At 67.9% G+C, this 55,014-nt stretch carries 56 protein-coding genes (1 of these 56 running past the window's edge); 37 read left to right on the top strand and 19 right to left on the bottom strand.

Annotated elements, in window-relative coordinates; translation table 11 throughout:
* On the bottom strand, positions 1-179 hold a 179-nt coding region (locus tag R2601_RS25745), incomplete at its 3' end, for an NYN domain-containing protein (protein ID WP_007793663.1).
* A 160-nt stretch (positions 180-339) separates the two neighbouring features.
* Between R2601_RS25745 and folK the strand changes: the two genes are divergently transcribed.
* The 5 genes from folK to R2601_RS03540 all read left to right on the top strand — a co-directional run bounded on the left by folK (position 340) and on the right by R2601_RS03540 (position 5,123).
* Positions 340-885: a 2-amino-4-hydroxy-6-hydroxymethyldihydropteridine diphosphokinase gene (gene folK / locus R2601_RS03520; protein ID WP_254656030.1), complete on the top strand. Its 546-nt coding sequence runs from the start codon at positions 340-342 to the stop codon at positions 883-885.
* A gap of 79 nt (positions 886-964) precedes the next feature.
* Positions 965-1,318, top strand: a complete 354-nt coding sequence (gene rpoZ, locus R2601_RS03525; protein WP_007793667.1) for a DNA-directed RNA polymerase subunit omega — start codon at positions 965-967, stop codon at positions 1,316-1,318.
* A 37-nt stretch (positions 1,319-1,355) separates the two neighbouring features.
* Positions 1,356-3,494, top strand: coding sequence for a RelA/SpoT family protein (locus R2601_RS03530; RefSeq protein ID WP_007793669.1), 2,139 nt, complete (start codon positions 1,356-1,358; stop codon positions 3,492-3,494).
* A 79-nt stretch (positions 3,495-3,573) separates the two neighbouring features.
* Entirely contained in the window at positions 3,574-4,227 is a 654-nt protein-coding gene (locus R2601_RS03535) for a DUF2062 domain-containing protein (protein WP_040544331.1), read from the top strand.
* A gap of 44 nt (positions 4,228-4,271) precedes the next feature.
* On the top strand, positions 4,272-5,123 hold the full coding sequence (locus R2601_RS03540; protein ID WP_007793676.1) for a DMT family transporter: 852 nt from the start codon (positions 4,272-4,274) through the stop codon (positions 5,121-5,123).
* Between the two features lie 103 nt (positions 5,124-5,226).
* Here the strand turns inward: R2601_RS03540 and R2601_RS03545 are convergent, their stop codons facing one another.
* Positions 5,227-6,711 carry an ABC transporter substrate-binding protein gene (locus R2601_RS03545; protein WP_007793678.1) on the bottom strand — a complete coding sequence of 495 codons (1,485 nt, stop codon included), beginning with the start codon at positions 6,709-6,711 and terminating at the stop codon, positions 5,227-5,229.
* Between the two features lie 132 nt (positions 6,712-6,843).
* Here R2601_RS03545 and panB point away from each other — a divergent pair, with 132 nt between their 5' ends.
* Both panB and panC read left to right on the top strand, forming a co-directional pair.
* Complete coding sequence (gene panB, locus R2601_RS03550) at positions 6,844-7,677, top strand: 3-methyl-2-oxobutanoate hydroxymethyltransferase (RefSeq protein ID WP_007793679.1); 834 nt, start codon at positions 6,844-6,846, stop codon at positions 7,675-7,677.
* Complete coding sequence (gene panC, locus R2601_RS03555; RefSeq protein ID WP_007793680.1) at positions 7,674-8,516, top strand: pantoate--beta-alanine ligase; 843 nt, start codon at positions 7,674-7,676, stop codon at positions 8,514-8,516. Before panB ends, panC begins: the two co-directional genes overlap by 4 nt.
* Before the next feature lie 12 nt (positions 8,517-8,528).
* Here panC and R2601_RS03560 read toward each other — a convergent pair whose 3' ends face one another.
* Positions 8,529-9,668, bottom strand: coding sequence for an alpha-D-ribose 1-methylphosphonate 5-triphosphate diphosphatase (locus R2601_RS03560; protein ID WP_007793683.1), 1,140 nt, complete (start codon positions 9,666-9,668; stop codon positions 8,529-8,531).
* A 103-nt stretch (positions 9,669-9,771) separates the two neighbouring features.
* Between R2601_RS03560 and R2601_RS03565 the strand changes: the two genes are divergently transcribed.
* The 7 genes from R2601_RS03565 (at position 9,772) to R2601_RS03595 (ending at position 17,096) form a co-directional block, all read left to right on the top strand.
* Positions 9,772-10,215, top strand: coding sequence for an NUDIX domain-containing protein (locus R2601_RS03565; protein WP_007793686.1), 444 nt, complete (start codon positions 9,772-9,774; stop codon positions 10,213-10,215).
* A gap of 39 nt (positions 10,216-10,254) precedes the next feature.
* The gene (locus R2601_RS03570; RefSeq protein ID WP_007793689.1) at positions 10,255-11,199 is read left to right on the top strand and encodes an ABC transporter permease; all 945 of its coding nucleotides are present in this window, start codon (positions 10,255-10,257) and stop codon (positions 11,197-11,199) included.
* Positions 11,196-12,011 carry an ABC transporter permease gene (locus R2601_RS03575; RefSeq protein WP_007793690.1) on the top strand — a complete coding sequence of 272 codons (816 nt, stop codon included), beginning with the start codon at positions 11,196-11,198 and terminating at the stop codon, positions 12,009-12,011. Before R2601_RS03570 ends, R2601_RS03575 begins: the two co-directional genes overlap by 4 nt.
* Complete coding sequence (locus R2601_RS03580) at positions 12,008-13,720, top strand: ABC transporter ATP-binding protein (protein WP_007793694.1); 1,713 nt, start codon at positions 12,008-12,010, stop codon at positions 13,718-13,720. The genes R2601_RS03575 and R2601_RS03580 overlap by 4 nt, the downstream gene beginning before the upstream one ends.
* Entirely contained in the window at positions 13,695-15,167 is a 1,473-nt protein-coding gene (locus R2601_RS03585) for an aldehyde dehydrogenase family protein (RefSeq protein ID WP_007793695.1), read from the top strand. Before R2601_RS03580 ends, R2601_RS03585 begins: the two co-directional genes overlap by 26 nt.
* Positions 15,168-15,194: 27 nt before the next feature.
* Entirely contained in the window at positions 15,195-15,935 is a 741-nt protein-coding gene (locus R2601_RS03590; RefSeq protein ID WP_007793696.1) for an SDR family oxidoreductase, read from the top strand.
* A 159-nt stretch (positions 15,936-16,094) separates the two neighbouring features.
* A complete protein-coding gene (locus R2601_RS03595; protein ID WP_007793697.1) occupies positions 16,095-17,096 on the top strand; it encodes a P1 family peptidase in 1,002 nt (333 codons plus the stop codon).
* Here R2601_RS03595 and R2601_RS03600 read toward each other — a convergent pair.
* Positions 17,093-17,884, bottom strand: a complete 792-nt coding sequence (locus tag R2601_RS03600; RefSeq protein WP_007793699.1) for an SseB family protein — start codon at positions 17,882-17,884, stop codon at positions 17,093-17,095. The genes R2601_RS03595 and R2601_RS03600 overlap by 4 nt on opposite strands.
* The gene (locus tag R2601_RS03605) at positions 17,881-18,477 is read right to left on the bottom strand and encodes a uracil-DNA glycosylase family protein (RefSeq protein ID WP_007793702.1); all 597 of its coding nucleotides are present in this window, start codon (positions 18,475-18,477) and stop codon (positions 17,881-17,883) included. Before R2601_RS03605 ends, R2601_RS03600 begins: the two co-directional genes overlap by 4 nt.
* Positions 18,478-18,582: 105 nt before the next feature.
* On the opposite strand from R2601_RS03605, the gene R2601_RS03610 reads away from it, so the two are divergent.
* The 4 genes from R2601_RS03610 (at position 18,583) to R2601_RS03625 (ending at position 22,588) form a co-directional block, all read left to right on the top strand.
* On the top strand, positions 18,583-18,933 hold the full coding sequence (locus R2601_RS03610) for an ArsR/SmtB family transcription factor (RefSeq protein ID WP_040544333.1): 351 nt from the start codon (positions 18,583-18,585) through the stop codon (positions 18,931-18,933).
* On the top strand, positions 18,926-19,948 hold the full coding sequence (locus R2601_RS03615; protein WP_007793707.1) for a permease: 1,023 nt from the start codon (positions 18,926-18,928) through the stop codon (positions 19,946-19,948). Before R2601_RS03610 ends, R2601_RS03615 begins: the two co-directional genes overlap by 8 nt.
* A gap of 200 nt (positions 19,949-20,148) precedes the next feature.
* The gene (locus R2601_RS03620; protein WP_007793709.1) at positions 20,149-20,808 is read left to right on the top strand and encodes an ABC transporter ATP-binding protein; all 660 of its coding nucleotides are present in this window, start codon (positions 20,149-20,151) and stop codon (positions 20,806-20,808) included.
* On the top strand, positions 20,786-22,588 hold the full coding sequence (locus tag R2601_RS03625; RefSeq protein ID WP_007793713.1) for a KpsE/RkpR family capsule polysaccharide export protein: 1,803 nt from the start codon (positions 20,786-20,788) through the stop codon (positions 22,586-22,588). Before R2601_RS03620 ends, R2601_RS03625 begins: the two co-directional genes overlap by 23 nt.
* 79 nt (positions 22,589-22,667) lie before the next feature.
* Here R2601_RS03625 and R2601_RS03630 read toward each other — a convergent pair whose 3' ends face one another.
* From R2601_RS03630 to R2601_RS03655, 6 genes are all read right to left on the bottom strand, one after another.
* Positions 22,668-23,234: an NADPH-dependent FMN reductase gene (locus R2601_RS03630; RefSeq protein ID WP_007793717.1), complete on the bottom strand. Its 567-nt coding sequence runs from the start codon at positions 23,232-23,234 to the stop codon at positions 22,668-22,670.
* Positions 23,235-23,407: 173 nt separating this feature from the next.
* Positions 23,408-24,334, bottom strand: coding sequence for an electron transfer flavoprotein subunit alpha/FixB family protein (locus tag R2601_RS03635; protein ID WP_007793720.1), 927 nt, complete (start codon positions 24,332-24,334; stop codon positions 23,408-23,410).
* Positions 24,334-25,092, bottom strand: coding sequence for an electron transfer flavoprotein subunit beta/FixA family protein (locus tag R2601_RS03640; RefSeq protein ID WP_007793723.1), 759 nt, complete (start codon positions 25,090-25,092; stop codon positions 24,334-24,336). The genes R2601_RS03635 and R2601_RS03640 overlap by 1 nt, the downstream gene beginning before the upstream one ends.
* Positions 25,093-25,264: 172 nt before the next feature.
* Positions 25,265-26,413: a M48 family metallopeptidase gene (locus tag R2601_RS03645; protein WP_007793726.1), complete on the bottom strand. Its 1,149-nt coding sequence runs from the start codon at positions 26,411-26,413 to the stop codon at positions 25,265-25,267.
* A gap of 5 nt (positions 26,414-26,418) precedes the next feature.
* Positions 26,419-27,624 carry a DUF898 family protein gene (locus R2601_RS03650; protein WP_007793729.1) on the bottom strand — a complete coding sequence of 402 codons (1,206 nt, stop codon included), beginning with the start codon at positions 27,622-27,624 and terminating at the stop codon, positions 26,419-26,421.
* Between the two features lie 87 nt (positions 27,625-27,711).
* On the bottom strand, positions 27,712-30,135 hold the full coding sequence (locus R2601_RS03655) for a DNA topoisomerase IV subunit A (protein WP_007793731.1): 2,424 nt from the start codon (positions 30,133-30,135) through the stop codon (positions 27,712-27,714).
* Between the two features lie 183 nt (positions 30,136-30,318).
* Between R2601_RS03655 and R2601_RS03660 the strand changes: the two genes are divergently transcribed.
* The 4 genes from R2601_RS03660 to R2601_RS03675 are packed head-to-tail and all read left to right on the top strand — an operon-like array spanning position 30,319 to position 32,680.
* Positions 30,319-30,948, top strand: a complete 630-nt coding sequence (locus R2601_RS03660; RefSeq protein ID WP_007793733.1) for an SH3 domain-containing protein — start codon at positions 30,319-30,321, stop codon at positions 30,946-30,948.
* Between the two features lie 59 nt (positions 30,949-31,007).
* Positions 31,008-31,841: an SDR family NAD(P)-dependent oxidoreductase gene (locus tag R2601_RS03665; protein ID WP_007793736.1), complete on the top strand. Its 834-nt coding sequence runs from the start codon at positions 31,008-31,010 to the stop codon at positions 31,839-31,841.
* Between the two features lie 60 nt (positions 31,842-31,901).
* Positions 31,902-32,105 (top strand): twin transmembrane helix small protein, encoded by a 204-nt coding sequence (locus R2601_RS03670; RefSeq protein ID WP_007793740.1) that lies wholly within the window; start codon positions 31,902-31,904, stop codon positions 32,103-32,105.
* A gap of 2 nt (positions 32,106-32,107) precedes the next feature.
* Positions 32,108-32,680, top strand: a complete 573-nt coding sequence (locus R2601_RS03675; RefSeq protein WP_007793742.1) for a cob(I)yrinic acid a,c-diamide adenosyltransferase — start codon at positions 32,108-32,110, stop codon at positions 32,678-32,680.
* A 140-nt stretch (positions 32,681-32,820) separates the two neighbouring features.
* On the opposite strand, the gene R2601_RS03680 is transcribed toward R2601_RS03675, so the two are convergent.
* Positions 32,821-34,098 carry an acetylornithine deacetylase/succinyl-diaminopimelate desuccinylase family protein gene (locus R2601_RS03680; protein WP_040545103.1) on the bottom strand — a complete coding sequence of 426 codons (1,278 nt, stop codon included), beginning with the start codon at positions 34,096-34,098 and terminating at the stop codon, positions 32,821-32,823.
* 136 nt (positions 34,099-34,234) lie between these two features.
* Positions 34,235-35,185 (bottom strand): DUF2125 domain-containing protein, encoded by a 951-nt coding sequence (locus tag R2601_RS03685; protein WP_040544335.1) that lies wholly within the window; start codon positions 35,183-35,185, stop codon positions 34,235-34,237.
* A 68-nt stretch (positions 35,186-35,253) separates the two neighbouring features.
* On the opposite strand from R2601_RS03685, the gene R2601_RS03690 reads away from it, so the two are divergent.
* The 4 genes from R2601_RS03690 to serB all read left to right on the top strand — a co-directional run bounded on the left by R2601_RS03690 (position 35,254) and on the right by serB (position 39,975).
* On the top strand, positions 35,254-35,796 hold the full coding sequence (locus R2601_RS03690; RefSeq protein ID WP_007793751.1) for a gamma-glutamylcyclotransferase: 543 nt from the start codon (positions 35,254-35,256) through the stop codon (positions 35,794-35,796).
* Positions 35,797-35,850: 54 nt separating this feature from the next.
* Positions 35,851-37,083, top strand: coding sequence for a hypothetical protein (locus tag R2601_RS03695; protein ID WP_007793767.1), 1,233 nt, complete (start codon positions 35,851-35,853; stop codon positions 37,081-37,083).
* Between the two features lie 3 nt (positions 37,084-37,086).
* The gene (locus R2601_RS03700; RefSeq protein WP_007793770.1) at positions 37,087-38,991 is read left to right on the top strand and encodes a peptidoglycan -binding protein; all 1,905 of its coding nucleotides are present in this window, start codon (positions 37,087-37,089) and stop codon (positions 38,989-38,991) included.
* A gap of 114 nt (positions 38,992-39,105) precedes the next feature.
* On the top strand, positions 39,106-39,975 hold the full coding sequence (serB, locus tag R2601_RS03705) for a phosphoserine phosphatase SerB (RefSeq protein ID WP_007793773.1): 870 nt from the start codon (positions 39,106-39,108) through the stop codon (positions 39,973-39,975).
* A 41-nt stretch (positions 39,976-40,016) separates the two neighbouring features.
* Here serB and R2601_RS03710 read toward each other — a convergent pair whose 3' ends face one another.
* Positions 40,017-41,015: an asparaginase gene (locus R2601_RS03710; RefSeq protein WP_007793775.1), complete on the bottom strand. Its 999-nt coding sequence runs from the start codon at positions 41,013-41,015 to the stop codon at positions 40,017-40,019.
* Between the two features lie 174 nt (positions 41,016-41,189).
* Here R2601_RS03710 and R2601_RS03715 point away from each other — a divergent pair, with 174 nt between their 5' ends.
* Positions 41,190-41,720: an invasion associated locus B family protein gene (locus R2601_RS03715; protein WP_007793777.1), complete on the top strand. Its 531-nt coding sequence runs from the start codon at positions 41,190-41,192 to the stop codon at positions 41,718-41,720.
* Positions 41,721-41,802: 82 nt separating this feature from the next.
* Here the strand turns inward: R2601_RS03715 and R2601_RS03720 are convergent, their stop codons facing one another.
* Positions 41,803-42,603 carry a helix-turn-helix transcriptional regulator gene (locus R2601_RS03720; protein ID WP_254656031.1) on the bottom strand — a complete coding sequence of 267 codons (801 nt, stop codon included), beginning with the start codon at positions 42,601-42,603 and terminating at the stop codon, positions 41,803-41,805.
* A 114-nt stretch (positions 42,604-42,717) separates the two neighbouring features.
* On the opposite strand from R2601_RS03720, the gene R2601_RS03725 reads away from it, so the two are divergent.
* From R2601_RS03725 to argE, 10 genes are all read left to right on the top strand, one after another.
* On the top strand, positions 42,718-43,785 hold the full coding sequence (locus R2601_RS03725; protein WP_007793783.1) for an ABC transporter ATP-binding protein: 1,068 nt from the start codon (positions 42,718-42,720) through the stop codon (positions 43,783-43,785).
* On the top strand, positions 43,785-44,705 hold the full coding sequence (locus tag R2601_RS03730; protein ID WP_007793786.1) for an ABC transporter permease: 921 nt from the start codon (positions 43,785-43,787) through the stop codon (positions 44,703-44,705). The genes R2601_RS03725 and R2601_RS03730 overlap by 1 nt, the downstream gene beginning before the upstream one ends.
* Complete coding sequence (locus R2601_RS03735; protein WP_007793789.1) at positions 44,702-45,508, top strand: ABC transporter permease; 807 nt, start codon at positions 44,702-44,704, stop codon at positions 45,506-45,508. The genes R2601_RS03730 and R2601_RS03735 overlap by 4 nt, the downstream gene beginning before the upstream one ends.
* Before the next feature lie 43 nt (positions 45,509-45,551).
* Complete coding sequence (locus R2601_RS03740; RefSeq protein WP_007793792.1) at positions 45,552-46,577, top strand: extracellular solute-binding protein; 1,026 nt, start codon at positions 45,552-45,554, stop codon at positions 46,575-46,577.
* 9 nt (positions 46,578-46,586) lie between these two features.
* Positions 46,587-47,354: a carbon-nitrogen hydrolase family protein gene (locus R2601_RS03745; RefSeq protein WP_007793795.1), complete on the top strand. Its 768-nt coding sequence runs from the start codon at positions 46,587-46,589 to the stop codon at positions 47,352-47,354.
* Positions 47,355-47,356: 2 nt separating this feature from the next.
* Positions 47,357-48,721: an aminotransferase class III-fold pyridoxal phosphate-dependent enzyme gene (locus tag R2601_RS03750; protein ID WP_007793797.1), complete on the top strand. Its 1,365-nt coding sequence runs from the start codon at positions 47,357-47,359 to the stop codon at positions 48,719-48,721.
* 253 nt (positions 48,722-48,974) lie between these two features.
* Positions 48,975-50,099, top strand: coding sequence for an aromatic ring-hydroxylating oxygenase subunit alpha (locus tag R2601_RS03755; protein ID WP_007793800.1), 1,125 nt, complete (start codon positions 48,975-48,977; stop codon positions 50,097-50,099).
* 72 nt (positions 50,100-50,171) lie between these two features.
* Entirely contained in the window at positions 50,172-50,588 is a 417-nt protein-coding gene (locus R2601_RS03760) for a RidA family protein (RefSeq protein ID WP_007793803.1), read from the top strand.
* Positions 50,589-50,625: 37 nt separating this feature from the next.
* Positions 50,626-51,303 (top strand): DUF1028 domain-containing protein, encoded by a 678-nt coding sequence (locus R2601_RS03765; protein ID WP_007793806.1) that lies wholly within the window; start codon positions 50,626-50,628, stop codon positions 51,301-51,303.
* Positions 51,303-52,385, top strand: a complete 1,083-nt coding sequence (argE, locus tag R2601_RS03770; RefSeq protein ID WP_007793807.1) for an acetylornithine deacetylase — start codon at positions 51,303-51,305, stop codon at positions 52,383-52,385. Before R2601_RS03765 ends, argE begins: the two co-directional genes overlap by 1 nt.
* Before the next feature lie 2 nt (positions 52,386-52,387).
* On the opposite strand, the gene R2601_RS03775 is transcribed toward argE, so the two are convergent.
* The 4 genes in view from R2601_RS03775 to R2601_RS03790 are tightly spaced (at most 3 nt apart) and all read right to left on the bottom strand, a layout consistent with a single transcriptional unit that may run on beyond the window.
* Positions 52,388-53,089 carry a glycosyltransferase family 2 protein gene (locus tag R2601_RS03775; RefSeq protein WP_007793810.1) on the bottom strand — a complete coding sequence of 234 codons (702 nt, stop codon included), beginning with the start codon at positions 53,087-53,089 and terminating at the stop codon, positions 52,388-52,390.
* Positions 53,086-53,658: a DedA family protein gene (locus tag R2601_RS03780; protein WP_007793813.1), complete on the bottom strand. Its 573-nt coding sequence runs from the start codon at positions 53,656-53,658 to the stop codon at positions 53,086-53,088. Before R2601_RS03780 ends, R2601_RS03775 begins: the two co-directional genes overlap by 4 nt.
* A 3-nt stretch (positions 53,659-53,661) precedes the next feature.
* On the bottom strand, positions 53,662-54,798 hold the full coding sequence (locus tag R2601_RS03785; RefSeq protein WP_007793816.1) for a ceramide glucosyltransferase: 1,137 nt from the start codon (positions 54,796-54,798) through the stop codon (positions 53,662-53,664).
* Positions 54,795-55,014, bottom strand: the 3' portion of a protein-coding gene (locus R2601_RS03790; protein WP_007793819.1) for a UDP-2,3-diacylglucosamine diphosphatase. Its footprint extends 602 nt past the window's final position; the window shows 220 of its 822 coding nt (coding positions 603-822); its start codon lies beyond the right edge, outside the window — the gene reads right to left on this strand; the stop codon is at positions 54,795-54,797. Before R2601_RS03790 ends, R2601_RS03785 begins: the two co-directional genes overlap by 4 nt.

Raw genomic sequence — 55,014 nt, forward strand, 5'->3', positions numbered from 1 at the left:
AGACGATACTCGTCGTTTTCGAGAAGCGCGGTGTAGTAGAACGCGCGAACCATCTTGCCTCGGCGTACAAATTCCTGTCGGAGGAGCTTGTAGTCGATGTCGAAGCCAAGCGCTTTCGCGGCGGCATACAGGTTCGACCCGTCTATGAACAGCGCGAGCCGTTCGTCCTTGTAAAACATCAAATGTCCTTTCAGCAATGGAGCGCGCCAATGTCCGTGAGTGTGAATGTGAGTGGTTTGGCGCACTCGGTCGTCGAAGATTAAGATATTTGGCCGTCAGTACAAGCCGCAACACATAATCCAAAAGGATAGCTCAAACGTGCTAAGGGAACAAGAAAAGTTGATTGCACTCGGCGCGAATCTATCGTCCGCGATTGGTTCTCCGGCGGAAACATTGCGAGCGGCAATCGATGAACTGTCCGCGTCTGGGGAGTGTGTCCTGCGGGTGAGCCGGTTTTATGCAACCCCTTGTTTTCCGGCGGGGGCCGGGCCTGATTACGTGAACGCCTGCATCGTCTCAACCGGAGAGTCCAGCGCCGCCGAGCTGCTCTCGGTGATGCATCAAATCGAGCATAAATTTGGCCGGGAGCGCGAGCAGAGGTGGGGCAGCAGGAGCCTCGATCTGGACTTGCTGGCCCATGGTGGGGAGATTCTTCCTGACGTAACGTCATATTCGAAATGGCGGATGTTGAGCCTGGAGGAGCAGAAAGTCAGGGCGCCGGACGAGCTGATTCTGCCGCATCCGCGCATGCACGAACGTGCCTTCGTGCTGGTGCCACTCTGCGATGTCGCTGCGGACTGGCGCCATCCCCTGCTCGATCGCACGGTGCGCCAGCTCTGCGAGGCATTGCCGCAGGAGGCGCGCGACGAAGTCAAGCCTTTATGACCGATCCCCGCTTGTCTTTCGGGCCATGACGCGATAGGGATTCCCTTTCTGACGGCTAACCCGAATAGGTGATACGCATATGGCCCGCGTGACGGTAGAAGATTGCGTCGACAAGGTCCCGAACCGGTTCGAGCTGGTGATGCTCGCCGCGCATCGTGCGCGCGAAGTGGCATCCGGCAGCCCGCTGACGGTCGACCGCGACAACGACAAGAACCCGGTGGTCGCCCTCCGCGAAATCGCCGAGGAGACCCAGTCGGCTGACGAGCTGCGTGAGCGTCTGATCGAGAGCCATCAGACCCAGATCGAGGTCGATGAGCCCGAAGATGACAGCATGGCGCTGCTCATGGGGGCCGAGCAGGACAAGCCGGTCGAGGACGACATGTCTGAGGAGAAGCTCCTGCGCGCGCTCATGGAGGCCCAGGGCGAGGGCTGAGGCCCGCGGATGCGGGCCAGGTGAAGGATAGGCGCCCATGATTGCGGCGGAAGATCTGGTTGCACTGGTCCGCAACTACAATCCCAAGACCAACGAAGACCTGATCCGCGCGGCCTACGAGTTCGGCCGCGCGATGCATGACGGGCAGATGCGCCATTCCGGCGAGCCCTACTTCACGCATCCCGTCGCCGTTGCCGCGATCCTGACCGAGCAGCAGCTCGACGATGCGACCATCATCACTGCCCTGCTGCACGACACCATCGAGGACACCCGCGCCTCGTGGTCCGACATCGCCGAGCGCTTCGGCGAGGATGTGGCCGATCTGGTCGACGGCGTCACCAAGCTGACCAACCTACAGCTCTCCAGCTCGGAGACCAAGCAGGCCGAGAACTTCCGCAAGCTGTTCATGGCGATGTCCAAGGACCTGCGGGTGATCCTCGTGAAGCTCGCGGACCGTCTGCACAACATGCGCACCATCAAGGCGATGCGCGCCGAGAAGCAGATCCAGAAGGCGCGCGAGACGATGGACATCTACGCGCCGCTGGCCGGCCGGATGGGCATGCAGTGGATGCGCGAAGAGCTCGAGGATCTGGCGTTCCGGGTGCTCAATCCCGAGGGCCGCGCCTCGATCATCCGCCGCTTCATCACGCTGCAGAAAGAGGCCGGCGACGTGATCCACCGGATCACCGGCGACATGCGCCACGAGCTCGAGGAGGCCGGCATCGAGGCCGAGGTCTTCGGACGGGCCAAGAAGCCCTACTCGATCTGGCGCAAGATGCAGGAAAAGGGCATGGGCTTCTCGCGCCTGTCCGACATCTACGGCTTCCGCGTCATCACCCGCAACGACATGGACTGCTACGGTGCGCTCGGGGTGATCCACCAGCGCTGGCGCGCGGTGCCCGGGCGGTTCAAGGATTATGTCAGCCAGCCCAAGTCGAACGGCTACCGCTCGATCCACACCACCGTGTCGGGCCGCGACGGCAAGCGCGTCGAGGTGCAGATCCGCACCCGGCAGATGCACGAGGTCGCCGAGACCGGCGTCGCCGCGCACTGGTCCTATCGCGACGGCCAGCGCGCCGAGAACCCGTTCGCCGTCGATCCCGCCCGCTGGATCGCCTCGCTGACCGAGCAGTTCGACAGCGAGCAGGATCATGACGAGTTCCTCGAGGCGGTGAAGCTCGAGATGTACTCGGACAAGGTGTTCTGCTTCACGCCCAAGGGCGACGTGGTGAAGCTGCCGCGCGGGGCGACACCGCTGGATTACGCCTATGCCATCCACACCCGTATCGGCTCGGCCTGTGTCGGTGCCAAGGTCGACGGCATCCGGGTGCCGCTCTGGACCCGGCTGAAGAACGGCCAGTCGGTCGAGATCATCACCGCAGAGGGCCAGACCCCGCAGGCCACATGGCTCGACATCGCCACCACCGGCAAGGCCCGCACCGCGATTCGCCGCGCCCTGCGCGAGGCCGGGCGCGAGCGTTTCGTGCGGCTCGGCCACGAGCTGGCGCGCTCGGCCTTCGAGCATGTGGGCAAGAAGGCCACCGACAAGGTGCTCGAGAAGGCGGCCCAGACCCTGCGGCTCGAGGACAAGGACGAGCTTCTCGCCCGTCTGGGCAGCGCCGAGCTGACCTCGCGCGAGGTGGTGCACGCGGTCTACCCCGATCTGGGGCCGGCGGACGATGTCGAGGTCGATGCCCATCGCGCGGTGATCGGGCTCGAGCCCGGCACCGGTTTTACCCGGGCGCGCTGCTGCCAGCCGTTGCCGGGCGAGCGCATCATCGGCATCACCCAGCGCGGCAAGGGCGTGTTCGTGCACGCCATCGACTGCGAATCCCTCGCCGCCTATGAGGACCAGCCCGACCGCTGGGTCGACCTGCGCTGGGAGGAGGGCACGCACCCGGCTGCCTATGATGTGAGCCTAGAGCTAACCATCGGCAACGATGCCGGGGTGCTGGGGCGGGTTTGCACCTTGATCGGCGAGCGGTTGGCCAATATCTCGGATCTTGTCTTCGTGGACCGGAAGCCGGACTTCTTCCGCATCCGGATGGACGTGGAGTTCCGCGACGCGGAACACCTTCATTCGGTGATCTCCGCCCTCGAAGCCGAAAGCGATGTCGCCTCCGTGCACCGCCGGCGAGACGCCTCGCTGACGGCGCTTCCGACGGCGGCACAGTAAGGGGACGCAGCCGGCAGCGGTTGCGACTGAAAGGAAACGCGGTCCCACGGGGCTGCGGAGGATTGGACAGGACGGGCCTTTGGTCTTCAAACGCCGTGACAGACGACCTGTCTGGAGGATACTGGTCGAATTCTTCTGGCCGCGTGGCGGCTGGGGACGTGCGGCGCGGTATATCCAGCACCGGCTGCACCGGCTACCCGATCCCCCCGAACGGATCGCGCGGGGCGTGTTTGCCGGAGTCTTCACCGCCTTCACCCCGCTCTACGGCATGCATTTCGTCGTCGCGGCGCTGATCGCCAAGGCGCTGCGCGGCAACATCCTCGCCTCGCTTCTGGGGACCTTCTTCGGCAACCCGCTGACCTATGTGCCCATTGCCTTCAGCTCGCTCCGCACCGGCTACTGGTTTCTCGGCATCGACCGGCACGAGCCCGACCACAAGTCGGTGCTCGACCGCTTTGCCTATGCCGGCGGAGACCTGTGGCACAATCTCGTGGCGTGGTTCACCGGGGAACCGACCAATTGGTCCGAGTTGATCCTGTTCTACGACAAGGTGTTCTATCCCTACCTGATCGGGGGGATCCTGCCGGGCATCGTTTCGGGGCTGGTCTGCTACTACCTCACGGTTCCGGTGATCCGTGCCTATCAGAGTCGGCGGCGCGGGGCGCTCAAGTCCAAGTTGGCGGCGCTGAAGAAGAAGCAGGGCGACGCGGCGGGCAGCGCCCCCAAGGAGTGACACGCCCAGAGGCGGCGTGCAGCGGGAAGGGAGGCCCGTGGCCGATGCGACTGTTCCTGCTCGTGGCGCTGACCATGACCGCCTTCGCTGCCAATTCCGTGCTCAACCGCGCGGCGCTCGCCTCGGGCGGCATCGACGCGGTGAGCTTCGGCACGCTGCGGCTGCTGTCCGGTGCGCTGATGCTCGCAGCGCTGGTTCTGGCACGGGAGGGGCGTCTGAGGCTGGGCGGCGCCGGGCGGTTGGCCGGCGTGGCAGGGCTGTTTCTCTACATCTACGGCTTCTCGGCGGCCTATGCGGGGATGCCTGCGGGGCTCGGGGCGCTGCTGCTCTTCGGCATGGTGCAGGTGACCATGTTCGGGGGCAGCGTGGCGGGCGGTGAGCGGGTGCCGGCGCAGCGCTGGCTGGGGGCGGGGCTGGCCTTTGGCGGGCTGGTCTGGCTGCTCTGGCCGGGCGGCGGTGCCGCGCCCAGCCTGCCGCACGCGCTGGCCATGCTGCTCGCGGGCGTCGGCTGGGGCGTCTATTCGCTGGCCGGACGCAAGGCCGAGGTGGCGCTGGTCTCGACGGCTGCAAATTTCGTGCTGGCGACCGGGCTCGGGCTGGTGGTGCTGCTGGGGCTACAGCTTTCGGGATCTGTCGGCCCATGGAGCCTTGGCGCGGTCGTGCTGGCGGTGGTCTCGGGCGCCGTGACCTCGGGGCTCGGCTACGCGCTCTGGTACGCGGTTCTGCCCCGCCTGCCGGGGTCGGTCGCCGCCGTGGCGCAGCTCACCGTGCCGGTGATCGCCATGGCGGGCGGCATGGTGTTTCTCGGCGAGGCCCTCACCGCGCGCTTCGCGCTCGCCGCCCTGCTGGTGCTGGGCGGCGTGGCGGTGTCGGTGGTGCCGCTGCGGCGGGGCTGAGCGGCGCTTGCAGTGCCTTGGCTCTGCGCCGGGGCGCCTTGATGCCGTCCACGACGCTCAGCCGTTTGGCGCACAAAGCCCGTCACAGGACGGGCGTGTCCGCTCACTCGGTCCAGCGCACCCCGGTCAGGTCGGTCGCCTGCGTCGGCTGGTTCTGCCACAGCCCATCGAGCCGCGCGTCCGCCACCGTCGGGAAGGCGAGCTGGAACAGGTAGGCGTTGACGTGATCCTCGGCGATCATCGTCTGCGCCTGCTGGATCAGCTCGGAGCGCGCTGCCGGGTCGGTGGTGCCGGTGAGGGTGCTCATCAGCTCCTGGAAGGCCGCGTTGTCATACTGGAAGTAATAGTCCGGCCGGGCATAGATGCCGATGTCGAAGGGCTCGGTATGCGACACGATGGTCAGGCCGAAATCCTTGCCGCGGAACACCTCTTCGAGCCACTGCGCCCATTCCAGATTGGTGATCTGGGTCTCGATCCCCACCTCGCGCAGCTGCGCCGCGATGATCTCGCCGCCGCGACGGGCGTAAGAGGGCGGCGGCAGCTTCAGTGTGGTGGTGAAGCCCTCGGGATAGCCCGCATCCTCCAGCAGCGTCGTTGCAAGCTCCGGATCGTAGCTCGAGAGCTCGGTGAGGTCGACATAGTCGGGATTGTGCGGCGCGAAATGGGTGCCGATGGGCGTGCCGTAGCCGAACATCGCACCGTCGATGATCGCCTGTCGGTCGATGGCGTGGGACAGCGCTTCGCGCACCTTGGGATCGGAGAAATGTGCGTCCCCGTGGTTCATCGCGAGGATGGTCTCGCCCTCGGTCGAACCCACAAGAACCTGAAAGCGCGGGTCTGCCTCGAACATGGCGAGGTTCTCGGGCGCCGGGAAGCCGGCGAAGGCGTCGATATCCTGCGCCATCATCGCCGCGAACGCCGCCGTCGGGTCCGAGATAAAACGGAAGGTCACCGCCTCGAGTGCCGGGGCCGCGCCCCAGTAGTCCGCGTTGCGACCCATCTCGATGCGGTCTCCCGTGACCCAGCGCTCGAAGGTGAAGGGGCCGGTGCCGACAGGGGTCTGCTGGATGCCCTCGATGCTCTCGGGGGCCACGATCACCGCGTCGCCCCAGGCCATGTTGAACAGGAACGTGCCGTCGGGCTCCGAGAGCGTCACCTCGACGGTGAGCGGATCGACAACCGTCACCTCCGCGATGCCCTCGAACAGCGCCTTCTGGGCGTTAAGGCTGTCTTCCCCGCGGGCGCGATCGAGGCTGAACTTGACGTCCTCGGCATCCATCGTACTGCCGTCATGGAAGGTGACGCCGTCGCGCAGCCGGAAGGTGTAGGTGAGCCCGCCGTCGGAGATCTCCCAGCTCTCGGCGAGGCCCGGCACGACCTCCCCGGTCTCGGTGAAACGCGTCAGCCCTTCGAAGACGTTGGCATAGAGCACGCTGTCGATGGCGCCGGCCGCGGCCGAGGTCGGATCGAGATGCGGCGGCTCGAGTTGCAGCGCAATGGTCAGGTCGGTCTGCTGGGCCATCAGCGCCTGCGCCGAAAGCAGCATCGCGGCGGCGGCCGGGGCGAGGTAGGACATGGGGCGGGACATCGGGCTCTCCGTTGGCAGGCATCGGCTCGAAGTGTGCCCGATTTCCCCGGCGGTGCAAGCACATGCGCACTGGAATATAGGGGGGCAGGCTGCTAGACGACGCCAGCCTTGTTGACGAGGGAGGAGACGCCAATGAGCGCCACCGCGCGAAAGTCGGCCCCGCTGCCGGCCGATATCCGGGCCCGCAAGGGCGGAGCGCCGCTGGTCAGCCTGACCGCCTACACCACGCCGATGGCGCAGATGATGGACGCGCATTGCGATTTCGTCCTCGTCGGAGACAGCGTCGGCATGGTTCTGCACGGGCTCGAGTCGACCCTTGGCGTGACCATGGAGATGATGATCTTGCACGCACAGGCGGTGAAACGCGGTCTCAGCCGCGCCATGATGGTCGTCGACATGCCCTTCGGCTCCTACGAGGAAGGCCCGCAGCAGGCGTTTCGCAACGCCGCGCGGCTGATGGCCGAAACCGCCGCCGGTGCCGTCAAGCTCGAGGGCGGCGAGAGCATGGCCGAAACCATCGCCTTCCTGACCGCGCGCGGCATCCCGGTGATGGCGCACGTGGGCCTCACGCCGCAATCGATCAACACGCTCGGCGGCTACAAGGTGCAGGGCCGCGGTGACGCCGGCGACCGGCTGATGGCGGATGCCCGCGCCGTGGCCGGGGCAGGGGCCTTTGCCGTGGTGCTCGAGAAGGTGCCGCAGGGGCTGGCCGACCGGGTCACGGCTGAGCTGCCGATCCCGACCATCGGCATCGGCGCCTCGGCGGGCTGCGACGGGCAGATCCTCGTGGTCGATGACATGCTAGGGCTCTTCACCGCCTTCAAGCCGAAATTCGTCAAGCGCTACGCGAGCCTCGGCGAACAGGCCGAAGCCGCCATCGCGGCCTATGCCGCCGAGGTGCGGACCCGGTCCTTCCCCGCAGCCGAGCACGTCTTTGCCGATGCCGCCCCGGGAGCGAAATCATGACCGAGATGCTCCGCTCGAAGGCCGAGCTGCGCGCCCGTCTGGCGGGCTGGAAACGCGCCGGAGAGACCGTCGGCGTGGTGCCCACCATGGGTGCGCTGCATGCCGGGCACCTGAGCCTCGTCGAGGCCGCCAAGGCGGAGTGCGACCGGGTGATCGTGACGATCTTCGTGAACCCCAAGCAGTTCAACAACGCCTCCGATCTCGAGAACTACCCGCGCACCGAGCACGCCGATGCCGAGAAGCTCGCGCCCTACGCGGTGGATGTGATCTACGTGCCGGGGCCGGAGGAGATCTATCCCGAGGGCTTTGCCACCTCGGTGGCGGTCTCGGGCCTGACCGACGGGCTCTGTGGCGCCTTCCGCCCGGGCCATTTCGACGGCGTGACGACGGTGGTCTCGAAGCTCTTCCTGCAGACCGGCGCGGATCGGGCCTATTTCGGCGAGAAGGATTACCAGCAATTGCAGGTGGTGCGCCGCATGGCCCGCGATCTCGACATCCCCGTCGAGGTGATCGGCTGCGAAACGGTGCGCGAGCCCGACGGGCTGGCGCTGTCCTCGCGCAACGTGCTGCTGCCCGAGGCCACCCGCGCCGCCGCACCGGTGCTCAACCGGGCCATGGTGGCGATGGCCGAGGGACTTCGGACCGGTGCCGATCTCGCGACGCTGAAAGCGCAGGCCGAGGCGGCGATCCTCGCAGGCGGTTTCGAGCGGGTCGAGTATCTCGAGCTGCGCGCCGCCGACGGGCTTGCGCCGATGACCACGCTCGACCGCCCGGCGCGGCTTCTGGCCGCCGCCTGGCTGGGCGGGGTGCGCCTGATCGACAATATCCCGGTGGGCTGAGCCGCTCGTGGCCTAGAGCAGCCGCTCGGCGATCTCTCCCGAGAGCCACGCGATGCGCCCGCCCGCCATCGTCAGCACGATGCGGCGGGTGGCGCGGTCCATCACCACCAGATCGGCGCGCAGGCCGGCCTCCAGCCTGCCGCGATCCTCAAGGCCCAAGAGCCGCGCCGGCCCTTCCGAGACCATCCGCCACGCCTGCGCCTCGTCGAGCAGGCCCAGCTCGACGCAGCGCCACGCGGCGCGCGCCGGGGCGGGGTAGTGGTAATCCGAGGCCAGCGCATCGCAGAGCCCCAGCCCGATGAGCTCGCTCGCAGCCACGTTGCCGGCATGACTCGCCCCGCGCACCACGTTGGGTGCGCCGAGCACCACCGTATCGCCGCCCTCGCGCGCCGCCTGTGCCGCCTCCACCGTCTCGGGGAACTCGGACACCCGCACCCCGCGCGCGCGCCAAGCGGCGCGGCCCTCGGCGCTGCGGTCGTCATGGCTGCCCATGCGGCAACCACGCGTCGCCAGCCGCGCACAAAGCTCGTCGAGCGCTTGCGGAACCTCGGCGCTGCGCGCGTGCAGTGCCTGCATCAGCGCCAGGTGCGTCTCGGGCGAGCGCCCGGATTTCAGCGCCTGCCCGTTGAGACGCGGAGGCTTGCGCCCCTCGGCGAGCCGCGCGTGCGGCAGGTGGTCATTGAACACCACGTAGCCGATGCCCCAGCGCTCGACCGCCGCCTCGGCCTGCGCGAAGGCGTCGAGGAAGTGGGTCTCGAGCCGCAGCTGCAGGCGCAGGTCCACCGGCACCGTCGGCGCCACCGCGGCCACGGAGGCGAACACCTCCTCGGCGAACTCCGGCCCGCGCATGCCGCCTTCCCACGACCAGAACTGCGCCAGCATCGCCGTGGTGATGCCGTTCGCGGCCAGCTCGGCGGCGCAGGCCACCATGCCGGCGTCGCGCTCGCGCAGTGCCCCGCGCCGTGGCGCCATGTGACGCTCGAAGCCGTCGCCATGAGCGTCGACGATGCCCGGCAGGATGTCGTAGCCGCCAAGATCCACCCGCCGCCCCTCGGGCGCATCGCAAATCACCCCCTTGGCCACCGACAGGGGCGCATCGCTCCAGCCGCCCGGTCGCATCACGCGGGCATTCTCGAAGCTCAGCTCGATCATCGGCAGGCGCCCTTTGCAGGGCAGGGTGGCAGAACGGGAACGCGGATCATGGGCGTGGGAATACGGCCTTCCACCGCCGCGCGAAAGGTGCAAATCTCCGCCCATGTCGACCTCGCCCCGCCTTGCCACCCGTGCCGTCATCCTGCACGAAAACCGCCTGCTTCTGGTCAATGCCTGGCCCGGGCAGAAGAGCGATCTCTGGTGCGCCCCCGGCGGCGGCGTCGAGAAGGGCGCCTCGCTGCACGACAACCTCGCCCGCGAGGTCCACGAGGAGACCGGCCTCACCGTGCGTGTCGGCCTGCCCTGTCTCGTCAACGAATACCACGCCCCCGAGACCGGCTTTCACCAGGTCGAGCTGTTCTTCCGCTGCGAGATCACCGACGGTGTCCTGTCGGACGACTGGCGCGACCCTGAGGGCGTGGTGCACACCCGCCGCTTCGTCACCCGCGCCGAGATGGCGGCCCTGCGCTTCAAGCCCGACAGCCTGCCGAAGGTGGCGTGGGAGACCGGCCCCGGATACGATCCGCTGGAGCTTCTGGCCTCATGAGCGGCGCGGCCCGATCCGCCGCGGCCCGGTAGGCGCCCGATGCTGGCCTACGCCCTGAAACGGCTGTTCATCCTGGCGATCAGCCTCGCCATCGCCTCGCTGGTGATCTTCCTCGTGGTCGAGGTCGCGCCGGGCGATCCCGCGAGTTTCATGCTGGGGATCAATGCCCGGCCCGATACCGTCGCCGCGCTGCGCGCCGAGCTGGGGCTCGACCTGCCGGTGCATGAGCGCTACCTCGCATGGGTCTCGGGCATGGTGCAGGGCGATTTCGGCACCTCCTACACCTACCGCGCGCCGGTGGCGCAGATGGTGGCCGAGCGGGTGCAGGTCTCGCTGCCGCTGGCGCTCTACGCGCTGCTGCTCTCGACGCTGATCGCCTTCCCCGCGGGCATTTTCGCCGCCGCGCGGCGCGGAAAGCCCGGCGACGTGGCGGTGATGGGCGCGACCCAGCTGGGCGTCGCGGTGCCGAACTTCTGGTTCGCCATGCTCCTCGTGCTGCTCTTCGCGCTGAAGCTGCGCTGGTTCAGCGCCGGCGGCTTTCCCGGCTGGGACGATCCGCTGCAGGGGCTGAAGGCGCTGACCCTGCCGGCGGTGGCGCTGGCCCTGCCGCAGGCGGCGATCCTCGCCCGCGTCATGCGCTCGGCGCTGATCGACATCCTGCACGAGGATTTCATCCGCACCGCCCGGGCCAAGGGGCTCTCGCGCCGGCAGGCGCTGTGGCGCCACGGGGTGCGCAACGCGCTCATTCCGGTGCTGACCATCATCGGGCTGCAATTCTCCTTCCTGCTGGCCGGGGCGATCATCATCGAGCAGGTGTTCTTCCTGCCGGGGCTGGGGCGGCTGATCTTCCAGGCCATCACCCAGCGCGACCTGATCGTGGTCGAGTCGGTGGTGATGCTGCTGGTCTTCGCGGTGATCGTGGTGACCTTCGTCACCGATCTCGCCTATGCCGCCGTCGATCCCCGCCTGAGGCGCCGCCGATGAGCCGCAACCTGATCCTCGGCACGCTGCTCACGGCGCTGTTTGTCGGCGCCGCGCTGCTGTCTTTCGTCTGGACGCCGTACCCCACCGACACCGTCGCCATCACCGAGCGCCTGCAGCCACCCTCGGCGGCACACTGGCTCGGCACCGACCATTTCGGCCGCGACATGCTAAGCCTCGTGATGGTCGGCGCGCGCACCTCGATCGCCGTGGCGCTGGTGGCGGTGGGCATCGGGCTCGGGCTCGGCGTGCCGCTCGGCCTCGCCGCCGCGGCGCGCGCGGGCGGCTGGCTCGACGAGGCGATCATGCGGATGAACGACCTGATCTTCGCCTTCCCGAGCCTCGTCATCGCGATCCTGATCACCGCCATCTTCGGCCCCGGCGCCACCAACGCCATCATCGCCATCGGCATCTTCAACATCCCGGTCTTCGCGCGGCTGTCGCGCGGTGCGGCGCTGAGCCTGTGGCGGCGCGAGTTCATCCTCGCGGCCCGCACCGCCGGCAAGTCTGCGCCCCGGATCAGCGCCGAGCACATCCTGCCCAACATTGCCAACCTGCTGATCGTGCAGGGCACCATCCAGTTCTCGCTCGGCATCCTCGCGGAAGCGGGCCTGTCCTATGTCGGCCTCGGCGCCCAGCCTCCGATCCCGTCCTGGGGCCGGATGCTGGCCGACGCCCAGACCATGGTGGCGCTCGCCCCGCATGTGGCGATCATCCCGGGCCTCGCCATCGTCCTGACCGTGCTCGGCCTCAACCTGCTGGGCGATGGCCTGCGCGACCGGCTCGACCCGAGGCTGGGAATGGTGTGCGCATGACCCCTTCTCTGGTTTCCAAATACCTCGGGGAGCGCGAGGGGCAGCGCCCCTCGCACCTGTCGGACCGGACGCAGTCCGGTTCGAAACCCCTGCTCGAGATCGATGCGCTCTCGCTCACGATCCACGGCAAGCCGATCCTCAGAGACCTCTCGCTCACCATCGCACCCGGCGAGATCGTGGCGCTGACCGGCGAGTCGGGTTCCGGCAAGTCGATGACCGCGCTCGCCGCCATGGGACTCCTGCCTCAGGGCGCCGAGACCTCCGGCGCCCTGCGTCTCGACGGGACCAATCTCTGCCAGCTCTCCGAGCGCCGGCTCTGTGCTATCAGGGGCCGCGAGATCGGCATGATCTTCCAGGAGCCGATGACCGCGCTCAACCCGGTGCAGCGCATCGGCGACCAGGTGGCCGAGACCATCCTCGTGCACAAGGCCATGCCCCGCGCCGCCGCCCGCGCCCGCGCCGCCGAGATGCTGGCCCGCGTCGGCCTGCCGCCCGAACGCGTGCCGCCGAGCCGCTACCCGCACGAGCTCTCCGGCGGGCAGCGCCAGCGCGTCGTCATCGCCATGGCCATCGCCCTGCGTCCGAAGCTCCTGATCGCCGACGAGCCCACCACCGCGCTCGACGTGACCACGCAGGCGCAGATCCTCGACCTGCTGCGCGAGCTCGTGCGCGAGGAGGGCATGGGACTGATGATGATCACCCACGATCTGGCGGTGGTCTCGGAGATGGCCGACCGCATCGCGGTGATGAACTCCGGAGAGATCGTCGAGCAGGGCGCAACCGCGCGGCTCTTCGCCGAGATGCGTCACCCCTATACCCGCCAGCTCTTCGAGGCATCTCGCCACCGCGCCGATTTGCCAGAGGCGCGGCCCGACGGGCCGCTCTTGCGCGTCGAGACCGTCACGCGTCACTATCCCGGCCCGCGCCAAGGGCTCTTCCGTCCCGGTCGGGCGCAGGTCGCGGTGAACGGCGTCAGCTTCGAGATCGCGCGGGGCGAGCGTGTCGGGCTGGTGGGCGAGTCGGGCTGCGGCAAGTCCACGCTCGCGCGTGCCATTCTCGGGCTCGAGCCGGTGCAGGCGGGCGCCATCACGCTCGACGGGGCGCCGGTCTATCGCCACGGCAAGCCCGACCGCGCCGTGCGCCGTCGGGTGCAGGTGGTGTTCCAGGACCCCTACGGCTCGTTCAACCCGCGCCACCGCGTGGGCCGACTGATCGCCGAGCCCTTCCATCTGCTCGACGACCCGCCCCGCGGCCCAGAGCGCGCCGCCGCCATCGCCCGGGCGCTCACCGATGTGGGCCTGAAGCCCGACCATGCCGAGCAGCACATCCACGCCTTCTCCGGCGGCCAGCGTCAGCGCATCGCCATCGCCCGCGCCCTGATCATCCGCCCCGAGCTGGTGATCTTCGACGAGGCGGTCTCCGCCCTCGACGTGCGGGTGCGGGCGCAGATCCTCGACCTGATCGCGGATCTGTCGCGGCAATACGGGCTTACCTACCTGTTCATCTCGCACGACCTGAGCGTGGTGCGCGGCATCACCGACCGGGTGCTCGTCATGCGCAGCGGCGAGATCGTCGAGGCCGGGGAGACCGAGACGGTATTTGACAACCCCGCTCACTGGTATACCAAATCCCTGCTGGCCGCCGCACCATCCCTGCCGCGGCCACCGGGAGGAGGACAAGAGGATGACCGAGAGCCTGACGCGCGGTGACGCGCATCTGAGCCTTGCGCGGGACAGCGCGCAGATGTTGATCGGCGGCGAGTGGCGCGACAGCGCCGACACGCTGCCCATCGTGAACCCGTCGACCGGAGCGGAGATCGGCCGCATCGCCCGCGGCCGCGCTTTGGATATCGACGCGGCGGTCTCTGCGGCGCAGGCGGCGCTCGAAGGCGACTGGGGCCGCATGACCGCGCTCGAACGCGGCCGCATCCTGACCCGGCTCTCTGCTGTGGTGCTTGACCATGTGGACGAGCTGGCCGAGCTCGAGGCGATGGACGTCGGCAAGCCGCTGACCCAGGCCCGGGCCGACGCGGTGGCGCTGGCGCGCTATTGCGAGTTCTACGGCGGCGCCGCCGACAAGGTGCACGGCACCACCATCCCCTATCTCGACGGCTACACCGTCTACACCCTGCGTGAGCCGCACGGGGTGACCGGCCATATCGTGCCGTGGAACTACCCGATGCAGATCATCGGTCGCTCGGTCGGGGCGGCGCTGACCATGGGAAATGCCTGCGTGCTGAAACCTGCCGAGGATGCCTGCCTGACGGCGCTGGCCTTCGCCCGGCTTGCGCAGCAGGCCGGCCTGCCGGCCGGCGCGCTGAACGTCGTGCCGGGGCTGGGTTCCGAGGCCGGTGCGGCGCTCTCGGCCCATCCCGGCATCCAGCATGTGAGTTTCACCGGCTCCGTGGGCACCGGCGCGGCGGTGCAGCAGGCCGCCGGCGCCAACGTGGTGCCGGTGACGCTGGAGCTTGGCGGCAAGTCGCCGCAGCTCGTCTTCGCCGATGCCGATCTCGACGCGGCGCTGCCCTTTCTCGTCAATGCCGGGCTGCAGAATGCCGGGCAGACCTGCTCGGCCTCGTCGCGCATCCTCGTCGAGCGCCCGGTCTTCGACGAGGTCAGTCGCCGCATGGCCGAGGCCTATGCCGCCAAGGTGGTGGGCCCGGCGATGGACGACCCCGATGTCGGCCCGCTGATCAACGCCACCCAGAAGGCGCGGGTCGAGTGCTTTCTCGACAAGGGGGCTGACCTGCCACTGCTCGCCCGCGCGCAGCTTGCCGCCGATTTGCCAGAAGGCGGCACCTACGTGCAGCCGGCGCTCTTCGGCCCGGTGCCCGCGGATCACGTGCTGGCGCAGGACGAGGTCTTCGGCCCGGTGCAGGTCATCGTGCCTTTTGACAGCGAGGACGAGGCGGTCAGGATCGCCAACGGCACCGATTTCGGCCTCGTGGCCAGCGTCTGGACCCGCGACGGCGCACGCCAGATGCGGCTCGCCAAAAAACTGCGCGCGGGGCAGGTGTTTCTCAACAATTACGGCGCCGGCGGTGGGGTGGAGCTGCCGTTCGGCGGCGTCGGCAAGTCGGGCCACGGGCGCGAGAAGGGCTTCGAGGCGCTGTACGGCTTCTCGGTGCTCAAGACCGTCGCCGCGCATCACGGCTGAGCAGGACTTTCAGGTAGGAGACAGGACATGAGACTTGAGGGCAAACGCGCCATCGTGACCGGCGCCGGATCCGGCTTTGGCGAGGGCATCGCCATGCGCTTCGCCGCCGAGGGCGCGCAGGTTATGGTGGCCGACATCAACGCCGAGGGCGCAGAACGCGTGGCTTCGGCCTGCGGCGGCATCGCGCAGCGGGTCGACGTCGCGAATGGCGACAGCGTGGCCGAGATGGTCGCCCGTGCGGTGGCCGAGATGGGCCGGGTCGACATCCTCGTCAACAACGCCGGCATCACCCACCTACCTGCGCCGATGGAAGAGGTTTCGGAGGACGATTTCGACCGCGTCTTCGCGGTGAACTGCAAGTCGGTCTACCTCACGGCGCGGGCGCTGGTGGGCCACATGAAGGCGCTGGGCGCGGGCGCGATCCTCAACGTGGCCTCGACCGCGGGCGTCTCGCCGCGGCCGCGGCTCAACTGGTACAACGCCTCCAAGGGCTGGATGAACACCGCCACCAAGGCGATGGCAATCGAGCTGGCGCCGGCGGGGGTGCGGGTCAACGCGCTGAACCCGGTGGCGGGCGACACGCCGCTGCTGGCGAGCTTCATGGGCGAGGACACGCCCGAAATGCGGGCCAAGTTCCTTTCGACGATTCCCATCGGGCGGTTCTCGACGCCGGAGGATCTCGCCAATGCGGCGCTGTTCCTGTGCTCGGACGAGGCGTCGATGGTCACCGGTGTCTGCATGGAAGTGGATGGCGGGCGCTGCATCTAGCGGCTGAGCCGTCGCGTTTGCGGGTAGGGTGGGTGGGGGCGCTGCCCCCGTCCGCGCAGGCGCGGACTCCCCCGAGGTATTTTTGAACCAGAGAAGGGGCGGGGGATTGCGCTGATCCCCGGCCTTGGCGAGGGTCGCCGGAAGACAGGGGAGAATGCGATGCGACCGGGACCGAGAAACCTGATCACCGATGTGGAGGGGCTGCATGTCGGCCACGCCGAGGATGCGGGCCTGAAGTCGGGTGTCAGCGTGGTCACTGCGGAGGCGCCCTTCGTGGCCTCGGTGGCGGTGATGGGCGGGGCACCCGGCACGCGCGAGACCGATCTGCTGGCGCCGGACAAGTCGGCGCCGGGGGTGGATGCTCTGGTGCTCTCTGGCGGCAGTGCTTTCGGGCTGGCGGCGGCGCAAGGGGTGATGGATGCGCTGCACGAGGCCGGGCGCGGCTTCGAGGTGCTCTCGGTGCGGGTGCCGCTGGTGCCGGCGGCGATCCTCTTCGATCTGCTCAATGGTGGCGACAAGGCGTGGGCCGAGAACCCCTACCCGTGGCTGGGGCGCAAAGCGTTGGCGGCGGCGGGGGCGAACTTTGGGCTTGGCAGTGTCGGGGCGGGCTGCGGCGCGCAGACGGCGATGCACAAGGGCGGGCTCGGCTCAGCGAGCCTGGTGCTCGAGGACGGCATCACCGTGGGCGCGCTGGTGGCGGTGAACCCGCTGGGCAGCGTCACCACGCCCTCGGGGCGGCATTTCTGGGCCGCGCCGCACGAAATGGGCGGCGAGTTCGGTGCCCTGGGTGTGGACCCGGCGAGCGGCGTAGCGCTGCCGCAAAGCCGCAAGAGTGCCGCGATGGCGGCGCAGGGCAACACCACCATCGCGGTGGTGGCGACCGATGCGGCCCTCGACAAGGCGCAGTGTCACCGCGTGGCGGTGGCGGCGCATGACGGCATCGCGCGGGCCATCGTGCCGGCGCACACGCCGATGGATGGCGACCTGGTGTTCTCGGCCGCGACGGCGCGCCGCGCGCTGGAAGCGCCGGCGCTGCAGCTGGCGCAGATCGGCCACGCCGCCAGCATCTGCCTTGCCCGCGCCATCGCCCGCGCGGTCTGGGAGGCGACACCGGCGCCGGGCGACACCTTGCCGACGCTGCGCGCGGAGCTAAGGCTCTAGCGCAGGATCGGCGGGCTGTCGGGATCGGAGCCGGGCGCGGCGCGCTCGGCGCGCTGGGGTTCGTGCAGCTCGGGCAGGTCGAAGCGCAGCCCGTTCCGCGCCAGCAGCGCCGCCAGCGGCTCGGCGTCGCGCACGAAGCTCACGTCCAGTGACCCGGCCTCGATGCCGGAGAACACCAGCGCCTCGTTGACCGCGCGGGCCAGCGCGTCCTCGGCGCCGGGGGTGGCGCCGGCGAAGGCCAGCAGGTGGCTGCGCGTGCCATCGGCATAGCGCACGCCCGCCAGCCAGGCGCAGCGCGCAAGCCCCGCGGCGGTGGCGAGCTTGGTGTCGAGCGCGGTGATCAGCACTTCGGGCAAGCCGCCTGGCGCGGTGACCTCTTCGATCCCGGCTTCGGCCTCCTGCGGGCCGTGGCCCAGCGTCTCGGAGAGCCAGTCCACCGCTTGCGGCGGCAGCAGGATCGAGGACGGCGCGACCTCGAGATTGACCGCGAGCCCGATGCCCTGACCGGTCAGCATCGCGGCCACGTTGCGCCCCGAGAGCGCGGCATAGGGGACAGGCTGGCCGACAAATTGCGACAGGCGTTCCTCGCGGTCGAAGACCAGCACGAAGCTGGCATCGGCGAGCTCGAACAGTTCGGGCTCGATCTGATCGCCCTCGGCCTCCTTGGTCAGCAGGAGGAACAGCTCGCTGTCGGCGAGCCGTTCGTAGAAGCGCAGGCGCGCGGCATCGTCCAGCGGCGCGGCCTCCATCGCCGCATGGGCGGCGTCGAGCGGGGTTGTTTCTGTCATTCCATCACCTCGCGGACACGGGCGCGCAGAACGGGCAGCAGCTCGTCCTCGAACCACGGGTTGCGTTTCAACCATGCCGTATTGCGCCAGGACGGATGCGGCAAGGGGATAGCGTCGGGAAGATGGTCGCGCCAGTTGCGCACCGTCTCGGTGACGCCGGTCTTCACGCCCAGATGGTAGCGATGGGCGTAGCCGCCGATATAGAGCCGCAGACGGACCTCGCCGAGTGCCGCGAACAGGCGGTCATGCCAGGTGTGGCGGCAGATCGGCGGCGGCGGCAGGTCGGAGCCCTGTGCGTCGTAGCCCGGAAAGCAGAAGGCCATCGGCATGATGGCGACGCGGGAGCGGTCCCAGAAGGTGGCGTCATCAAGCCCGAGCCACGCCCGCAGCCGGATGCCCGACGGGTCGTCGAAGGGGCGGGCAGCGTTGTGGGCGCGCATGCCCGGCGCCTGGCTGGCGATCAGAAGCCGCGCGCCGGGGGCGAACCACACCACCGGGCGCGGAGAGTGCCGGGTGGCGGTGGCGGCAAAACGCTCGGCGCAGAGTCGGCAGCGCGACAGTTCGTCTGCGAGGGCGGTAAGAGGCTCGGTCATGCCCCAGAGCTAGGGCGCGGGCGGCCGGGATGCCAGCCCCTCTATATTTCTAGGAATGTCGAAATAACGCTTGCCCGACTCGATTATTTCGATAATTCTGGAAATATGAAAAATGAGACATCCCCGACCCACACCCAGGAGATGGCGCTTGAAGTCGCCGCCTCGAAATTCGCGGCACTCGGTTCCGAGCAGCGGCTCAACGTCCTCAAGGTGCTGGTGCGCTCCGGGCCCGCGGGGCTCAGCATCGGTGAGCTTGGCCAGCGCGCCGGAGTTACCGGCTCCACGCTCACCCATCACCTGCGCATCCTGACCCAGGCCGGGCTGGTGCAGCAGGCCCGCGAAGGGCGCAGTATCATCTGCGCCGCCGCCGCCTATGACGAGGTGCGTGCGCTGTCGGATTTCCTTCTCACCCAATGCTGCGCGGATTGCGGCGACACGGAGCACGACCATGGCTGATACCACTACCCCCACAAGCCGCCTGCCGAAGATCGACAAGGCCTGGGCCGCAAGCGCCGCGGTTCTTGCGGGCGTCGCGCTGGCAGAGCCGGCGCAGCTCTGGCCGACCATCGGCTTCGCGGTGGAGGCGCTTCTGGGCACCGCGCCGTTCATCCTCTTCGCAGTGCTTGCGGTGGCCTATGTGAAGGCCGCCGGGGCCGAGACGCTGCTGTCGCGCGCCTTCGAGGGGCGCGAGACCCGGATGATCGTGCTGGCCGCGCTGCTGGGCGGGCTCTCGCCCTTCTGTTCCTGTCAGGTGATCCCGTTCATCGCGGCGCTTCTGGCAGTGGGCGCACCGCTGAGTGCCGTGATGGCGTTCTGGCTGGCGTCACCGCTGATGGACCCGGCGATGTTCCTGATCACCTCGGGTACGCTGGGCTGGGATTTCGCCATCGGCAAGACGTTGGCGGCGGTGGGCATCGGCCTCTTGGGCGGTGTCGGGACGATGATGCTCAAGAACAGCCCGGTCTTTGCCGATCCGCTGCGCGAGAAGCCGCAGGTCGGCGGCTGCTGCGGTGTGAAAAAGCCGTTCCAGGGCAAGCCGGTCTGGCGCTTCTGGGGTGAGGCCGAGCGCCGCGAGACCTTCCGTACCGAGGCCGTGACGAACTTTGTCTTCCTGCTCAAGTGGCTGCTGCTGGCCTACCTGCTCGAAGCGGTGATGCTGCGCCACATCCCCGCCGAGATGATCGCGAACCTACTTGGCGGTACGGGGCTGTGGCCGGTGCTGCTCGGGGCCTTCGTCGGGGCGCCTGCCTATCTCAACGGCTACGCCGCGGTGCCGCTGGTCGACGCGCTGCTGACGCAGGGCATGGCGCCGGGGGCGGCGATGAGCTTCGTGGTGGCCGGCGGCGTGAGCTGCATCCCTGCCGCGGTCGCGGTCTGGGCGCTGGTCAAGCCGCGGGTCTTTGCGGCCTATCTCGGCTACGCCATTCTGGGCGCGATGATCGCTGGGCTGCTCTGGGGCGCCTACGCCTGAGGCTGGGCCGACACTGCCGCAGGGCCGTGCCCACATGGCATGGTTGAGGCGGCCTTAATCGAGAACAATCCACGCGCTATCTGGGCGGTGGATTGTTCTTTGTTTCCCATTCGGGCCATAATATCACCTGAATTCGCACCTAAGACATGCTTAATGCGCCAACGGTAGAACGAGTGGCGCCGGTGAGCCGAGGCACGGTGATGTTAGAGTTCGATATGGTCAGCAAGTCCTTCTGGACCGGCGTGCAGCGCAAGGTGATCCTTGACCGCGTGTCGTTCCGGGTCGAGCTGGGCCAGTCTCTCGGCATCCTGGCCCCCAACGGCACCGGCAAGACCACGCTCATCCGCATGATGGCCGGTCTCGAGAAGCCCGACGAGGGCGAGATCCGCCAGAACTGCCGGGTGTCGTTTCCACTGGGCTTCATGGGCGGTGTCGTCTCGAAGATCTCGGCCCGCGAGAACGCCCGCTTCATCGCGCGCATGTACGGCATCGATCCCGACTACGTCGAGAGCTTCTGCCGCTGGCTCTGCGGGCTGGGCGAGTATTTCGACCAGCCGATCGGCACATATTCCAGCGGCATGCGGTCGCGGTTCACCTTTTCGCTGATGCTGGCCCTCGACTTCGACATCTACCTGATCGACGAAGGCATGCCGAATTCGACCGATGTCGAGTTCAACCGCAAGGCCGGCGACATCCTTGCCGAACGGCTGCGCACCACGACGATCATCATCGTCTCGCACCAGCCGCAGATCCTCGAGAAGTTCGCGCGCAAAGCAGCCGTGCTGATGGACGGCAAGCTGCACATGTTTGAAACCTTGGAAGAAGCGAAGCAGCTCTATGACTACGAAACCCAAGGCTAGAAAGTTCCGCGTCCGCCGCAGCGCCCCCGTCTCCCACGCGCCAGAGGAGGCCAGCGCCCCGCAGGTCCCGCCGCAGCCGCGCAGCGAGCAGCCGAGCCGGGCCGCCGCAGCGCCGGCGGCGAAGCCGACGCAACCCGCGCGGGCCTCTGCCGCGAAGCCGGCACAGGCACAGGGACAGGCGTCGTCCGCGCCCGGCGAGACGCCGCGGCAGCGCCCGCAATTCGCGCCCTCGCAAGAGGCCGCCAAGGCCCGCGCAGGCGAGGTCAGCTCGGCGGCGCAGGTCGCGGGCGAAGTCGACATGGATGCGATCCGCCGCGAGGGGCTGACCGGGCGCCAGCTGCGCATGGCGCGGCGGGTGGCGCAGAAGCACGGGCTCGCTCCGACCTCGGATTTCGACGCGGTGCGCCTGCTGCGGGCCCGCGGCATCGACCCGTTCCAGCGCGCCAACATGCTCGAGCTCGTGGTGCCGGAGGCCGGTGGCGCAGGCGGGGCAGGGGCGGTGCCGCCCGGTGCCGCAGCACCCGGTCAGCCGCCCGCGCAACGGCCGGATGGCAAGGTGCAGCTGCCGCAGACCGTGCCCGCCGGCGGCAACAAGATCCAGCTGCCCTCGACCGAGACCGCCAGCCCGGCCGAACGCCGCGCCGCCGAGATCTCCAAGATCCAGCAGGAGCTTGCCGCGCGCCGTCGCAAGCGGCTCATGCTGCTGCTGACCCGGCTGGCGTTCTTCGTCCTGCTGCCGACGCTGATCGCGGGCTACTATTTCTACGTTGTCGCCACGCCGATGTATGCCACGAAGTCGGAATTCCTCATCCTCAAGGCCGAGAACTCGGGCAGCTCCATGGGCAGCCTGTTCTCCGGCACCCAGTTCGCCACCAATCAGGACGCCATCGCGGTGCAGAGCTACCTGCTCTCGAAGGACGCCATGCTGCGGCTCGATGGGGACGAGGGCTTCAAGGCGCATTACGAGCAGGATTGGATCGACCCGATCCAGCGGCTCGATCCCGGCGCCTCGAACGAGGAGGCCTACAAGCTCTACAAGCGCAATATCGAGATCGGCTACGACCCGACCGAAGGCGTTCTGAAGATGGAGATCATGGCCGCCGATCCCGAGACCGCCGCCCAGTTCAGCCGCGCGCTGATCGGCTACGCCGAGGAGCGGGTCGACAACCTGTCGCTGCGCAAGCGGTCGAACGCGGTGACCGATGCCGAGGAGGGACTCGCCGAGGCCGAGCAGGCCCGCGCCGCAGCGCAGGAGAAACTGGTGCGGATGCAGCAGGAGGGCGCGGTGATCGACCCCGAGGGCCGCATCGCCGCCCTGCGCAGCCAAATCAACAATATCGAGATCCAGTTGCAGGAGAAGAAGCTCGCGCTGCAGGCCCAGCTCGACAATGCCCGTCCCAACTCGGCGCGCGTACAGGGCGCCGAGGGAGAGGTGCGCCGGCTCGAGAACCTGCTGGCCGAGCTCAATGCCGACATGACCACCGCCACCACGGGCGAGAACTCGCTGGCCGAGATCGCGGTGCAGGTGCAGCTTGCCGAGGCCGATCTGGCGACCCGTGACCTGATGCTGCAATCGGCGCTGGAGCGTCTCGAGCAGGCGCGCCGCGATGCCGACAGCCAGGCGCGCTACCTGACGACCTCGGTGGTGCCTGTGGCCTCCGAGGATCCGAGCTATCCGCGCAGCTTCGAGAACACCATCCTCGCCTTCCTGATCTTCTCGGGCGTCTACCTGATGATCTCGCTCACCGCCTCGATCCTGCGCGAGCAGGTCTCGAGCTGAGCCGAAGCCGAAGGCCAGGCAAACGAAACGGGCGCCGGAGGGATCCGGCGCCCGTTCCATGTCGAGACGATGTCGAGGCTCAGCCGCGGGCCGGCTTGAGCGCCTCGGCCCAGACGTGAAGCTCGTCAAGGAGGCCGGCGGCGCCCTTCTGCACTTCCTCGTTCGGGCTCAGGGTCTGCTCTTCGGTGATGTCGCCGAAGACCATCGGGATCGGCACAACCTGCTTGAGCGGCATGACGTTCATGTTGGCCAGCAGGGCTCGCAGCTCCTGCGCACCGCGCATGCCGCCCGAGATGCCGCCATAGGAGACGACGCCGGCGGGCTTGCGGGCCCATTCCAGAACCAGAGCCTGGATCGCGTTCACGATCGAGGCGGGCGGGAAGTAGTTGTATTCCGGGGTCACGAAGAGGAACGCGTCGGCATCCCCGATGGCCGCGCTCCATTTCTTGGTGTGCTCGTGCTGGTAGTCCTGCATCGCCGGGTGGTTCGGCTCGTCGAGAAGCGGCAGGTCGAAGGAGGCGAGGTCGACGATCTCGACATCGAACTTGCCGTGGGCCTTGGCCTGGTCGGCGGTCCAGTTGCTGATGATCGGACCGATGCGGCCCGGGCGCGTGCTTGCGGTGATGATCTTGAGCTTGAGTGCCATGGTGTCAGTCCTTTCCAGCATGGGATTTGACTGGATAGCTAACACTTCGCTGCGCCGCGGCAACGGCCGCGATTGCACAGCCGCCCTGCATGGTTGCACGGGCTCCCGCAAAATATCGCCACGAAAAAGGCCCGCCGTTTCCGGCGGGCTTTTCGCTGTCTCTGGCTCGGGGCTTAGACCTTTTCGGTCAGCGCCGGCACCGCTTCGAAGAGGTCCGCCACGAGGCCGAAATCGGCGACCTGGAAGATCGGCGCCTCTTCGTCCTTGTTGATCGCGACGATGATCTTGCTGTCCTTCATGCCGGCGAGGTGCTGGATCGCCCCCGAGATGCCGCAGGCGACGTAGAGATCCGGGGCCACGACCTTGCCGGTCTGGCCAACCTGCCAGTCGTTCGGGGCAAAGCCCGAGTCGACCGCGGCGCGCGAGGCACCGACGGCGGCGCCAAGCTTGTCGGCGAGCTTCTCGATGATCACGAAATCCTCTTCCGAGCCCACGCCGCGACCGCCGGAGACGACGATCTTGGCCGAGGTCAGCTCGGGGCGGTCGCTCTCGGCCACCTTGTCCTCGACCCATTCCGACAGCGCCGGGTCCTCGGCGGCGGCGATGTCCTCGACCGCGGCCGAGCCGCCGGTGGCGGCGGCGTCGAAGGTCGAGGTACGGAAGGTGATAACCTTCTTTTCATCCTTCGACTTTACCGTCTGCATGGCGTTGCCGGCATAGACCGGGCGCTCGAAGGTGTCGGCATCAACCACGGAGGTGACATCGGTCAGCACCATCACGTCCAGCAGCGCCGCGACGCGGGGCAGGATGTTCTTCGCATCGGTGGTCGCCGGGGCCACGATGTGGCTGTAATCGCCGGCGAGCGACACGATCAGCGCCGCGGTGGGCTCCGCCAGGCGGTGGCCGTAAAGCGCATCCTCGGCGACCAGCACCTTGGACACGCCCTCGATGGTCGCGGCCTCGTCGGCGGCGTCCTTGGCGGTGGCGCCCACGGCCAGCACGGTCACGTCGCCCAGCGGCGCGGCGGCTGCCACGGCCTTGGCGGTGGCGTCCATCGCCAGCGTGCCGTCATTGATTTCTGCAATAAGGAGAACAGCCATCAGATCGCACCCTTTTCCTTGAGTTTCTCGACCAGCTCGTCGACCGAGCCCACCATGATGCCCGCGGCGCGTTCCGCCGGCTCGGCGGTCTTGACGATCTCGAGCCGCGGCGCGACGTCGACGCCGTAATCGGCGGGGGTCTTCTCGTCGAGCGGCTTCTTCTTCGCCTTCATGATGTTGGGCAGCGAGGCGTAGCGCGGCTCGTTGAGGCGCAGGTCGGTGGTGACGATGGCGGGCAGCTTGACCTTGATGGTCTGCAGGCCGCCGTCGACCTCGCGGGCCACTGTGGCGGCGTCGCCGTCGACCTCGAGCGAGTTGGCGTTGGTCGCCTGGGCGTAGCCGGTCAGCGCCGCCAGCATCTGGCCGGTGGCGTTGAGGTCGTTGTCGATGGCCTGCTTGCCGCAGATCACCAGGCCCGGCTCTTCTTCCTTGACGATGGCGGCCAGAAGCTTGGCCACGGCCAGCGGCTCGATATCCTCGTGCACGTCGTCGGCGGCGGTCACCAGGATGGCGCGGTCGGCGCCCATGGCGAGACCGGTGCGCAGGGTCTCCTGCGCCTGCTTGACGCCGATCGAGACGACGATCACTTCCTCGGCCTTGCCGGCTTCCTTGAGGCGGATGGCCTCTTCGACGGCGATTTCGTCGAACGGGTTCATCGACATCTTCACGTTGGCCAGATCGACGCCGCTTCCGTCCGCTTTCACACGAACCTTCACGTTGTAGTCGATCACGCGCTTCACAGGCACAAGCACCTTCATCGGCGGTATCTCCCTAGAGTGCGTCGCGTCAGGCGCGACTTGGAAACTGTCTCACAGGGGGTGATAGCGAAGAGGACGCGAGGGAAACAGGTCTAAAACGACATGTTGGCCCTAACAGACGCCGCGTTTTTCGCCGAAATCGGGTGCATGCGGGTTTGAGAACAACTCCACGTCAGTCGGCGTCCCGTGTGTTGACCTGATTGTCGCAAATATCCTGTAGCGCGCGCCACGCGTCAGTGCTCAGTGCGGGGCGGTGGGGTGAGTCGCCGGACGAGGCCGCGCCCGCCGCCGCGATGCGGTCGGTGAGTCGCGGATGCGAGGCGAAATGCGCCATTGGGCCGTCGACATCGCCATATTCCTCGCGAAACCGCTCGAACATGTCGCCAAGCGCGGAGGGCGGCAGTCCTGCACCGCGCAGCATGTCGAAGGCAAAGGCGTCGGCCTCGGCCTCGGCATCCTGGCTGTAGCTGGCGCTGATCATGCGTTCGGCGAGCAGGACCGTCGCCGCGCCGCCGGTGAAATCGCCGAAGAGGAGTCCCAAAAGTCCGACCGAGCCGGCGGTGCGCAGGGCGTTGCGCGTCGGGTCGCGATGGACCACGTGACCGATCTCGTGGGCCAGCACGGCGGCCACCATGTCGGGGTCGCCGGCGCCCTCGAGCAGGCCGCGCATCACCACGATGTGACCGCCGGGCACCGCGAAGGCGTTCATCATCTTGTGGTCGATCACGCTGACCTCGAGCGGGTAGCCGATCTCCTGCCCCTCGGTGAGCCGCGTCACCATGCGCTCGAGCGCCGCCACGCCCTCGGGGGCGGAGCAGTCGAGGGCGCCGGCCTCGGTGGCGCCGAAGACGCGCTCGATCTGGGCCTTCACGCCGCGACCGAAGGCGATCTCCTTCTCGACCGGGATCAGCCGCGACAGGGTCCCCGCGAGGGCCGGCAAGATGACGAAGATCATCAGCAGGACGGCGGCCAGCGCCCCGCCGGCGCGCAGCGCCACCCGCCGCCAGGTGCCCTCGCGAAGGTCCCGCCGGGTCAGCCGGGGCCGGGTGCGTCGCAGCCACGCGACCATCTCGGGGTCCTCGACCACCAGCCGGGCGGTGTCGCGCAGCGATTCGTCCTCGGTCTCGAGATGGCGGGTCAGGATGAGCTGGTCGTCATCGGCGTGGTCGTGGAGCTCACGCAGGTCCTGCAGTGGCCAGACCAGCGGCGCCTCGAGCCCGTCGCCGGTGATGACCAGCGCCTGCTGCTCGCGCGAGAGCGCCACCTCGACCGCATGCCGCGCCGCCGACCGGCCGTCATAGAGATGCGCCGCGCCCTGCATCGCGCTCAGATCGCCCCGCCGATGTCGAGCGCATCGGCGAAGCCCTCTGCATCCGCACCGGTATCGGCGGCGCGCTGGCGGATGTCGGCCAGCGCCGTCAGGTTGATGACGGTGAGGGTGGTCACATAGTGCTTCAGGATCGGCTGGGTGATCAGCGCAAGCGCCCCCGCGCGCGCCGCGATCAGCGTCATGAGGTAGCCGGCGGCGGTGATCAGCACGGGCGGGATCATGCCCGGCTGGAAGCCGGGGCCGGTGGTCTCGAAATCAAGCCCAGAGAGCGCGAAGGCGACGATGCCGCCGAAGACGCCGGTGGCGACCGAGAGGCCGAGGCCAAGCAGCAAAGCGCCCAGCACGTAGGTGCCGATCACCGTCTGGGTGCGGGGATGGGCGTGGAAGGCGACCTTGCGGCCCAGCATCTTGTGGCGCGACAGGTAGGCGAAGCTCTGCACCCGGTAGGAGATCACCCCGATCACCAGCCAGACCGCGCCCACGGGCAGCAGCAGCACCGCGAGAACCACCTTGCCGAGCGCGATGCTCAGCCCGCCGCAGGCCAGGAGCGCCAGCGCGACGAAGATCTGGCGCATGCAGCCGTATAGCGCCGTCCAGCGGCCTTCCTGCACAAAGCGCGCGGTGCCGAACCAGCTCCGGTCGGCCATGTATTTCTCGAGCCGGAAGGTCATCAGTGGCGTCAGCAGCCCCAGCGAGAGCAGCGTCAGCGCCCAGTATCCCAGCGCCCGGAGGGCATAGCCCCAGGCGGCCTTCTCCATGCCGAAGCGGATGCCACGCCAGCGGGTTCGGGCCATCTTGTAGCGCCTTGCGCGGTAGATCGCGAAGAAGATGAAGGGCAGCAGCGCCACCGCCGAGAGCGAGAAACCGGCGCCCTGTGCCAGCGCCTGCTCGGGGCTTTGCGGCTCGGCAAAGATCGTCATGCCGAACCAGAACAGCAGGATCTGGATCAGGCCGAGATAGACCGCGAGGAACACCACCGCGAGCAGGAAGCCGAGGAACTTCTCGAGCCCTGTGCCGGTATATTCGAAGCGCGAGCCCTCAAGCCGGGCGGCGGACCAGATGTAGCGGCGGATCCGCGTCTTGCCCCAGAAGCGATATATGCCGAGGGTGAGCAGGGTGAGGCACCCGGTGCGCAGCGCCAGCCAGAACAGCGCCTTGCCTTCACCGGTATACTCGCCGTGGCCGAAATTGCCGTCGTCCATGCTGAAATCTTCCTGTCGCGGTCGCGTGCGGGCAGGCTACACGCCCTGCCCCCGCGCGGAAACCGGCGGGGGCAGGGCAAACTCGGATCAGGTGAAGGTGTTGTCGCGGGGGAACCCGCGCGGCGCCATGCGGCCCGACCCGGCGCGCTTGCCGATCCACTCGTCGAGCGCGGCCTCGGTGCGGGTGCGGCCGGCGGGGTCCTTCCAGCTCAGGCCGTCGGCCAGCGTGAAGGTGGTGGCATCCGACAGTCCGCCATCCTTGTATTTCTGCAGCCGCACGCCCTTGCCGCGGCCCATCTCGGGCAGCTCGTCGAGCATGAAGACAAGCACCTTGCGGTTCTCGCCGACCACGGCCACCGCGTCACCGGTGACCGGCTTGCAGACCTGCGTCTTGACGCCATCCTTGACGTTGAGCACCTGCTTGCCGCTGCGGGTCTGCGCCAGAACGTCGTTCTCGGGCACGATGAAGCCGTCGCCGGCCGACGAGGCCACCAGCAGCTTGCGACCGGGCGTGTGCACGAGAAGGTCGTGGATCTCGGCCTCGTTGGGCAGGTCGACCATCAGGCGTACCGGCTCGCCCATGCCACGCCCGCCAGGCAGGTTGGCGGCAGAGAGCGTGTAGAAGCGCCCGTTCGAGCCGACCACCAGAAGCTTGTCGGTGGTCTCGGCGTGGAAGATGAAGCGCGGGCCGTCGCCATCCTTGAACTTCAGCTCGCGGTTCAGGTCGATATGGCCGGTCATGGCGCGGATCCAGCCCATCTGGCTGCACACCACGGTGATCGGCTCGCGCTCGATCATCGCCTCGAGCGGCACGTCCTCGGCCTCGCCGGCCTCGGCGAAGGTGGTCAGGCGGGCGCCGCGGTCGAGATCCTTGGCGAAGGCCTTCTTGACCTCGCGCAGCTGCTCGGAGACGCGCTTCCACTGCAGGTCTTCGCTGGCGAGCAGATCCTCGAGACCGGCACGCTCTTCCATCAGCTTGTCGCGCTCGTTGACCAGCTCGAGTTCCTCGAGCCGGCGCAAGCTGCGCAGGCGCATGTTGAGGATGGCTTCGGCCTGCACGTCCGAGAGCCCCTCGGACCGGCCGCCAAAGCGCTGCGGAATCTGCGTCGGGGTGCCCTCGTCGGCCAGCACGCCGCGGGCCTCGGCTTCCGGGTCGGGGCGCAGCTCGAGCGCCTTGACGTCGATCCCGGCGAGCGGCGAGCGGTAATCGCGCTCGTCCGTGGCGCGGGCGATCGTCGCCTGATGCGGCTTCGACCAGTCCTCGTACATCAGCGCCGCCTTGGGATCGTCGTCGTAGCGGATGATGTCGATCACGCGGTCGAGGTTGAGGAAGGCGATGATCAGGCCTTCGAGCACCTCGAGCCGGTTGTCGATCTTGGCCATGCGGTGCCGGGCACGGCGGCACAGCACGTCGCGGCGGAAGTCGAGGAAGGCGCGCAGCACTTCCTTGAGCGAGCAGACCTTGGGCGTCACGCCGTCGATCAGCACGTTCATGTTGAGCGAGAAGCGGGTCTCGAGATCGCTGTTCTTGAACAGCATGTTCATCAGCAGATCCGGGTCGACATTCTTCGACTTCGGCTCCAGCACCATGCGGATGTCCTCGGCGCTCTCGTCGCGGATGTCGGCGAGGATCGGAACCTTCTTGGTCTGGATCAGCTCGGCGAGGCGCTCGACCAGCTTGGACTTCTGCACCTGGTAGGGGATCTCGGTAACCACTGCCTGCCACTGGCCGCGTCCCAAGTCCTCGACCTCCCACTTGGCGCGCAGCCGGATCGAGCCGCGCCCGGTGCGATAGGCCTGGGCGATGTTGTCTCGCGGCTCGACGATCACGCCCCCGGTGGGGAAATCGGGTCCGGGCACGTATTGCAGCAGCGTGTCGTCGCCGGCGCCGGGGGCCTTGATGAGATGCAGGCAGGCGTCGATCAGCTCGCCGATATTGTGTGGCGGGATGTTGGTCGCCATGCCGACCGCGATGCCGCTCGAGCCATTGGCAAGCAGGTTCGGGTAGGAGGCCGGCAGCACCGACGGCTCTTCGAGGCGACCATCGTAATTGGGGCGGAAATCGACCGAGTTCTCGTCGAGCCCGTCGAGCAGCGCCTCGGCCATGATCGTCATGCGCGCCTCGGTGTAGCGCGAGGCCGCCGGATTGTCGCCGTCGATGTTGCCGAAATTGCCCTGACCGTCGACCAGCGGGTAGCGGATCGTGAAGTCCTGGGCGAGTCGCGCCATGGCATCATAGATCGCCGCGTCCCCATGCGGGTGGAAGTCCCCCATGGTGTCACCAGAGATCTTTGCGGACTTTAGAAAGCCCCCGTTGGAACTCAAACGCAGTCTGCGCATTGCATATAGGATACGACGATGAACGGGCTTGAGCCCGTCCCGGGCGTCCGGAAGCGCCCGGTTCATGATCGTCGACAGCGCATAGGTCAGGTAGCGGTCGCCGATGGCGCGGCGCAGAGGCTCGGCCACGTCACGGGGGTTCATATTGGGGTCATCGACGATGTCATTCATAGATGCTGAAATATCTGCCGAGCGCGGGACGGTAAAGCCGTCCCCGACAGCACGGCGAAAATTTTCCGCTTCCGGCGCGCCAAAGCGTCGGGAATCGGCTATCATGATGGCAACGGCACACGCATCGCGTGCCTCATTTTATGACTCTTTTTATTATCAATTTTGGAAGGAGGGCCGTTCGTCATGATCCGGTTCGTTCTCATCGTCTCGACCTTCGGGTTCCTCTCGCTGGCATGGTATCAGATGTCCGGCGGCGCAAATTTCGAGCCCGGCACACAAACCGCCGGCCTCCCCTCCCTGACCTTCCCTGACGGCAATGCCGCCGCACCCGAGGTGGCGCGGGGCGACATCAGCGGCGCCGATCTCACGTCGGTGGCACAGGTCGCTGCGGCGCCCACAAAATCCGATGGGATCGAGCCGAAACTCGACGTGACCCTCGCGGCGGCCGCCGGAACGCCGAATGCCACCGTGGAGGCCGAAAAGGCCGTTGAAGTGGCCTCGCTCGACACCCGCAATGATGCCGTGATGTCGAACGCCGCGCCGGGCGCCGTGGTCGAACGGGTCGTGTTCGGTGCCGAACCGCAGGCCGAGCCCGAGGCGGCCGAGACGGCGATGGATCTGCGCCGCGTCACCGGCAACGTGGTCAATGTGCGCAACGGACCCGGCACCGGCTATTCGGTGGTCAACCAGTTGCGGCGTGGCGACGAGGTCGCGGTGCTGACCGATCCCGGCGAGGGTTGGGTGAAGCTGCAGGCCATCGAGACCAAGCGGATCGGCTGGATGTCCGCCCGCTTCCTGCGCGCCGCCGACTGAGCGCCGCTTGAACTGCTGCGCGCCTTGGCTTACCCGGCCCGCAGCAGGGAAGGGCGCTCATGACCGGCAAGACGATCCTCATCACCGGATGTTCCTCGGGCATCGGATATGATGCTGCCCATGGGCTGCGCGCGCGTGGCTGGCGGGTGTTCGCCTCCTGCCGGCAGGAACGCGACTGCGACCGTCTGCGCGACGAGGGCTTCGAGAGCCCTCAGCTGGATTACGGTGACGAGGCCAGTATCCACCGGGCTCTCGGCGAGGTGCTCGAGGCCACCGGCGGCACGCTTGATGCGCTCTACAACAACGGCGCCTACGCCGTACCGGGCGCGGTCGAGGATCTTCCCACCGGCGCGCTGCGCGAAATCTTCGAGGCCAATGTCTTCGGCTGGCACACGCTGACACGCGCGTTGGTTCCGGTGATGCGCGCGCAGGGGCACGGGCGTATCGTCAACTGTTCCTCGGTGCTCGGGCTGGTGCCGATGCCGTGGCGCGGGGCGTATGTTTCGACGAAATACGCCCTCGAGGGGCTGACCGACGTGCTGCGCATCGAGATGCGCGACACCCCGATCGATGTGATCCTGATCGAGCCGGGCCCGATCACCTCGCGCATCCGGGCGAACTCGGTGCCGCATTTCGAGACATGGATCGACTGGCGCGCATCGCCGCGGGCGCGGCAATACGAGGCCTCGCTGCTCAAACGGCTCTATGCGGCGCCCTCGAAGGATCGGTTCGAGCTGCCGCCCTCGGCGGTGACGGATAAGCTTGTGCGTGCGCTTGAGCATCCCAGGCCCAAGCCGCGCTACTACGTCACGTTCCCGACGCATCTCATGGGGCGTCTTCGGCGCCTGCTGCCGACCCGCGCGCTGGATGCGCTGATCGACCGCGCCCGATAACAGGTTCGCTTTTTCCGCCCGAGCGGCTATGTCACGGGCAAAGCCCCGGAGGAGGTGACAATGAAAGACGATCCCCTGTTCATCGTGATGGCCATCGCCATGCTGGCTGTTGTCGGCATCCTGTTGTTCGGCATCGGCTCCTTCGCCCGGGGCGGCGAGTTCAACAAGAAATACGCGAACAAGGCGATGCGCTGGCGCATCATCGCGCAGTTCCTCGCGGTGGTGCTGATCATCCTGTTCGTCCTGATCCGCGGAGGAAGCTGACCATGGTTGTTCTGAGCAAGATCTACACCCGCACCGGCGACAAGGGCGACACCGCGCTGGTCGACGGCACCCGCGTGCCCAAGTTCAACGCCCGCGTCGAGGCCTATGGCACCGCCGACGAGCTGAACGCGGTGCTGGGGGTGACCCGGCTGCACGCCGACGCCGATCTCGACGCCGCATTGTCTCGGATCCAGAACGATCTCTTCGATCTCGGCGCCGATCTCGGTCGCCCGGACATGGCGAAGGATGCCGAGGCCGGCTATCCTGTGCTGCGCATGGTGGCGCGGCAGGTGGACCGGCTCGAGGAAGAGATCGACGCGATGAATGCCCGGCTCGAGCCGCTGCGCAGCTTCGTCCTGCCGGGCGGCTCGGCGGTCTCCGCGCATCTGCACCAGTGCCGCACCGTGGCCCGCCGCGCCGAACGCCGCGCCGTGGAGCTGGCCTCGCTCGAGGAGGTCAACGAACACGCGGTGAAATACCTCAACCGCCTCAGCGACTGGTTCTTCGTCGCCTCGCGCATCGCCAATGACGACGGCAAGGCAGATGTGTTGTGGGTTCCGGGAGCGAACCGCTGACAAGCGGCGGGGCGTCCAGTGGACGGCCCGGTTCTCGGAAGCGCCGTCAGGCGCAGGCCCAGAGGGCGGGAGCGAACCGCTGACAAGCGGCGGGGCGTCCAGTGGACGGCCCGGCCGGGCTTGCCGACGTGTGAACGGACCTATTTGGGCAACAGCAGCCGTTCGAGGCTGCGCCCCATCACCCGCGCGCTGTCGAGCATGTCGGTGACGCCGACCCATTCATCGGGCTTGTGCGCCAGTTCCAGCACTCCCGGACCGTAGGCGATGCAGTTCTTCAGCTTGCCGATGCGGTCGATGTGCTTCTGGTCATAGCTGCCGGGCGAGGCCACGTAGGTCGCCTCGGTGCCCAGTTCCTCGCGGATCGCCTCGGTCACCGTGGTCACCACCGGTGCGTCGCGGTCGGTCATCGACGGGATCACGCGGTTGAGCTCGCGGATCTCGTAGTCGAAATTCTCGCGCCGCGCCTTGAGGTCCTCGAGCAGCGCCACCACTTCGTCGCGCACCCCGTCGGCCGTCTCCTCGATCAGGAAGCGCCGGTCGATCACGATCCGGCAGCTGTCGGGCACGCAATGGGCCGGCAGACCGTCGAAATCCGGTAGGTTTTCGGGCTGGCCGCCGTGGATCGCGTTGATGTTCATCGTCGACTGCCGGGCGCCCTCGGGCACCACCGGCATCTCCGTATGCCGCGCCGCCATCGCCGGGAACAGCCGCTCCTCGAACGCCGCCAGCACCGCGCCCATGTGGCGCACCGCGCAGTCGCCGAGGAAGGGCATGGACCCGTGGGCGATCTCGCCCTTGGTCTCGATCTCGGCCCACCAGCCGCCGCGGTGGCCCAGGCAGATGCGGTCCTTGTTGAGCGGCTCGGGGATGATCACGTGCTGCACCCGCTCGGGTGCGAACCAGCCCTTTTCCGCCAGATAGGCCACGCCGCCATAGCCGCCGGATTCCTCGTCTGCCGTGGCGCTGATCTCGATGGCGCCAGCATAGTCGGGGTGGGCCTCGATGAAGGCCTCGGCGGCGATCACCGAGGCAGCGAGCCCGCCCTTCATGTCGCAGGCGCCGCGGCCAAAGATGCGGTCGCCGTCGAGTTCCGCGCCGAACGGGTCGCGGGTCCAGCCATGGCCGACCTCGACCACGTCGTGATGCGAGTTGAAATGTACACAGTCGCCGGGGCGGGCGCCTTCGTGGCGGGCGACGAGGTTCCAGCGCGGGTAGCGCTCGCTGTCGCCGGGCGCGCCTTCGGCGCGAACCAGTTCGCAGGCGAAGCCGCGAGCGGTGAGCCGGGTCTTCAGCATGTCGCAGATCGCGCGGTAGTTCTCGCCGGGCGGGTTCAGGGTCGGGATGCGGATCAGCGCCTGTGTCAGCGCGATCAGCTCGTCGCGCCTGGCCTCGATCCGCCGGGAAAGGCTGTCACTCATGGCGCCACTGTTCCCGGGATCCGCGCCCGGCGCAAGGGTGATGCGCCCGGTGTTGAAACGAGGAATTTTCTGCGAAAATTCCTCCACGTGTCGGGCGGGACAAGAAAATTCGGACGAATTTTCTTGGGCGTCGCGGTCAGCGCAGTTGCGGGGCCGGACCGAGGGGCAGGATCCCGAGCCAGGTTCGGCGGTCGCGGAACTCGAAGGTCACGTCGATGGTGTCGCGCCGTCCGGAGATCCCGGCGATCAGCTGCGCACCGCCCTCGATCAGCGCCAGAAGTTCCTCGGGCACGCGCCCGGCGCGGCGCTCGGCCTCGATGGCCTCGGCCACGTTCTCGACCCGGAGCGAGAGCTGGCCCTCGGGGTAGCCGTCTTCGTCCACGTCCATCTCGCCGGTGGCCGCGAGGCGCAGCGCGTCCTTTCCGATCTCGGCCCGGGCGATCTCGATCCGCGTCGGCCGCGGCTCGCCGGCTGCGCCGAGCGACAGCGGCTCGGCCAGCGTCACATGCGCGTCGAGCTCCAGCCCGTCCTCGCTGCCGCCGGGCAGGGCGGCGCCGCCGGTGGCGATGCCCTCGGCATTGACCGCGATCCGGTAGCGCCTGTCACTGTCCTCGGTGCGGGAGATCGCGGCGGTCAGGTCGCGCAGGGCCAGCGGCGCCTCGCCCGAGATGTTCAGCACCCCGGCCTCGGCATTGGCGCGCAGCAGCAGATCGCCGTCACGCACGAGGCTGGCGCGCAGCCCCTCGGCGGTGATCTCGTGCCGTGCCCCGTCGCGGGTCAGAACCTGTGTCTCCGGGAAAGCCACGATGACGTGGTCGCGGTTGTAGACCACCTGCAGCACCTGCAGGAGCGGGGCCTCCCAGACGGTTTCGGTCTCGGGGTCAGCCAGCACCAGCCCGGTGAACGTGGTGTCGAGCCGGTTGGGAAAGCCGCGGATCGCCAGATCCTCGTAGGAGGCCTCCCAGCCGTCAGCACGCTGGCCTTCGAACCACGCCTCGATGGCGCTGCGCTGCATCCAGGCCGACCAGCCCCAATAGGCCGACCAGGCCAGTGCCGCCGCGATCACCAGTAGCGTCAGTCGTTTCACCGCGGCTCCCCCCTTTTCCGGACACGCCCGATGGTGTTTACAGCCCGCCAAAGGAAAGGACCAGAACCATGGCGCTATGGGTCTTCGGCTACGGCTCTCTACTGTGGAATCCCGGCTTCGAGGTGGCGGAGGCGGCGCAGGCCAGCCTGCCCGACTATCACCGCAGCTTTTGCATGCGCTCGATCCACCATCGCGGCAGCGAGGCCGAGCCCGGTCTGGTGCTGGCACTCGACGAGCAGCCGGGCGCGCTCTGCGAGGGGCTGGCGCTGCGCGCCGCCGACGGCACGGAAGAGGCGACCATCGCCTACCTGCGCGAGCGCGAACTGGTCTCCTCGGCCTATCTCGAGAAGATGCTGCACGTGGATCTGCAGGACGGCCGCCGGGTCGAGGCGGTGACCTACGTGATCGACGCCGCCCACGTGCAGTATTGCGGTGGGCTGCCGCTCGAGGAGCAGGCAGGCATCATCGCGCGCGCCGTGGGCGGGCGCGGTCCGAACACCGAGTATCTCTACAATACCGCCGCCCATCTCGACGAATTGGGCATACCCGATGCGGAACTGCACTGGTTGCGGGACCGTGTACGGCAGCTTGTGGATAACGACTTGGCTTGATGCGGCCCCCGCAATAGGGTCGGGCCAACGCGAACTACTTTCTCAGGGACCTAGATGCACAAGGCCGATTTCGAGGCAGAACCGCATTTCAGCCAGCCGTTCCGCCAGATCGCCATGATGCTGGCGGTGCTCGGCCTGTGCGGTGCTGGTGGATTCGTGGCGCTGCCCCGGGTGCTGCCGGTGATCGAGGCCAACCCGTGGCTCAACGGCTTCATCATCTTCGTCTTCTTCCTCGGGGTCGTGGCCTGCTTCCTGCAGGTGGCGCAGCTGATCCAGTCGGTGCGCTGGATCGAGCATTTCGTCACCGACCGGGATGCCGGCAATCGCCCGCCGCGCCTGCTGGCGCCGCTTGCCGCGCTGCTGCGCCGCCGCGACCGCCGGCTGCAGATCACGACCAGCTCGACCCGCTCGATCCTCGATTCGGTCGCCACACGGATCGACGAGGCGCGCGAGATCACCCGCTACCTGGTCTCGCTGCTGATCTTCCTCGGCCTGCTCGGCACGTTCTACGGCCTCGCCACCACGGTGCCGGCGCTGGTCGACACCATCCGCAGCCTCGCGCCCAGCGAGGGCGAGACCAACATGGAGGTCTTCACCCGCCTGATGTCGGGGCTGGAAAGCCAGCTCGGCGGCATGGGTGTGGCCTTTGCCTCCTCGCTGCTCGGCCTCGCGGGCTCGCTGATCGTGGGCCTGCTCGAGCTGTTCGCCGGGCACGGCCAGAACCGGTTCTACCGTGAGCTCGAGGAATGGCTCAGCACCATCACCAAGCTCAGCTTCTCGGGCGACGGCGAACAGGCGAGCGACACCGGCATCGTCGAGCAGGTGCTCGACCAGATGACCGACCAGATGGAGCGGCTCACGCTGATGTTCTCGCGCGCGCAGGAGGGCCAGAACGAGGTCGACGCCCGGCTCGGGCAGCTGGCGGATTCCGTCGAGCGCATGACCGAGCGGCTCGAGGCGACGGCGCCCTCGGCCAATTCCCTGGCCCGCATCGCCGAGGGGCAGGAGCGGCTGGCCGAGGTGCTGGCCGAGCGCGAGACCTCCGAGGGGCTCGACGCAGAAAGCCGCATGCGCCTGCGCTCGATCGACGTGCAGATGCTGCGCCTGCTCGAGGAAGTCGCCGCCGGCCGGCAGGAGAGCATGGCCGAGCTGCGCACCGATCTTGCGGCGCTGAACCGGACGCTGACCAAGCTGTCGCACGCGCCGCAGGCGCAGCCGCAATCGGTGACCATCCGCCCGGTGCGCCCCGGCGGTTCCGGTGGCGCCGGCGGCAAGAGCGGGGCCTGATCCATGTCGCTGTCGCGACGCACCGGGGCACGTTTTCAGGCCAATATCTGGCCCGGCTTCGTCGACGCGATGACCGGGCTCCTGCTGGTGCTGATGTTCGTGCTGACGATCTTCATGGTGATCCAGTCGGTGCTGCGCGACACCATCACTGGGCAGGAGAGTGAGCTTGATCGTCTGTCCTCGGAGATCACCGAACTGTCGCGCAGCCTCGGTCTGCAGGAGCGCCGGAACACCGCGCTGACCACCCGCATCGGCGAGCTCGAGACCACCATCGACGATGCCGAGACCCGGATGACCGAGCAGCAGAGCCTCATCGCCTCGCTCACCGCCACCCGCGACCGGCAGGCCGAGGAACTCACCGCCGCCGCCAACCGGATTACCAGCTTCGAGGAGCAGGTCGCTTCATTGCTGGCCGACCGCGACGCCGCCGAGAGCGAGATCGCGGCGCTCAGTGCCACGCAGGAGGACCTTGAGGCCGCGCAGGCCGAGCTGACCTCCGAGCGCGATGCGCTCGATCTGGCGCTGGCGCAGGCGCGCAGCGAGGTCGACGCGCAGGCAGAGGCGGCCCGGCTCGCCGCCGCACGCCGCGAGGCGCTGCAGGCGCTGATCGAGGACCTTCGGGCTCAGGCCGCGGATCGCGATGCGCAGATCGGGGGGCTGTCTTCGCAGGTTGACGCGTTGCAGGCCGAGCTGAGCGAGGAAGAAGCGCAGCGCTTGGCCGAGGCCGAGGCCGCTGCCGTCCTGCGCGCACGTCTGGAGAATGCCGACAGCGAACTGACCGCGATGACCATGGCGCTGGAAGAGCAGCGCCGTCGCGCCGAGGAGACTCTGACGCTTCTGGCAGCGGCGCGCGACGCCGAGGAGGATCTCGACGCCCGGCTCGCCGCCGCGCTCTTGCGGCAGGACGAAACCGAGGCGGCGCTGCAGCGCGCCCGCGATGCGGCAGGCAATGCCGAGACCCTGCAGGACGATCTGGCGCAGGCGCAGGCCACGGCCGAAGACCTGCGCAGCCGGCTCGCGGCGCTGCTCGAAGAGCAGGGCGAGGCCGAGATCACCCAGGAGGAGCTGCGCGATCGCCTGACCGCGGCGCTGGCTGCGCAGAAGGCGGCCGAGGCCGAGGCCGGTGCGCGGCTGAGCGAGGCCGAGCAGCGCGCGGCGCTGCTCTCGGAGGCGCGCAGCGAACTGAGCCAGACGGAGGCTCGCGCCAGTGAGGCCGAGCGCCAGCGCGAGCTCCTCAACCAGCAGGTCGCGGCGCTTCGGTCGCAGCTGTCGCAGCTTCAAGGACTGCTCGACGAGGCGCGCGAAAGCGACGCCGAGGCGCAGGTGCAGCTGCAGAACCTCGGCTCCGAGCTCAACGCCGCGCTGGCGCGGGTCGCCGCCGAGGAGCGGCGCCGCCGCCAGCTCGAGGAAGAAGAGCGCCGACGGCTCGAGGCGCAGGCCGAGGATCTCGAGCGGTATCGCTCGGAATTCTTCGGACGGCTGCGCGAGGTGATCGGCGATCAGGACGGCATCCGCATCGAGGGGGACCGCTTCGTGTTCTCCTCGGAGGTGCTGTTCGCGCCGGGCGAGGCGCGGCTCTCGCCGCTGGGCGAGGGCGAAATCGCCAATATCGCGGGCATCCTGCAGCGGGTGATGTCGGATATCCCGCCGGGCATCGACTGGATCCTGCGCGTCGACGGCCATACCGATGACACGCCGCTGCGCCCCGGTGCGCGCTTCGCCGACAACTGGGAACTCAGCCAGGCCCGCGCGCTGTCGGTGGTGCGGTTCCTGGTCGAGGACATGGGCATCCCGCCGCAGCGGCTGTCGGCCAACGGCTTTGGCGAATACCAGCCGGTCGATCCCGCCGACTCGCCCGAAGCGCGCGCGCAGAACCGGCGCATCGAGCTCAAGCTCACCGAACGCTGATCAAGGGCCAAGAATTTTAGCTAAAATTCTTGGCCACGGTCCGCCCTCCGGCAGGTCTGGCAAAATACGCCGGCCCATGCCAGAAGCGCCGCCAACGCTCAGGAGGTCGCGCCCATGTTCATTCTATCGCTCATTGCCCGTCCCGGCACGCTCGAGACCGCGCTGGTGTCGTCGCTGCGCAACGCCACCGGCGGCGGTGCGGCGGTCTGGCTGTCGCAGGGCGAGGCGGCAGAGTTCCCGCTCGATCACGTGCCGTCCAATCTCGAGGAGCTGCGCGTGGCGGTGGCCGATCAGGCCGACCTGAATCTGGTGCCGGCGCTGGGCCGTCGCAAGACCATGCTGCTGGCCGACATGGATTCGACGATGATCCAGCAGGAATGCATCGACGAGCTCGCCGAAGAGGCTGGTGTCGGCGCGCATGTGAAGGAGATCACCGCGCGGGCGATGAACGGTGAGCTCGATTTCGAGGGCGCGCTGACCGAGCGCGTGGCCCTGCTCAAGGATCTGCCCGAGACGGTGATCGACCGGGTGCTCGAGACCCGCATCACCCTGATGCCCGGAGGGCGCGAGCTGGTGGCCACGATGAAGGCCAATGGCGGCTATGCGGCGCTGGTCTCGGGCGGCTTCACCGCCTTCACCGCCAAGGTGGCGGGGCTGGTGGGCTTTGACGAGAACCGCGCCAACACGCTTCTGGTGGAAAACGGCAAGCTCACCGGCGAGGTGGCGCGGCCGATCCTTGGCCGCGAGGCCAAGGTGCAGGCGCTCGAGGAGATCTCGGCGCGGCTCGGTATTCCCGAGGCCGACGTTCTGGCGGTGGGCGACGGCGCCAACGATCTCGGCATGCTGGGCCGGGCGGGCATGGGCGTGGCGCTGCACGCCAAGCCCTCGGTGCAGGCGCAATGCGATCTGCGGGTGAATCACGGCGACCTGACCGCGCTGCTCTACCTGCAGGGCTATGCCCGCGAAGATTTCGCCACGGTCTGAGCCGGGGAGCGCGGGGCAACGCCCCCGCGCCCGCTGTCAGGTCAGGGGAAGCCGGGCGCCGTCGCGATGCGCCCGACCTCGATGCCGGCGCGGTTGTGGATCGGCGGGCAGAGGAAGCGCTGCACCTCCGGATCTGCCTCGTCGAGCACCCCGAGCTGCACCAGAAGCGCCGCCACGGCACAGTCGGCAGCGCGGGTGGCGCCGTCGGTGATCTTCAGCGCCAGTCCCATGCCGCGTTCCGGCAGGATGGCGACGAAATAGCCCTCGGCCCCTGTCTTGATCGCCACCGGCTCCTTGGCGGCGCGCATCAGGTGGGTGCAGGCGCGGCCTTGGCCCGCGACATGTTCGGGGAACGCGATCATCGCCTCGACGAGCTGCGCTGCAGCCTTGCTCAGCGTGTCCGGTCGCGTGTGGGCGTTGGCGTACCACGCCATGGCGCGGGCCATGCCCTCCATCGTGGTGGCGAAGTTCGGCGCCGAGCAGCCGTCGATGCCGAAGCCCGGGCTTTCCATGCCGGATACCGTCTCGAACAGCTCGCGCACCTCGCGCTGCACCGGGTGGTCGGGCGCGCAATACTCTGCGCCACCGCCGAGATGCTTGTTGAAGGTCAGGAAGCCCGCGTGCTTGCCCGAGCAGTTGTTGTGCGCCTGGCAGGGGCACTTGCCCTCGCGGATCATCTGAAGCTTGAGCGCCTTGTCACGCGAGACCTCCGGGCCGCAGCGCAGGTCGTCATCGCTCATCCCCAGCTCCGCGAGCCACGCGTTGACCGCATCGACATGCAGCGGCGCGCCCTGATGCGAGGCGCAGGCCAGCGCCAGTTGCTCGGTCTTCAGGCCGAACGCCTGCGCCGCGCCCGAGGCCACCAGCGGCAGCGCCTGGATCATCTTGGCCGAGCTGCGCGGCAGGATCACCTTGCCGGGATCGCCCCAGGCCTGCACGATCTGGCCGCTGTCATCGCAGATCACCGCGTGGCCTGTATGGGCGCTTTCGGCCAGCGGTCCGCGGTGGATCTCGACCATGAGTTCGGGCGCGTTCGACATGCTCGGGTCCTTCACAACTAAGCGATAACTTGCCAACAGGGGGTTTATGGCCGCAGGTTTTTCAGTCTATCTTCCCGACGTCGAGTAGAAAATCGGAAGCGCGCGCGATTGGGCCGAAACTGGCCGGGCGCCGACCGCGTGATTGAGGCACAAGACAGCTGGAGGCTGCACGGTATGAAGTCAATTCTCGGTGGAGTTCTGGGTGGAGCCCTGCTGGCGCTGACCACCACGGCGGTGCTCGCTCAGGAAGAGAGCCAGAACCGGGTCAATGCGATCACCGACTGGTCCGTGTTCGAGGGCAGCGACCCGCGCGAATGCTGGGCGGTCACCACTTACAAGGAAAGCGTGAACACCAAGGACGGCCGCGTCGTCTCGGTGCGCCGCGGGGACATTCTGCTGATGGTGTTCTACCGCCCCGAGGGCGGCGTGAACGGGCAGGTGGCCTTCACCGGCGGCTATCCCTTCGCGCCCGGCTCGACGGTCGGCGTGAACATCGGCGGCTCGGAATTCGAGCTCTACACCGATGGCGAATGGGCCTGGCCGGCGACCTCGGGTGACGACAGTCAGATCATCGCCGCGATGAAGCGCGGCGCCGACGCGGTGCTGACCGCGCGGTCGGCGCGCGGCACCCAGACCAAGGACACATTCTCGCTGCTGGGCTTCACCGCCGCGGTCGAGGACGCCGAGCAGCGCTGCGCCGGCTGATCCGCGCGCCCTAGCTGACAGAGATTGAAGCCCCTCGCAGGACGATGCGGGGGGCTTTCTCGTGTTGGCCTCGGGGCGATGTTCAGAACTCCAGCGAGGACAGCATCGGCATCATCAGCGAGAACAGCTCCGCCTGCGAGGAGATCTCGCATTTGCGGTAGAGCTGCTTGCGGAACACCTTCACGGTCTGCGGGCTGATCTCGAGCCGCATGGCAATCGAGGCCGAGGAGTGACCCTTGAGAATCAGCAGCGCGATCTCGGCCTGTCTGCCGGTCAGCGCCACGCCATGCTCCTGCTCCATGCGCTTCTGCAGCGCCTCGGTGACGGCGGAGTCGCGGAAATCGCCGGTCGAGCGCAGGTTCGACCAGTGCCGCGCCGCCAGCGCGCAGGCGATCGGCGCGATCTGCTCGGCGCGCTCCATGTCGCGCGAGGAAAACACCCGGCCCGAGCTGGCATCGCGCCCGAGACAGACATGCACCGACACGCCCTCGGACGGGTAGGCCACATAGGCGACCTCGTCGATCAGCGTGGTGCGCCGGTAATAGGCCGAGAAATATTCATTTCGGGTGAACTGGTCGGGCGCGATGTCGCGCATCCGGTAGAGCCCCTCCGGTGCCCGCTCGATGTGCAAAGCGTGGAACGGATCGAGCAGATAGGCCCCGGTCAGGTAGTCGTCCTCGAGCTTTTCGTGGACACGCTTTTCCTGCGCATGGGAAAACAGAAGCTCGGGCGGCCGGTTCTGGAAATAGGCCAGCATCGTGGTGTTGTCGATCTCGTAGCAGCGCATCAGCCACTGAAAAAAGAGGCCGGCGAACGCGTCGGTCTCGAGCGCCGCGATGGCGCGCCCGAGGAAATTCTCCGTCAGGTTCGGCAATTTTCGCATCATACCTCTCTGGGGGTATATACCCCCTGTTTCGCATGAGCCTAGGGTATAGCCATAAGAGCGGGTGGTATAGCCCGAAACAGGGACAACAGCCGCAGGGGGTGGTTCGGTATCGTGACCGGGACCGTGATCAACATCGACCGCGTGGTGAAGCGCTTCGGCACCTTCACTGCGCTCCACGAGGTGTCGCTCGACATCGCCGAGAATGAATTCTTCACGCTGCTCGGGCCGTCGGGCTGCGGCAAGACCACGCTTCTGCGTTGCATCGCGGGGTTTGAGCCGGTGAGCGGCGGGCAGATCCGCCTGCATGGCGAGGACATCGCGCCGCTGCCGCCGTTCAAGCGCCCGGTCAACACGGTGTTCCAGCACTACGCCCTCTTCCCTCACATGACGGTGCTCGAGAACGTGATGTTCGGCCTGCAGCGGCTGGGCTGGTCGGTGGTGGATGCCGAGGGCCGCGCCAAGCAGGCGCTCGAGCTGGTGCACCTGTCGCAATTCCTCAAGCGCCGCCCCGGTCAGCTCTCGGGCGGGCAGCAGCAGCGTGTGGCGCTGGCCCGCGCGCTGGCGCCCGAGCCCAAGGTGCTGCTGCTCGACGAGCCGCTCTCGGCGCTCGACCTGAAGCTGCGGCAGGCGGTTCGCATGGAGCTCAAGCAGATCCAGCGCGAGACCGGCATCGCCTTCGTCTTCGTCACCCACGATCAGGAAGAGGCGCTGACCATGTCCGACCGCATCGCGGTGATGTCGGACGGGCACGTGCAGCAGATCGGCGCCCCGCGCGAGATCTACGAGGCCCCGGCGAACCGCTTCGTGGCGGATTTCATCGGCGAGACCAACCTGATCGAGGTGCCGGTTCTGGGCATCTCCGACGGCATGGCCGAGGTCTCTCTGCCCGGCGGTCGCGCCCTGCGCTGCCCGACGCCGCTCAGCCGCGCGGTGGGGCAGGGGGTGCTGTCGCTGCGCCCCGAGCGTATCGATCTCTGCCCGGCCTCGGAGGCCGACCTCACTGTGATCGCCACCGATCAGGTCTATCTGGGCACCGACATCCAGCTCAAGGCGCAGCTCGCAGGCGGTCAGGAGATGACCGTGCGGCTACAGAACGCCGAGGCCACACGCCTGCCCGAGCGCGGCACCGAGGTGGGTCTGAAACTGGAAGCAGGCGCCGCCCGCCTGCTCTCGGCCTGATGGCGGCGATGGCGCCGGGCGGCGCATCCTCGTCGGAAATCTACAAGGGCAACGCAAGCAGATTGCTGTTGCCGACATGGGTGGTCATCGGGGTCTTCCTGTTGGTCCCGGTTGCCCTGATGGCCACCTATTCGTTCCTCACCAAGGAATTCCGCGGCGGCGTGATCTGGGAGTTCTCGCTCGCCGCATATGACCAGTTCTTCCTCGATCGTGGCCTGTTCGGAGACGAGCCGCCGCGCATCGAGTGGACCTTTATCACGATCTTCTGGCGCTCGATCTGGCAGGCCGGTCTGGCGACGCTCCTCTGCCTGCTCATCGGCTTCCCGACCGCGTGGTTCATCGCCACCCGCGAGGCCCGGATGCGCACCGTCTGGCTGCTCATCGTCACGGTGCCCTACTGGGTCAACCTGCTGATCCGCACGGTCTCGATGAAATTCCTGATCCGCGATGAGGGCCCGCTCAACGCCATGCTGCTCTGGAGCGGGCTGATCGACCAGCCGCTGGGGCTGATCAACACCAACCTCGCGGTGCAGCTGGGGCTGTTCTACTCCTATCTGCCGTTCATGGTGCTACCGATCTACGCCGCGGTCGAGCGCTACGACTTCGCGCTCTCCGAGGCGGCGGCCGATCTCTATGCCGGGCGCTGGACGACGCTGCGGCTGGTGATCCTGCCGGTGGTCAAGCCGGGGCTCATCGCGGGCTGCATCCTCGTCTTCGTGCCCTCGCTCGGCGCCTTTCTCGCGCCCGACCTGCTGGGCGGTGCCAAGAGCTTCATGATCGGTTCGCTGATCGAAGAGCAGTTCAAGGGCGCCGCCGGCAACTGGCCCTTCGGGGCGGCAGCGGCGATGATCCTGATGAGCATCGTGATGGTGGTGCTGCTGGTCTACGCCCGCTCGCAGACTCGGGAGGCCAAGGCATGAAGCAGCTCGACTTGCGCCGCTTCCCCGGCTTCTTCGCGATCACGCTGCTTTGCGTGGTGGTGCTCTACGCGCCGCTGCTGGTGGTCTCGGTCTACAGCTTCAACGCCTCGACCTCGATCACCAATTGGGGCGGCGTCTCGTTGGAGTGGTATGTCGATGTCTTCACCGGACCGGAATCGCCGAAATTCCAGCGCGCGGCGATGAACTCGCTGATCATCGCGGTTCTGGCCGGGCTCTGCGCCACGCTGATCGCCACCTCGGCGGCGGTGGCGATGCACCGCGCCGGGCGCTTCAAGGGCAAGACCGCCACCTTCGCGCTGATCAACCTGCCGCTCATGGTGCCCGAGGTGGTGACCGCCGTCGCCAGCCTGATCTTCTTTACCGCCATTGGCTTCTCGGGCGGTGTCGGCACGATCCTTCTGGCTCATATCACCTTCTGCATCCCGTTCGCCTACCTGCCGATCGCAGCAAGGATGCAGAGCGTGCCCGACAGCTACGAGCAGGCGGCGATGGACCTCTATGCCACACCCTGGGAGGCGTTCCGGCTGATCCTGCTGCCGCTGATGATGCCCGGCATCTTCTCGGGATTCCTGCTCGCCTTCATCATCTCTCTCGACGACTTCCTGATCACCAATTTCGTGAAAGGGGCCGGTGTCGAGACCTTGCCGACCGCCATCTTCGGCGCGGTGAAACAGGGCATCAAGCCCAACATCATGGCGATTTCCACCCTGATGCTCGGCGTCTCGGTGGTGTTCGTCACCCTCTCCTGGCTGATCGGACGCAGCGGCCAGGCCAAGACATGATGACCACCTCAAAACCACAAAAAACCAACAGCGGAGACACCCCATGAAGACGATCCTTGCAACCTCCCTGATCGCACTGGCCGCCGCCACGGCGGCGCAGGCCGAGGGCGAGCTGAAGCTCTACAACTGGTTCGAGTACATGCCGCAGGAGCTGCTCGACAAGTTTACCGAAGAGACCGGCATCACGGTCACCATGGACACCTATGACAGCAACGAGGCGCTGCTGGCCTCGCTCAAGGCCGGACGGCTCGGGTCCTACGACCTCACGGTGCCGGGCGACTACATGGTCAAGATCCTCGGCGACGAGGGGATGCTCGACACCTTCACCCCCGAGGAAGTGCCGAACCTTTCCAACATCGAAGACCAGTGGATGGACGTGCCCTTCGACGAGGGCCGCAAGAGCTCGGTGCCCTACCAGTGGGGCTCGACCTCGTTCGCGGTGAACCGCGAGGTGTTCGACGGCGACATCCAGACCACCGGCATCATCTTCGAGCCGCCCGAAGAGCTGAAGGGCAAGATCAACGTGCTCGACACCGCGGGCGAGACGCTGACGCTGGCCTCGATGCATCTCGGCATCCCGCAATGCAGCTCTGATCGCGAGCAGCTCAAGGCGCTGAATGCGCTGGTGATGGAGGCCAAGGCCGACTGGGCGTCCTTCGGCTCGGATGTGGCCAAGGACGTGCTGGTCTCGGGCGACGCGAGCGCCGGGATGATCTGGTCGGGCTTTGCCGCCAAGGCCCGCGGCGAGGGCGCGCCGATCGAATATGCCTTCCCCAAGGAGGGCGTGATCGTCTGGATGGACAACCTCGCCCTGCTGAAGGACGCGCCGAACCGCGACAGCGCGCTGGCCTTCATGAACTTCATGCTCGAGCCCGAGAACGCCGCCGCGCTGACCAACTACGCGCAGTATTCCGCGGGCGTGACCGGCGTAGCCGAGTTCCTCGATCCCGAAGTCGCAAACTCGCCCGAGTCGAACCCGCCGGAAGGCACCGACACCGTCTTCGTCGAGGCCTGCCCGGAAGAGGTTCAGGTGCTCTACGATGCGATCTGGACCAACCTGAAGAAGTAAGCCCGCCCCATGAAACTCGCGCTTTATCAGGGCCCCGCGATCAGCGGGGCCACGGAGGAGACGTTTGCCTGCGTCTCCACCCAGCTTACCGCCGCGGCTGCCGCTGGGGCCACCATGCTGGTCATGCCCGAGCTGTTCCTGCCGGGCTACAACCAGCCCGCCCTGCACGACCGGCTGTCGCAGCCGCGCGGCGGCGACTGGGAAACCCGGCTTGCAGGGATGGCCCGCGCGGCGGGCTGCGGTCTCACGATCGGCTGGGCCGAGCGCGAGGGGGAAACGGTCTACAACGCCGCCACCGCCTTCGGGGCGGATGGCGGCGTGCTGGGGCATTACCGCAAGATCCAGCTCTTCGGGCCGATGGAGCAGGCCTCCTTCGCGCCCGGAGACGCCTTTTGCACCTTCGAGCTGGGCGGCGTGAAGGCGGCCCTGCTTATCTGCTACGACGTGGAGTTTGCACCGCATGTGCGGGCGCTGGCCGAGCAGGGCGTCAGCCTCGTTCTCGTGCCGACCGCCAACGCGGTGGGCTTCGATCACGTGCAGCGCGCCATCGTGCCCGGCCGCGCCGCCGAGCTCGGCATCACCATCGTCTATGCCAATTACTGCGGCCTTGAGGCCGGGTTGTCCTTCGGGGGCCTGTCGCTGATCGCCGATCCGCTGGGCCAGCCGATGGTCTCCGCCGGACGGGGCGAGGCGCTGCTCGTCGCCGATCTTGGCGTGAACGACGACCTGCCCAAACCCTCGCTTTCCACTCAACTCGCTGATTACCGGGAGCTCTGATCATGACCCTCGACCTGCCCAAGACCACCGACGACATCCTCACCGAGGACGTGCACCTCGTGCAGTCCTTCGCCGACCTCAACGCGCTCAAGCAGGATGGCGCGCGCACCGCCATCGTCGGCGCCGAGGGCACGATGGTGACCGACAGCGAAGGCAACGAGCTGATCGACGGCATCGGCGGGCTGTGGTGCGTCAACGTTGGCCACAAGCGCCGCGAGATCATCGAGGCGATCAACCAGCAGCTCGAGACGCTGGATTTCTACTCGACCTTCTACAGCTTCACCCACCCGACCGCCGCGGCGCTGGCCGCCAAGCTCGCCGAGCTGGCGCCGGGTTCGCTCAACAAGGTGCATTTCGGCAATTCCGGCTCGGTCGCCAATGACAGCGCGGTGCGCATCCTGCACCACTATTACAAGCGCCTTGGCCAGCCCCAGAAGCGCAAGGTTCTGAGCCGCCACGGCGCCTATCACGGCTCCACCCACCTCGCCATCGCCATGACCACGCCGGAATATTCCGACGGCTGGCACAAGGCCGAGGGCATCGTGCACCACCTTCGCAAGCCACACTATTGGCGCGAGGGGGATGGCATGACCGAGGCCGAGTTCACCGACGCGCTGCTCGACGACATGAAGTCCGAGATCGAAAGCCTCGGCGCCGAGAACATCGCCTGCTTCATCGGCGAGCCGATCATGGGCGCGGGCGGCGTCATCGTACCGCCCGAGGGCTATCACGCCCGCGTCGCGGATCTCTGCCGCGACTACGAGATCAAGGTGATCTCGGACGAGGTGGTGACCGCGTTCGGGCGGCTCGGGCATTTCTTCGCCTCGAAGGACGTGTTCGGCTTCCAGCCCGACATCATCACCACCGCCAAGGGCCTGACCTCGGGCTACCAGCCGCTCTCGGCGACGATCCTGTCGGACGAGATCCACGAGGTGATCTCGGGCCCCGGAGCCATGTTCCTGCACGGCATGACCTATTCCGGGCATCCCGCCGCCTCGGCCGCGGGCCTCGCCAATATCGCGCTGATGGAGCGCGACCAGATCCCGCAGACCGCGCGCACCACCGGCAAGCTCTTCGAGACCACGCTCAAGGGGCTCGGGGATCTCGACATCGTGGGCGAGGTCCGCGGCAGCCACTTCATGATCGGCATCGAGTTCGTCAAGGACAAGGTGTCCAAGGAGATCTTCGATCCAAGCCTCAACATCGGCCTGAAGGTGGCGCAGAAGTGTCAGGAGAAGGGGCTCATTGCCCGCCCGCTGGGGCATATCCTGATCCTGTCGCCGACGCTGATCCTCTCGCCCGAGCAGATCGCCACGATCGGGGCCATCCTGCGCGAGAGCATCACCGAGGTGATGGCCGAGCTGTGATCCCTCTGGCGTTAGGTTATTCCTAATCCGAACCTCGGAAGGCTGTTCTTTTCCCGAAGCAATGGCTCGGGCACTCTCGGTCCTGATCGCCGCTCCGGCTCAAAAACGGGGCGGCGTCGTCTGGTCCGGCACCCGCCCATCGCACCGACCCGTGCGAGAGGCTTGACCGGCGGCGGTCCAGGCTCGACGAAAGAGGTCTCGATCCGGCGGCGGGCCCGTCCGTCTCCGGCGCGAGTGGCAGGGAAGCACGACGATGAACATCCACGATCCCGCGGCGGAGCTCCGCGCCAATGTCGCAACGCCCTTCGAGGCCGCGCAGGCGATGCCGGTCTCGGTCTATACCAGCGAAGAGTTCCTCGCGCTCGAGCAGGAGCATGTCTTTGCCAAGAGCTGGCTCTGTGCCGGCCGCGCCGATGCGCTGAAGGCGCCGGGTGACTACCTGACCATGGAAATCGCCGGCGAGCCGGTGATCGTGTTGCGCGACCGCGAGGGCACCTTGCGCGCCATGTCGAACGTCTGCCGCCACCGCATGTCCATCCTGCTGGAAGGGCGCGGCAATGTCCGCACCATCACCTGCCCCTACCATGCCTGGACCTACAGCCTCGACGGCAGCCTGCGCGGGGCGCCCGCGATGGAGATGAACCGGAGTTTCTGCAAATCCCAGACCAGCCTGCCGGCGGTGCGCTGCGTCGACTGGAAGGGCTGGATCATGCTCACGCTCGATCCCGACCTGCCCGAGCCGCAGGAGACGCTTCGCGAGATGGACGACCTCGTCGGCTACCTGCCGATGCAGGACTATGTCGAGGTGTTCCGCGAGGAGCATCGCTGGAACACCAACTGGAAGATCCTCGCCGAGAACTTCATGGAGAGCTACCACCTGCCGATGTGCCACGGCGGCACCATCGGCGGGGCGGTGGATCTGAAGAAGATGACCTGCCCCGAGGGATATCCCGGCTTCAACTTCCACCACATCCTCAAGGATGACAGCATCGCGCTGTCGATCGCCCACAAGGACAACACCGCGCTCGCGGGCGAGGACCGCTACCGCACATGGCTGATCTCGGTTTACCCGTCGCTGATGATCACGCTGACGCCGGGCTACTTCTGGTATCTCAGCCTGACCCCGGACGGCCCCGGCCACGTGAAGATCATCTATGGCGGTGGGTTGCATCCCGATTTCGCCGCGGACGCCGAGGCAGAGCAGCATTTCGAGACCCTCAAGGGCCTGCTCGACCACGTCAACGACGAGGACAAGGGCTGCACCGAGCGGGTCTGGAAGGGTATGCAGTCGCGCCACGCTGTGCCCGGCGCGCTGTCGCATCTCGAGCGCCCGAACTACGAGTTCGCCACCTGGATCGCCGGCAAGATCCCGAGCTGAGGCGCCGTGCCCGACCAACCTGCGCGGACCGTTCAAAGAGCCCGCGAGAAACTGACCAACAAGAGGACCGACATGGCCCATACCCGCATCCGCCCGTTCAACACCAAGGACACCTACCCGGAGCAGAACCTCGACAACGATCTGGCGCAGGCCGTGGTCACGAGGGGCGGGCGCACCGTCTGGCTGCGCGGCCAGTGCCCGCAGAACCTCGACGATGCCAAGAACATCGACAGTCACGATCCGGTCGAGCAGACCCACAAGGTGATGCAGAACATCCGACAGCTGATCGAGGAAGCCGGCGGCTCGATGGAGCATCTGGTCAAGGTGGTAGTCTACATCACCGACGTACGCCACCGCGAGGCGGTCTACCGCACGATGGGCGAGTATATCAAAGGGGTACACCCGGTCTCGACCGGGCTGGTGGTGCAGGCGCTGGCGCGGCCCGAATGGCTGGTCGAGATCGACGGCACGGCGGTGATCCCCGACTGAGCCCGCGCCCGGCGGACGACAGGACCAAGGAGACGACATGACCTTTTCCCTCGTGGCGCGCTGCGCCGAGACCGGGCAGTTCGGCGTGGCAATCTCGTCCTCCTCACCGGCGGTGGCGGCGCGCTGCGCCTATGCCCGCGCCGGGGTGGGCGCGGTGGCGTCGCAGAACGTCACCGACCCGCGGTTGGGGCCCCGAGCGCTCGATCTGATGGCCGACGGCGCCGGCGCCGATGCGGCGATCCAGGCACTGCAGCAGAGCGCCGATCACATGGCCTACCGACAAGTGCTCGCGGTGGACGGGCAGGGCGGCACGGCGATCCATTCCGGGCCGAACTCGCTGGGCATCTGGACGCAGGCGCAGGGGCGCGACGTGGCGGCGGGCGGCAACCTGCTGGCCAACGACGCCGTGCCTCAGGCCATCGTGGACGGATTCGAGGCGGCCCCCGGCGCGCTGGGCGACCGGCTGATCGCGGCGATGCGCGCCGGGCTTGCGGCGGGCGGCGAGGCCGGCCCGGTGCATTCGGCGGGGATGCTGATCGTCGACCGCGAGAGCTGGCCCTATGCCGAGCTGCGCTGCGACTGGATCGACGACGGCTGCCCGATCGAGGCCATCGCGCGGGCGTGGGAGGTCTACCAGCCGCAGGCGGCGGATTACGTCACCCGCGCGCTCGATCCCTCCGCCGCGCCCTCCTATGGCGTGCCGGGGGACGAGTGATGCGGGTGCTCGAGCTGCTCGACCGGCTCATCGCCTTCCCCACGGTGTCGTCCCAGAGCAACCTCGATCTCATCGACTGGACGCAGGCCCATCTCGAGGCCTGCGGCTTCGCCGTCACCCGCGTGCCCTCGCCCTGCGGAGAGAAGGCCGGGCTGATCGCCAATCGTGGCGGGGCGGGCGGCGTGGTGCTCTCGGGACATACCGACGTGGTGCCCGCCGAAGGCCAGCCATGGGGTCGCGACCCCTTCCGGCTGACGCGCGAGGGCGCGCGGCTCTTCGGGCGCGGCACCACCGACATGAAGGGCTTCGTGGCCTGCGCGCTGGCGCTGGCCGAACAGCCCGCCGAGGCGCAGGGGCCGGTTTCGATCGTGCTGTCGTGGGACGAGGAGGTGGGCTGCCGCGGCATTCCGCACATGATCCCGCATCTTGAGGCCGCGCTGGGGCGGCAGGCGCTTTGCGTGGTGGGTGAACCGACCTCGCTGGTGATGGCGACCGGGCACAAGGGCAAGGCGGCCTATCGCGCGGTCAGCCACGGCGAATCCGGGCATTCGGCGATGGCGCCGCGATTCCGCAACGCGCTGCACGGGGCCTGCGATCTGGTCGCAAATATTCGGGCCGAGCAGGCCCGTCTGATGCAGGAGGGCGCGCAGGATGCGGGGTACGACGTGCCCTGTTCGACCCTGCACGTGGGCAAGCTGCAGGGCGGCACTGCGCTCAACATCGTGCCCGACCGCGCCACTATCGACTGGGAAATCCGCCACCTCGCGGCCGAGACGCCGGACGAGATCGTGCCGCGTGTCATGAGCGGGCTGGAGCATATGGAGCTGGAACAGGTGTTTGCCTACCCGGGCCTCGACACCGATCCCGATTTGCCGGCGCTGGCCAAGCTGCGCAGTCTCTCGCGGGGGCTCTGCAAGGTGTCTTACGGCACCGAGGCGGGGGTCTTCGTGCCGACCGGCATCCCCACCGTGGTTTGCGGGCCGGGCGACATGGCGCAAGGCCACCAGCCCGACGAGTTCATCGAGCTCGACCAGCTTACCGGCTGCATGGAGATGCTCGAGGCGCTGGTGGCGCCGGGCTGAGCTCAGACCCGGCGGCTGCGCAGCGCCACCACCTGTCGCATGGTCTCGGTCGGCGGCACTGTGCGGAAGATGTCGCCCAGCATGGCGATGTCGGCGCGCAGCCCATCGATCCAGCCGCCGCGCTTGGCGTGCTTGTAGGGGCTTTCGACCTCTGGCCAACGCACGATGGCGATGTGCAGCCCCTCGGCCAGCCACAGCCGGTTGATGAACACCTCAAGCCCGAAGCGCGGCAGGTTCAGCAGCGCCTCGGTCTGGTTCGCCAGCAGCCGGCGCGGCATCACGCGCTCGCCCGAGATGTAATCGATGCCGATCATCCGCCAGATCAGCGGCGCGTTGCGGCGCAGGCTTATGGTGGCCTCTGCACGGCGCTCCAGCACCGGCAGGATCAAGGCGCTGAGATGCTCGGGCCCGAGGCCGAGCAGGTCGCTGTCGAGCAGCAGGATATGGCTGCCGCGCGCCTCGGTGATGCCGCGGGTCACGGCGCGCGTCTTGCCGCCGTTGCGCGGCTGGCGCACCACCCGCAGCGCCGACTCATCCTGCCCATGCGCCTCTGCGGACTCGGCGGTGCCGTCGGAGGAGCCGTCATCGACCACGATGACCTCGTCGATCAACGGGTGGCCCAGCACCGCATCGAGCACGGCGCCGATGCGCGGGGCCTCGTTATAGGCCGGGATGATGCAGGAGATGGACAGAGCGCGGGTCATTTCTGTGTCGTCCTCTTGAGAAGCCAGGCGATGCCGCCCAGCACCAGAACGCCCAGGAGCAGCAAAGAGATCCGCGCGATCCAGTCGTCGATGCGGGAATAGGCGGCGCCGAAGGCGTAGCCGATGAACACGAAGAACAGGCTCTTGGGGATGGTGGCGAGCAGGTTGACCCAGAAAAACCGCAGCAGCGGCATCTTGGCGAGCCCGGCCGCCACCAGCACCGCCGCCCCGGCGGAATGGGTGATCTTGCCCAGCACCAGCGTGCGCGCGCCGTGGCTCTCGAAATGGCCCGAGACCTGCGCCAGCCGTGCCCGGCTCAGCCCCATGCGGTAGCGCCAGCGCAGCGGCAGACGGTGCAGCCCCCAGCGCCCGAGCGCGTAGAACAGGAGGTCTCCGAACAGGTCGGCAAGGATTACCACCACGCTCACGCTCCACACGTCGAGCAGGCCGCGGCTTGCCAGCCAGGCCGCGATCACCGTGACGATCGGGCCCTCGAGCACCGCGATCGGTGCGAGGATGGCCAGCCCGTTCTTGGCGAGCAGGGCGGTGACGGTTTCCAGTCCGAACAAAGCTTACTCCGCGGCGCCTGCGGCCTCGGCCGGCGCCATGTCGGTGCCGCGCCATGTGAAGCCACGCCCTGTCCATGTGGCGACCCAGAGCGCGGGAAGCAAGGCGTCGCGCATCATCATCGCGGCCAGGTCACGCAGCCCGGCGGGCCAGCCGGCAAGGCGGGCCAGCGCGATCTCGGCACCGTACCACAGCGCCGGAAGCGCGGGCAGGGCGGCAAGCGGCGCGGCACCCGTTGCGACCAGACCGAGCGTTGCGGCCAACGGCAGCAGCGGCCCTTGCGCGATCTCGGCGCAGAAGATCAGCGCAAAACCGTCGCGGCGCACCTTGCTCCAGCGCAGCTGACGGTCCCAGACCGCGCGTGCGTGGCGGCTGCCGATGGGCTGGGCGAAGAGCTTTGGCGTCAACCGCACCCGCTTGCCCTGGGCGCGCACCAGCTTGGTCGAGGCCACGTCCTCGGCAAGGTTGCGCCCGAGCGCCGGCAGGCCTCCACCCGCCTCGAGGATGTCGCGGTGCCAGAACAGCGTCTTGCCCTGGGCAAAGCCCAGCCCAAGGCTGTCGGCGGCGAGCTGCCAGCGCCCCTGCGAGCTGTTGAGAAAGGCGCATTCCACCGCGCCCCAGAAATTGCCCGGGCGGATCCCGGCGGGCGGCGAGGAGACCAGCCCAGTGTCGCTGCGCCACGTGGTGATCAGGGTGCGCAGGTAGTCGGGCGGCAGAAGCAGGTTGCTGTCGGTCATCGCCAGCCACTCTCCGCGCGCCTCGCGGTAGCCCTTGTGCAGGTTGTTGAGCTTGGGGTTGCCGCTGATCGGGGTCTCGCCGAAGAGCAGGGTCGCCTCGACCTGCGGGTTCTCGGCGATCAGTTGGCGCACCAGAGGCACCGAGGCGTCGGTCTCGGAGGGGGCACAGAAGAGGATCTCGTAGCGCGGGTAATCCTGCCGGAACGACGAGCCAAGCGTCTCGCGGTCGAAGGTGTCGAGGCCGCAGACCGGACGCACCAGCGAGATATAGGGCAGCTCGGTGTCGTCCGCCGGAGCCACGGAACGCTGGCGATATCGCCATGCGGCCAAGAGGGCGCTCAGCAGGTGCGCGGCGACGGTGACAGCGAGGATCGCGCCGAGCGCGGAGACGAGCAGATCGGTCATGCGATGCCTTCCGCCAGTGCGCCGCCCTTTCCGGCGGCGGGTTTCGAGGCCGCCGGCGACGGGGCGGGAGCGGCGAACTTGACGAGGCTCAGTGTGCCCTGAGCGTCCTCGGTCATCGCGGTGAGACTGTCGATCCAGTCGCCGCAATTGGCATAGACCATCTCGCCATGCTGCCGCAGGCCGGGTTTGTGCGAGTGGCCGCAGATCACGCCTCCG

The sequence above is a fragment of the Salipiger bermudensis HTCC2601 genome (assembly GCF_000153725.1).
GTDB classification, from domain to species: Bacteria; Pseudomonadota; Alphaproteobacteria; order Rhodobacterales; family Rhodobacteraceae; genus Salipiger; species Salipiger bermudensis.

What these genes read in the sequence shown, in the direction of transcription:
- R2601_RS03610 (WP_040544333.1), top strand. Translation starts at nt 18,583, where the DNA reads ATGAAAAATGAGACATCCCCGACCCACACCCAGGAGATGGCGCTTGAA.
- R2601_RS03675 (WP_007793742.1), top strand. Translation starts at nt 32,108, where the DNA reads ATGGTTGTTCTGAGCAAGATCTACACCCGCACCGGCGACAAGGGCGAC.
- serB (WP_007793773.1), top strand. Translation starts at nt 39,106, where the DNA reads ATGTTCATTCTATCGCTCATTGCCCGTCCCGGCACGCTCGAGACCGCG.
- R2601_RS03655 (WP_007793731.1), bottom strand. Translation starts at nt 30,135, where the DNA reads ATGAATGACATCGTCGATGACCCCAATATGAACCCCCGTGACGTGGCC.
- R2601_RS03635 (WP_007793720.1), bottom strand. Translation starts at nt 24,334, where the DNA reads ATGGCTGTTCTCCTTATTGCAGAAATCAATGACGGCACGCTGGCGATG.
- R2601_RS03545 (WP_007793678.1), bottom strand. Translation starts at nt 6,711, where the DNA reads ATGTCCCGCCCCATGTCCTACCTCGCCCCGGCCGCCGCCGCGATGCTG.
- R2601_RS03735 (WP_007793789.1), top strand. Translation starts at nt 44,702, where the DNA reads ATGAAGCAGCTCGACTTGCGCCGCTTCCCCGGCTTCTTCGCGATCACG.
- R2601_RS03585 (WP_007793695.1), top strand. Translation starts at nt 13,695, where the DNA reads ATGACCGAGAGCCTGACGCGCGGTGACGCGCATCTGAGCCTTGCGCGG.
- R2601_RS03650 (WP_007793729.1), bottom strand. Translation starts at nt 27,624, where the DNA reads ATGGACGACGGCAATTTCGGCCACGGCGAGTATACCGGTGAAGGCAAG.
- R2601_RS03730 (WP_007793786.1), top strand. Translation starts at nt 43,785, where the DNA reads ATGGCGGCGATGGCGCCGGGCGGCGCATCCTCGTCGGAAATCTACAAG.
- R2601_RS03580 (WP_007793694.1), top strand. Translation starts at nt 12,008, where the DNA reads ATGACCCCTTCTCTGGTTTCCAAATACCTCGGGGAGCGCGAGGGGCAG.
- R2601_RS03605 (WP_007793702.1), bottom strand. Translation starts at nt 18,477, where the DNA reads ATGACCGAGCCTCTTACCGCCCTCGCAGACGAACTGTCGCGCTGCCGA.
- R2601_RS03620 (WP_007793709.1), top strand. Translation starts at nt 20,149, where the DNA reads ATGTTAGAGTTCGATATGGTCAGCAAGTCCTTCTGGACCGGCGTGCAG.
- R2601_RS03640 (WP_007793723.1), bottom strand. Translation starts at nt 25,092, where the DNA reads ATGAAGGTGCTTGTGCCTGTGAAGCGCGTGATCGACTACAACGTGAAG.
- R2601_RS03530 (WP_007793669.1), top strand. Translation starts at nt 1,356, where the DNA reads ATGATTGCGGCGGAAGATCTGGTTGCACTGGTCCGCAACTACAATCCC.
- R2601_RS03625 (WP_007793713.1), top strand. Translation starts at nt 20,786, where the DNA reads ATGACTACGAAACCCAAGGCTAGAAAGTTCCGCGTCCGCCGCAGCGCC.
- R2601_RS03765 (WP_007793806.1), top strand. Translation starts at nt 50,626, where the DNA reads ATGACCTTTTCCCTCGTGGCGCGCTGCGCCGAGACCGGGCAGTTCGGC.
- R2601_RS03575 (WP_007793690.1), top strand. Translation starts at nt 11,196, where the DNA reads ATGAGCCGCAACCTGATCCTCGGCACGCTGCTCACGGCGCTGTTTGTC.
- R2601_RS03750 (WP_007793797.1), top strand. Translation starts at nt 47,357, where the DNA reads ATGACCCTCGACCTGCCCAAGACCACCGACGACATCCTCACCGAGGAC.
- R2601_RS03760 (WP_007793803.1), top strand. Translation starts at nt 50,172, where the DNA reads ATGGCCCATACCCGCATCCGCCCGTTCAACACCAAGGACACCTACCCG.
- R2601_RS03745 (WP_007793795.1), top strand. Translation starts at nt 46,587, where the DNA reads ATGAAACTCGCGCTTTATCAGGGCCCCGCGATCAGCGGGGCCACGGAG.
- R2601_RS03630 (WP_007793717.1), bottom strand. Translation starts at nt 23,234, where the DNA reads ATGGCACTCAAGCTCAAGATCATCACCGCAAGCACGCGCCCGGGCCGC.
- R2601_RS03680 (WP_040545103.1), bottom strand. Translation starts at nt 34,098, where the DNA reads ATGAGTGACAGCCTTTCCCGGCGGATCGAGGCCAGGCGCGACGAGCTG.
- R2601_RS03540 (WP_007793676.1), top strand. Translation starts at nt 4,272, where the DNA reads ATGCGACTGTTCCTGCTCGTGGCGCTGACCATGACCGCCTTCGCTGCC.
- R2601_RS03665 (WP_007793736.1), top strand. Translation starts at nt 31,008, where the DNA reads ATGACCGGCAAGACGATCCTCATCACCGGATGTTCCTCGGGCATCGGA.
- R2601_RS03720 (WP_254656031.1), bottom strand. Translation starts at nt 42,603, where the DNA reads ATGCGAAAATTGCCGAACCTGACGGAGAATTTCCTCGGGCGCGCCATC.
- R2601_RS03560 (WP_007793683.1), bottom strand. Translation starts at nt 9,668, where the DNA reads ATGATCGAGCTGAGCTTCGAGAATGCCCGCGTGATGCGACCGGGCGGC.
- R2601_RS03600 (WP_007793699.1), bottom strand. Translation starts at nt 17,884, where the DNA reads ATGACAGAAACAACCCCGCTCGACGCCGCCCATGCGGCGATGGAGGCC.
- R2601_RS03660 (WP_007793733.1), top strand. Translation starts at nt 30,319, where the DNA reads ATGATCCGGTTCGTTCTCATCGTCTCGACCTTCGGGTTCCTCTCGCTG.
- R2601_RS03570 (WP_007793689.1), top strand. Translation starts at nt 10,255, where the DNA reads ATGCTGGCCTACGCCCTGAAACGGCTGTTCATCCTGGCGATCAGCCTC.
- R2601_RS03690 (WP_007793751.1), top strand. Translation starts at nt 35,254, where the DNA reads ATGGCGCTATGGGTCTTCGGCTACGGCTCTCTACTGTGGAATCCCGGC.
- panC (WP_007793680.1), top strand. Translation starts at nt 7,674, where the DNA reads ATGACCGAGATGCTCCGCTCGAAGGCCGAGCTGCGCGCCCGTCTGGCG.
- R2601_RS03595 (WP_007793697.1), top strand. Translation starts at nt 16,095, where the DNA reads ATGCGACCGGGACCGAGAAACCTGATCACCGATGTGGAGGGGCTGCAT.
- R2601_RS03565 (WP_007793686.1), top strand. Translation starts at nt 9,772, where the DNA reads ATGTCGACCTCGCCCCGCCTTGCCACCCGTGCCGTCATCCTGCACGAA.
- argE (WP_007793807.1), top strand. Translation starts at nt 51,303, where the DNA reads ATGCGGGTGCTCGAGCTGCTCGACCGGCTCATCGCCTTCCCCACGGTG.
- R2601_RS03670 (WP_007793740.1), top strand. Translation starts at nt 31,902, where the DNA reads ATGAAAGACGATCCCCTGTTCATCGTGATGGCCATCGCCATGCTGGCT.
- R2601_RS03755 (WP_007793800.1), top strand. Translation starts at nt 48,975, where the DNA reads ATGAACATCCACGATCCCGCGGCGGAGCTCCGCGCCAATGTCGCAACG.
- R2601_RS03695 (WP_007793767.1), top strand. Translation starts at nt 35,851, where the DNA reads ATGCACAAGGCCGATTTCGAGGCAGAACCGCATTTCAGCCAGCCGTTC.
- R2601_RS03740 (WP_007793792.1), top strand. Translation starts at nt 45,552, where the DNA reads ATGAAGACGATCCTTGCAACCTCCCTGATCGCACTGGCCGCCGCCACG.
- R2601_RS03785 (WP_007793816.1), bottom strand. Translation starts at nt 54,798, where the DNA reads ATGACCGATCTGCTCGTCTCCGCGCTCGGCGCGATCCTCGCTGTCACC.
- R2601_RS03715 (WP_007793777.1), top strand. Translation starts at nt 41,190, where the DNA reads ATGAAGTCAATTCTCGGTGGAGTTCTGGGTGGAGCCCTGCTGGCGCTG.
- panB (WP_007793679.1), top strand. Translation starts at nt 6,844, where the DNA reads ATGAGCGCCACCGCGCGAAAGTCGGCCCCGCTGCCGGCCGATATCCGG.
- R2601_RS03710 (WP_007793775.1), bottom strand. Translation starts at nt 41,015, where the DNA reads ATGTCGAACGCGCCCGAACTCATGGTCGAGATCCACCGCGGACCGCTG.
- R2601_RS03645 (WP_007793726.1), bottom strand. Translation starts at nt 26,413, where the DNA reads ATGCAGGGCGCGGCGCATCTCTATGACGGCCGGTCGGCGGCGCGGCAT.
- R2601_RS03700 (WP_007793770.1), top strand. Translation starts at nt 37,087, where the DNA reads ATGTCGCTGTCGCGACGCACCGGGGCACGTTTTCAGGCCAATATCTGG.
- R2601_RS03775 (WP_007793810.1), bottom strand. Translation starts at nt 53,089, where the DNA reads ATGACCCGCGCTCTGTCCATCTCCTGCATCATCCCGGCCTATAACGAG.
- rpoZ (WP_007793667.1), top strand. Translation starts at nt 965, where the DNA reads ATGGCCCGCGTGACGGTAGAAGATTGCGTCGACAAGGTCCCGAACCGG.
- R2601_RS03590 (WP_007793696.1), top strand. Translation starts at nt 15,195, where the DNA reads ATGAGACTTGAGGGCAAACGCGCCATCGTGACCGGCGCCGGATCCGGC.
- R2601_RS03615 (WP_007793707.1), top strand. Translation starts at nt 18,926, where the DNA reads ATGGCTGATACCACTACCCCCACAAGCCGCCTGCCGAAGATCGACAAG.